Source organism: Veillonella atypica, from assembly GCF_041431435.1.
GTDB classification, from domain to species: Bacteria; Bacillota; Negativicutes; order Veillonellales; family Veillonellaceae; genus Veillonella; species Veillonella atypica.
The window spans coordinates 1-50,584 of the sequence record NZ_JAPVXV010000008.1; the positions used below are offsets into that span (position 1 = coordinate 1).

A 50,584-nucleotide genomic window follows, 5' to 3' on the forward strand; every position below is an offset into this window, starting at 1 on the left:
TATTCTAATTTATGATATAGAAACTAGCTATAGTTTTAATTCCCTACACTGCCCCACAAGTTAAGGATGACAACACCAACTACAATAAGACCTATCCCCAAAATGGTGTACATATTATAGCCCTCACTAAAGATAAAAACAGAAATGAGTGCTGTCACCACAAGGCCTACGCCAGACCAGGTAGCATAGGTAACACTGAGTGGAATATATTTCAGTACATGCGTCAATGTATAGAAAGATCCTACATAGCCACATACGCAGGCAATAGTCTGTAACGGCCGCGTAAAGCCATCAGAGGCTTTCAACATGGTCGTAGCAAATAGCTCAAGCCCTATAGATAAGGCAAGTAAAAAATAAGATAACATAACTCCTCCCGCAAAAAAGAGATGGACTAGCCCTCTCTTATATAATAACCTATATAATATTTCTGCATTATAATGTATATGATAAGATTTTGAAATGATTTAGCTCACTTGATGAGCTTTCAAAACCTTGTTCCCTACGATTATAGACGTTCAATAACAGCTTGCGCCATTTCTGTGGTACCTACACGTTTCAAACCTTCGCGGTAGATATCGCCTGTGCGGTAACCATCAACGAGCACTTGTTCAACAGCTTTTTCAATTGCATCAGCCACTTGAGGTAAATCAAGGGAATGACGGCACATCATAGCTGCAGACAAGATTGTACCCAATGGGTTCGCCAAGTTTTGACCCATAATATCTGGTGCAGAACCGTGGATTGGCTCGTACAACGCTGTGCCAGTACCCATGGATGCAGATGGTAAAAGCCCGATAGAACCAGAGATGACAGCGCCTTCATCAGACAGGATATCGCCGAACAAGTTTGTTGTAACGATAACGTCAAACTGTGCAGGATTTACAACGAGTTGCATCGCTGTATTATCTACGTAGAAGTAATCTGTTGCGATATCTGGATTAGCTGCCGCTTTTTCTTGAGCGATTTTACGCCACAAACGAGAAGAAGCCAATACATTTGCTTTATCTACAGATACAACCTTTTTATTACGTTTGCGAGCTGTTTCCATAGCAATGTCCATGATGCGCTCTACTTCGTAACGGCTGTAAGTTTCTTTATCCCAAGCAAACTCGTTAGCACCTTCACCTTGTGCCTCTTCGCGTTCACCGAAGTAAATCCCACCAGTCAACTCACGAACGATAACGAAATCTACATCTTGTACGAGTTCCTTTTTAAGAGGAGAATACTCTTGCAAAGATGGATAGATTTTTACAGGACGCAAGTTACAGAACAAACCAAGCTCCTTACGAAGACCGAGGATTGCTTTTTCAGGACGGATAGAAGGATCCACATTATCCCATTTAGGACCGCCTACAGCACCAAGCAATACAGCATCAGCAGCTTTACAAGCCTCAATAGTATCCTCAGTCAAAGGCACACCATATGCATCAATAGACGCACCGCCTGCTTTTTTATCAATCCAATTAACCTTTACATTAGCTTTCTCAAAAGCCACATCACACACAGCCTTCGCTGCAGCAATAATCTCAGTACCGATACCATCACCAGGAATCAATACGATATTTTTTTCGCTCATCTATATATTCCTCTCCGACGATGAAGCCCCGTTGCAAGCCTCCATTGCCTTAACGGGCCGAGGCCATAGGCCTCGCCCTAGCAAAAGTCGTTTGCGACGGGGCTTCATCGTCTACATCTATCCATATGTACATCATTGCGAAAAAAATCGCAATGATAAGCTACGTAGAGCCGAGGTGCATGCTCTGACGCGACTTTAGTAGGTCAAGGCCCTCGGCCGATGACCGTTAAGCTAGCTGGAGCGTCAGAGCATCACCGAGGCTCGGCCACGTACTTATTTGCGATGTTTCGCAAAGTTCACAAGACCTCCTGCTGCCGCAATGTCTTGAATGAATTGTGGCAATTCAGTGCCTTGGTATTGTTCGTTTTTAGTCAAGTTGTACACGATACCTTTAGACAAGTCTACGCCGATTGCATCGCCAGCGTCGATACGGTCTACTTGTTCGCCGATTTCAACTACTGGTAAACCAATGTTGATAGCATTACGGAAGAAGATACGGGCAAAGGAGTGTGCAATGATAACAGGTACGCCTTTTGCTTTGATAACGCCTGGTGCGTGTTCACGGGAGGAACCACAGCCAAAGTTTTTACCAGCTACCATGATTTCGCCAGCTTTCACATTTGGCGCGAATGTAGTATCAATGTCCTCCATCGCATGTTCCGCCAATTCGTTCCAGTCAGCAATCGCCAAGTAACGAGCTGGAATGATTACGTCTGTATCTACATCGTCGCCGTAGCGCCAGATTTTTTTGCTTTCAAAATCCATATTAAACCTCCTCAGGGCCTGCAATGCGGCCTAATACAGCACTTGCTGCCGCCACGTAAGGGCTTGCCAAATATACTTCAGAATCAACGTGACCCATACGACCACGGAAGTTACGGTTTGTAGTGGAAACAGTGCGTTCCCCTTCAGCCATGATACCCATGTAACCACCTAGGCAAGGGCCACATGTTGGCGTGGACACTGCGCAGTCAGCTTGAATAAAGATGTCCAATAAACCATCTTTCATAGCTTGATCGTATACATCTTGGGAACCAGGAATTACGATACAACGAACGAATGGGGCTACTTTGCAACCTTTGAAGATTTCCGCTGCTGCCACCAAGTCTTCGTAACGGCCATTTGTACAGGAACCGATGATAACTTGGTCGATTTTAATATCTTTGTCGATTTCGTTGATGTAATGTGTGTTGGATGGCAAATGAGGGAATGCTACCACTGGTTGCAATTTGGACAAGTCAATGGTAATTGTTTGAGCATATACTGCATCAGCATCTGGAGCGATTGATTCAACAGGACGATTTACGCGGCCTTTGATGTATTCTTCAGTGACTGCATCGTAAGGGAATACGCCACATTTACCGCCCGCTTCGATAGCCATGTTACAGATTGTAAGACGATCTGCCATAGTCATGTGTTGTACGCCGTCACCAGCGAATTCAAGAGCCATGTAACGAGCGCCGTCTACGCCGATTTGTCCGATTAAATCAAGGATTACGTCTTTACCAGTTACCCATTTGTTAGGTTTACCGATAAGCTCAACCTTGATTGTTTCAGGCACTTTGAACCAAGTTTTACCTTCTGCCATAGCAACGCCCGCATCAGTAGAGCCTACGCCTGTGGAGAATGCATTTACCGCACCATATGTACAAGTGTGGGAGTCAGCACCAATCATCATTTCCCCAGGACCGATAAGGCCTTTTTCTGGCAAAATAACGTGCTCAATCCCCATTCTACCGACTTCAAAGTAGTTTGTAATGCCATGTTCGCGTACGAAATCGCGCATAACTTTCGCTTGTGTAGCAGATTGAATATCTTTATTTGGTGTGAAATGATCTGGCACCAAGTAGATTTTATGACGGTCAAATACAGGTTTGCCGATTTTTAAGAACTCTTTACGCGCCGGTGGGAATGTGATGTCGTTCATCAAAACAGCGTCCAAATGACATTCGATGATTTGGCCTGGCCTTACAACATCAAGACCCGCGTGGCGAGCCATATTCTTTTCAGTAATGGTCATACCCATATTATTCTTCCTCCTGTTGTTCTAGCTCCATAGCTAGGAATACTGAGTTAACTGCATTAATATATGCGTTCACACTTGATTTAACGATATCGGTGCTAATACCACGACCATGGTACAAGCGACCGTTGTATTCTACCTTAAGGGTTGCTTCCCCAAGGGCATCTTTACCGGCTGTGATGGCACGGATTTGGTAGTCTTTTAAGCTAATTGGCAAGCCAACAACACGTTCAACTGCTTTAAGGGATGCGTCTACTGGACCATCACCTACGGCAGCATCAGCTTTCTCCCCTTCTGGGGTCATGAGGCGAACGTCAGCATATGCGTAGCCTTTTTCACCTAATTTGTAGTATTGAGCCACAAGCTCGAATGCTTTTTTATGATGTAAGTTATCTACTACAAGAGCGATAATGTCATCATCGTATACTTGTTTTTTACGGTCTGCCAATTCTTTGAATTTAGCGAAGAGGTCGTTGATTTTCTCTTCTGTGAAAGATTGGAAACCAAGTTTTGCCAAATGATCAGCAAAGGCATGACGGCCAGAGTGTTTACCCAATACGAGGTCTGTTTTTTCAGCCCCTACGGACTCAGGAGTCATGATTTCATATGTTTCAGGATTGCTCATCATACCATGTTGGTGAATACCAGATTCATGAGCAAAGGCGTTGGAACCAACGATTGGTTTATTTGGAGGAACTACAACACCTGTTAAACGGCTCACAAGTTTAGATACTTTCGTAAATTGTTTTGTATCGATGTTCACTTGAAGGTCGCCGAAGTAATCATGGCGTGTTTTAAGAGCCATTACAACTTCTTCAATCGCTACGTTACCAGCCCGTTCGCCTAGGCCATTAATTGTGCCTTCTACTTGGCGTGCACCTGCTTTAATAGCAGCTAACGTATTTGCATTAGCAAGACCTAAGTCATCATGACAGTGAACGGAGATAATTGCATTTTCAATACCTGGTGTATGTTCTTTGATGTAACGAATTTTATCACCGAACTCATTAGGGTTCATATAACCTACTGTGTCTGGTACATTAATAATTGTTGCACCACCAGCAATGGCAACACCAAATACTTGGCATGCGAAATCTAAATCAGAGCGTGCCGCATCTTCACCAGAGAACTCGATTTCATCAACCTTACCTTTTGCATATGCCAATACGGATTTAACCTTATCCAATACCTCTTGGCGAGTCATTTTTAATTTATATTCCATATGAAGTTCGGAAATAGCAATGAATACATGCAAACGGCTACGTTCCGCATCTTTCAATGCATCAATCGCTTTTTGTACGTCCTTTTCATTAGCACGTGCCAACGCACAAATTGTTGCGCCTTTCACTTCGCGTGCAATCGTTTGTACTGCTTCAAAATCTCCAGGGGATGCTGCTGGGAAACCAGCCTCGATTACATCGATGCCGAGGCGTACTAGGCCTTTCGCAATTTCAATTTTTTCAGGAGTTTGTAAAGACACACCTGGTGTTTGTTCCCCATCACGAAGGGTTGTATCGAAGAAATATACGCGATTTTGATCCATAATCTTCACCTTTTCTGTACTAATAAAAACATAACACTTTATTATATCTATTCATTGTGAAAGTTTAATCAAACAAAACGTAGAATTAAAGTGCGTGCTCGCAAGCGACTTTAGTAGGTCGAGGCCCTAGGCCGAAGACCGTTACTCTAGCTACTAAGAACTGTTAAATGTCGGTCGCAGCCGACTTTGGCCCTGCGAAGGCCGTAGGCCGAAGTCAGACCCGGCCGGTGGAGGCTCCGACCAACATTTGACAGTATAAAAAAAGCCCCTCAGAACAACTGTCGTTGCTCAAAGGGGCGTTATATTCATAACACGGTACCACCCTAATTGGGACTCGTTGCGGGTATAACGGAACCACCGTCGATGACTACTGCTGCATTCGCCACCAAAGCTCACGGGAGAGTGTCAGCGTACAACCTCTATTGCCTCGCACCAACCGGCAACTCTCTGAAAGCAGGATCTGTAAACCTTTATACCCATTCATAGCTTGTATTTAGATATAAGGGTATTGTACTGTATTCTATAGACTTATGTCAATTAAAATAAAATGAATATTATGCATCTAGCGTTCTTGTTAGTAACTAGCACAACAAAAATAGCAGGGTGGCCGCCCTGCTATTTTTTCGTTCATATGAGACTATGTCACATATTGACATCCCTTGTCATATAGAATAACACTTCACTATAGTATAGTCAATGTGCCCTCTACGCAATCAATCTTAAAAGCTTATCCATTCTAAATTCTCAAAATTCTTTAGAATTCTTTTATCCATTTTTACCACTTGATTAGTTAACTCTATTCGGCCATTAACAAACAAAATATCTGTATACCATTCTTTTAAACTAGCATACGCTTCATTCTCTAAATCAATAATCACGGTTTCTATGGGGTCCCAGGTTTTGCATCTTACAGACTCGACCATAACCATACTATTACCTATAAAAGTAACGTCCCTACCATAAATCCAAAATGGCAATGCTTTCCCCTTTATAGAAATAGAATATATAGCATCTCCATGAGGCGGTTCTGTTTTATATTGCGCTTTTATATTGTACTTTTCCATTATCTCATTGCTAGCATTTTCTATATATGGCAACGTTGAAATCTTGTAATCATCTGCGTTCATATAAGCTCCGTTATTTTTAATATAAATCACAACAAAGAGGACTGTATATCGCTATTTGTGTAAAGAGTATTTTGCTATACTTATTACGAAGAGAGTCCGTTGACGTGAGTTAGGTTCATCTCCGCGAGGAGGTGATACTATGACAAATCATGAAGTTACCTATGTAATTATCATAGTTCTGTTATCAGTAGTCACTATCATTGCACTAGTTAAGTAGTACAACGATAAACGCCTAACGTATAGAGGAGTGCAGTCCTCTAACACGTTAGGCGTCATCATAATTTTGTTCAGTTTTAGATGAGCCTAACGCCCTAATCACGTTAATGGGCTCTCTTTATATGTATATTATAAGCTAATCAGGCTTAAAAAGATAGTACAGTAATAAACTTAATTAGTACCTACACTGTTAATCATTTCTCTAGCCCGCTCAACAGAAACTGGTTCATTAAATAAAAACACATGGTTCTGCCCCTTATGTTCCCAAGATGCTAAGTAAACGGCGTCATCTACCATTCGATAGGTTACCGTCATACCATTCACAATATCCGTCTTCTGAGGTACATAATCCTTATAATCGCCTGCGATATTACCTGATACTGTCGATACACGATACTTAATATACTTTGGCATATCATCTACACGGTCAAAGTATTTTCCTTTTACAAGTTCATGATAGGCATACACAACTTGTAATACATCGTGATCCACAATGGATACATGTACGGAACGTAATCCCTCTAAACCACTTGGCAACTGTGGCTTAAAGTTCAAATGTTGCTTAGCCTCAAATACAGTATCAAACACCTCTAGTGATTGACCTTTACGAATACCTTTATAGTCGCTATCAGTTATAGTACAACTACCAAGTCCATCGGGACATGGGAACTCATTTCGATCACCATAAGGCTGATCATAAATAGAATTACCATTAAGACGGAACCGCATCAACTCATCTGCGGACACAACATTGATGGAACCTATAAAAGCTAGCGTAGCTAACGCACATACAACCTTTTTCATGATACATTCCCCTGCAAACAAACTATATATAGTAAGTTAATTATATCACCTAAAAAGCTAATATTCTTATATTCAGAAATATTTTTCGTTCAGGAAAAGATATGTATTATGCTTGCAATTCGCACTTATAAGATTGCAATTATATAGCATTTGCATTACAATATAAGTAACAGGAGGTGATACTATGGCTAAAACGGCCTCTATCAGTTTGCGTATCGAGCCAGCTGTAAAAGCACAATTAGAAGCACTATATGCTAGCTTTGGCATATCCGTAACTGATGCGATTAATATTTTTCTCCATACATCACTAATGGAAGGCGGATTTCCATTTCAACCTAAACAACCTCGTTATAATGCAGAAACAGAAGCTGCTATTCAAGAAACGAAAGATATATTGGCAGGAAAGGTAAAAGCAAAATCATATGCTAATATAAAAGAAATGATTGAGGATTTAGGATTGGAGTAATCAGTTATGTTGAGATTAGTGCTTAGCAGTAGATAGTATTATCTTTAACTCGCACGGGTAGCCACTCAGATTTATTCTAACTAAGCTTAAGAGGAATGTGAAAGCATTCCTCTTTTCTATTTCCCAAAAAATTTATACCAGTTATCATCATAAATCTATCACATTTGATAGTATCTATCGTAAATCATTCTACTATTCAAAATTATTGTAGGTGTTATAATGAACTTATAAAAATGAACAGGTGCTCATATGATAGTAAGTGCATCTTTTCAAACTAATATTTACTAGTTATATAAAGGAGATTATCATGACACATACACAATTAACACAACTCGTACAAGCATTATTAGATGCACCACAAAGCAATCCTAAAGTAAAAGAATTCGCTCAATCTTGGATTAATGCAGAAGGTACACCTAAACAAGAAGAACTTACAAAACAACTCGTATCCGTAGCAGAACAAAACATTGCACTTATCGATGAAACAATCGGCTTTGCAGACTCTGAACTTGCCACACAAATCCTTGGCGCAGAAGGCGCAGCTAACCTATTACAACACGCTAAAGAAATCAAAGCAGAAGGCGCAGAATTCTGTGACTGCCCTGCCTGTGTAGCCGCAAAAAATATTATCGATTTGAAAGCGGAAATTGAATAGGAATATATAGAAAATGGCTCCCTTATAAGGAGCCATTTCTTATATTTAAAAGACTTTATATCTGAATATCATCATATTTAATTTTGCCATTCTCTATTATTTTCGTAATAACAGAACCTCTATTTTTATCAATAAGTATACTAAATCCAAAACAATATCGAAATTGACCATCCTGTTTTGTCATTTCATAGAGTTTTTTTACATCCTTCTCTGTATTATCATTCCACCAAGGCTTAATCTCTATTATAACAAAATTATCATCATTGGAACCACGCTTATGCACTATAATATCAGGTCTTATTAAATTATTTGCCTCATCCGATTTAGGGTCAGCTAGATTTCGATTATATTCACAATCCACATCATATTTATCGATTAATAATGCCAAGTAGTGTCCTAGTTTATGAGAAATAGATAACTCACTCACATGCTTGTTCATTCTATTACTTATTAAATATTGATCTTTATAATATAGCATATCTAATGCTAATTTTAATGCATCATTAAAACACTCTAAGGTCATCATAAAATATCTCCTTTTAATATATATTAATCATTTATCCTAGTAAAATATTTAATTCATAACTATCTATTTCTCATTTTGATTTCTCACTCTATAAAGTTCACGCTCTCTTTTTATAGAAAGATATAAACTTATATAAAACCAATACACACAGTATCCAAATACAAAGCCTTTACTAAGTACAAATGTAAACTGAATCCATTCTTTATGCTCCATATTAGGAAGTAAACTACTAAAAGAAATAAGATGCTTTAGAGGATTAATTATTTCAAATGATGAAATATGCCACTCTGGAGAAATTAGATTACCTATATGATTAAACATAGCAAGAATATAATATATAACACCAATAAAAGCGATATAAATTATTGATAGCCGTAATAAATCATAACTTTGATAACTTATAAATTGACACCCTGATTTTATAGTACTGAAAAATTCATAAAATTCTTCAAATAACTTCCTAAAGTATCCCTTTTTTTCAAACTTTTCTATTATAACTTCTAAGATAAAAGCTATAAATAAGATAAAAAATAATATTGCTGGTATACTAAACAAAAAAGGGATAAACCAATAAAGAATAAACTCTACTTTTTTTAGTAACACTTTTACTATTTGAGGTAATATAGGATCAAAATCTAATATATTCACTTCATAATAAGAATATAAATAATCAGCAAAAAAACATAGCATAAAAAATGAAACTAAAAGCTTTATAAATAAGTCCAATCGTTTTCTAACTAAGTTTATTAAAGCCATAACATTCTCACTCATATATAGCTCCTTTCTTTCATAAAATATCATACCACAATATACTATTTTTAATTTCACTCATAATTTAAAAAGTATAATTTATTACCTAAGTATAAAAGCCCCTGTTTCAAACAGGGGCTTTCATTTATAAACTCGCTTTCACAAGTTATTTATGTGTGTATAGTTTTATGTATTGTGATTCGATTATTTAACTAAAAAATTTACTTAATAATCTGTATTTTTTACGAATGTATTTACGAAGTTATTTACTAATTTAGTTGATGTTTACTTTTTATTGTTCTGCATATGGAATTGCTAGTGGGTGGTTATCGTATGTACCTCTGTGTTGGTCATAGATGGTTTCTGCACCTGGTAATGGTGGCAAACCTAAGGAGTCAGTACGTGTGAAGGCTTCAAATAGGCCTGGTGTTAGGTGCATGTGTGGAACATGTTCCAGAGTTACTTCGCGAACGATGGTATCGCCTTTACCGTTCATGATTTTATGACCAAATTCAGGGTCTACCAAAGTACCACGGCCTACTGCAATGATGTCAGTGTAGTTTTCTACCGCATCACGAGCTGCTTCTTCGCTGAAGATATTACCTACAATAATAAGTTTTGTTTCATCATCAAGAGCTGCTTTGAATAAAGAGCCAAAGGATTGATCTGCACCTTCTGGTTTAGAATCATAGCCACCCCATAAGGATAAATGGATGTAGTCTAACTCTTCTTTTACAATAGCTTCCACTAATTGAAGGGATTCTTTATAGGTATAACCAATATCTGTACCGTGGATTTCTTCTGGGCTCAAACGATAGCCAATGATAAAGTTTTGTGCGCCCGCTTCTGCTACAACGCGTTTTACTTCACGCACAACGGCTAATGGGAAGCGCATGCGATTTTCTAAAGAGCCGCCCCATTTATCTGTGCGGTGGTTTGTCAATACAGAGAAGAATTGTTGCAATAAATAATGGTTAGCACCATGAATCTCTACACCATCGAAGCCCGCTTCAATAGCTCTTTTTGTAGCACGACCAAAGTCTGCAATGATCTCTTCAATTTCACTTTCAGTAAGAGCACGAACAGGGAACTTACGTTGTAAATCGCTAGGTGCTACCACATCTTGATGATTGATAAAGCGACCAATCGCCATGCGCCCACCGTGATGGATTTGCATAACCGCTTTATTACCGTCTTTCTTTAAAGCTTGTGCAATTTTCTTTGCTCCCTCTAAGTGAACATCAGAGTAAATGCCCATTTGGGATGGATAGCCCGGCATGTACGCTGGGCCACCACTTTCACTAACATAATGGAACTCAGTAATCAATAGGCCTGCGGCCTTAGAACGATGATTGTAATAACGGATCGTATCATTACTTGCATAGCCACCCTCTAATGCAGATTGACTTTGCATCGGAGCCAAGGCAATGCGGTTAGGAATTGTTAAGCCACGACGGAATGTAATTGTATCTGTTAAGTTATGTTGTACCATTATAGCCTCTTTCTCCTAATACTATAGGAATTTTATACGATATACATCTAGCTGATGACTGAATTATATTTTCACATTTACATATTGCGAATTACCGATGTATTGAGTTAATAAAAAAGCACTCCTATATAATCACACTCACTAGATAATACGCATCGTATCAATATAATTGCGTTACTAATACAAGTATCTGACTAGTAAATTCTAGTAAATTATGTTACACATACTTATGTGTTATATATTTATGCTCTTTTATAATTCAGTTTCTACCAACTTTGCTAATTCTGCAATGGTTTCCTCGTTGCGACGGTAATAGGTCCATTTACCAATTCGTGTAGCAATCACCAAATCTGCCTTTTGCAACACAGACAAATATTGAGATGCTGTCGATTGGGTAACGCCTAATTTGAGCTGGATTTGACCTACACAGACGCCGACTTCTACCATGTCTACCGGTTCTAGATGTGTAAAGTAACGCTTTGGATCTTTTAACCAAAATAGAATCTGTAAACGTGATTCATTAGCAAGTGCTTTAAAGATCTCTAATTGATTCATCTTTAGTCACCTCTAACATCATTATATCGTAATTTCGCGATATATCAATTTATTATACATTCTACAAATCGATTTGTAAAAATCTTTACGCTCAATTCATACTAAAACGGCCCCTCATGAGAGGAGCCGCTTCTTATATAACCCTTACAGTGTCCATGCGAGTACTGCACTGTAGCTCGCATGCCATTCCATCAAGAATAGTTTGTATCAGGCTGTATTATTTCATATGTGATTTTGGTGCAACTGTATTAGCAATGATCGCTTTTGCCATATCGCGATTGACAGGACGTTCAAAGTACATCGCGTGGTTTTGACCATCTTTTGTCCAACCAGCGAAGTATACCATTTTTTCGCCACCTTTGAAAGTAACCTTTGTACCGTTTACCTTTTCTGTAGCTGTAACGCGATAATCCTTATAATTACCACTGATATCACCTTTTGTAGTACCTACGCGATACACAATACGTTTGCCTGCCGCTTGGTTCCGCGTTGTATCTTCACCAACTTGGTAAACATACACAACTTGCAAAACATCTTTATTGATTGTGCTTACAGACTCAATATTATAGCCTACAGGTAATACTTTAGGTAGCTGAGGCATAATATTCATGTATTTAGCGGCTTCATCAATAGTAGCGAATTCATGAATTGGGCTTGGCATACCAACCATTGGCGCTGCCTGTTCTGCAACTATAGGTTTAGCTGGATCTGGTTTTACATCTAAAGTACCTTGTGCACCAGCAACGCCATAAGAACCTACGCACGCACACGCAACTGCCATTAATACAAATTTTTTAACCATGAGTATAATCTCCCTTCGGTCAATAAAAAAAATTATTAAAAACACATTTATTTTTCATGTGATTTTTCTTCAACAATATGACGGATCATCGCTTTTGCCACATCTCGTGTAACTGGGCGATAAAAATCTAAGGAGTGATTTTGTCCATCTTTCATCCACGATGCAAGATAAACCATTTTGTCACTGCCTTTAAAAGTAACCTTCATACCGTCTACACGTTCAGTTTCTATCACCTTATGAATTTTATGGTCACCACTGATATCACCAGTTAACTTAGATGAACGATATATAATATATGCGCCTCCATCTTGATTATAACATGGATCCGCACCAGATTTGTAGACATACACAACTTGTAATATATCTTTCTCTAAAGTGATGATAGATTGAATATTAAAGCCTACAGGTAACAACTTTGGCATCTGTGGTGTAATATTCATATACTCCGCCGCTTCTTTAACTGTAGTGAACACATGTACAGGACTCGGCATAATAAAATTTGGTTCCGTAGGTTCAACTGAGATTCCACCAGTCATAGGCACAGAACGATTCCCAACAGATAGATCGTGAGCACTAGTAATGCTATAGGAACCAATAGCTGCACATGCTAAAGAAGCCACTAGTAATGTCTTTATCTTTGTTGTCATAACGACAATCTCCAAAAACAAATTTTGTAAAATTATATTTATTAAAATATACTTAATAAATATATCCTAAATGATGTAGGATTTAAAGTAATAAATGCTACCTATATCATTTTAACAAGTTTAGTATAATAGTCTGTTATTTCTTATGAACCATAAAGCCTGCCGCTTGTTGGTTCGCCATGATGGTCACATCAGAGATTTGCATGCGCTTAGGTTGATTTGTTACATACAATACAACATCGGCCACATCCTCTGGTTGAACGGCTTCAATACCAGCGTAGACAGATTTAGCTCGTTCCGCATCACCGTGGAAACGTACTTCACTAAATGGAGTTTCTACGATGCCTGGTTGAATGTTGGTAACCTTAATATCTGTAGCTATGGTATCCATACGAATGCCATCGGCCAACATTTTGACAGCTGCCTTAGTAGCACAATAAACAGCACCACCTGGATATGCGTAAATCCCAGCTGTAGAACCCATATTTACAATATGACCTTCATTTTTATCAATCATAAAAGGTAATACTGCCTTTGTTACATAAAGAAGTCCTAATACATTCGTATTAATCATTGTGACTGCATCTTCTATGGTACTATCTTGGAATGGATCGAGTCCCTGTGCCAGACCTGCATTATTTACAAGTACATCAATGCCACCAAAAGCTTCGATAGCTGGTTTTACCTTAGCATCTACCTCTTCACGTTTGCTCACATCAAGCACAAGCGTATCCACATGAATGCCATATTGCTGCTCAAAATCTTCCTTAATCGCCGCCAAGCGATCTGCACGACGACCAGCAATCAATACATTATCTCCATCTTGAGCGAAAGCACGGGCACACTCAAGGCCAATACCAGAAGTAGCACCTGTAACGAAAATTTTGCGGTTCATATGTATTCCTCCTTCTATTTAACAGTGATGACAGGGGCGGATTTACTTACATCTTGGATTTCATAGCCCCAGCGTTTTAGCATGGTTTGTTGTTCTTGTTTTAGAAAATCGAAGAATTGACTGCGATGTTGCTCGGGGCTTTCATAATATTCAATTAAAGCAGTCCGATATTCTACTTCGCGAGATTTTGTTATCGTAATTGGGCATAATCCATTCTGAATAAGGTTTCCATTCATCATGAGCAGAGCGGTTCGTTTATTGCTATCGCCAAAGAACTGGTTACGAGCCATCTCGGCATATAATAGAAGCGATTGTTCCAACGGATTATCCTCTAGCTCTTGGCACCTAGCTATTAATTCGTCCCAACAGGAATTTAAATCCAAAGGATTAGGCGGTGTATAACTTGTACCACCTATAGCTACTGGTGCATTGCGAAATCCACCAAATCCTAGGCGGTTCTCACTTTCAGAAACCAACTTATTATATTCGATAGTCACTAACTTATTAATCTGAAATCGTTTTAACCGCAAATTCTCTATCAAGGCTTGCCAGCCACGATTAATATTATCTATTTGTCGAGTTTCACTCACACTGAGCCCCGCCACAGAAGTACCACACACAATCGTCTCAACCTGCGGATACGTCGCCGTGTTTCCCTCCATCTGTGCCATATCAAACACAAACTGAGCACGCAACTTCTCAGCAATAAACAATGCCAAATCAAAACCTACATAACCATTACTATCAGCAGTCACAACATCACCTCCCTACGTCCATTCAACTATGATATGTATAACACCATTTTACCATATTTCTACTTATATTATTTCAACGATTATGTTGGGACTAAAAATAAACTAATGTAGATAACAAAGAACCATAGGGTTCTGAAAACGACTTTGGCCCTGTTCCTACCAACGAATGTGTAGGCGCCAATTTAATGGACACATAAAAAGATTGGGCCTATGGCTATATCGACTGTAGAAGAAAGAAAGGACCCCTTTCGAAAAACGACTTTGGCCCTGCGGAGGCCGCAGGCCGGAGTCAGACCCGGCCGGTGGAGTTTTTCGGAAGGGGTCCTTTCTACTACGGCAATTAAGCTAAGGGCCCAATCTTTTTATGTTCTATTTTAAATGCGCCAACATATCGTTGAGAACTTCCATACAATCCCCAACAATCCCATAGTTCGCGTGTTGGAATATTTCCGCCTTCGGATCATTGTTAATGGCCACGATTGTATCGGCACCAGAGATGCCGCTTACGTGTTGGATAGCGCCAGAGATACCAAATGCCAAGTATAGTTTAGGGCTTACGGTTTTACCTGTTTGGCCTACTTGGTATGGCAATTCAATCCAGCCTTTTTCAACGAGTGGACGGGTAGCGCCTACAACGCCACCGATAGCATCAGCGAGTTCGTAGAGTTTATCAAAGTTTTCCTTTGAACCCATACCACGACCGCCAGCTACGATGATATCCGCTTCTTGGATATTATAACCAGACTTGCTGAATGGAATAAAATCTAGTCGTTTGGTGTGAATGTCTTCGGACTTGAGGTCAAATTGTTCAAGTTGGATACGGCCCCAACTGTCTGCAATACGCTCAGGTTTTTTGAATACATTAGGACGAACAGAGCCCATTTGTGGACGATGGTTTGGCGAAATAATTTCAGCCAAGATATTACCACCTAAAGCAGGACGGGTCCATTCTACAAGGCCTTCTTCTGTATCTACGGTTAGGATAGTGCAATCTGCTACAACGCCATTTTGCATGCGACCAGACATGCGTGGTGCTAAGTCACGACCATTGTTGGTAGCACCAATTAAAAGGATATTCGGTTTATGGTCTTCAAAGAAATCCGTCAATACCTTTGTATAGCCATCTGTTGTATAGTATTTCAAGAGGGGACTTTCAAAAACGTGAACAATATCGGCGCCATGAGCCACAAGCTCCTCCGCCTCAGCTTGTACGTTTTCACCGAGGAGCATTACTTGCACGAGCTGACCCAGTTCCTTGGCGATGCGGCGGGCTTGACCGATAAGTTCATACGTAACTGGATGCACTACGTCATCGATGGTATCAGCTACGACAAAAACGTCTCTGTATTCATCAAAATTTATCATTATCGGTCACCTCCTTCAGAAACAGCATCAGCTTTAGCGGCCTCTGCTGCAAATGTATTTGGATCTACCGCCTTAGGTTCGCTAGACACCATGCTTTCAACAGACGCAGCTCGCTGTACGGGGTCATTTACGTCAATGCCCTCATCGTCATGCACCTCTACAACCAGTGTGTCATTTGGCACCAAAAGGTGTGCGAACTTTTCAGGCTTGATGTGATACGCCAATTCAAGCACCTTTTTGGCGCCTTCATCAACGGATGAAAGCATTTCTACCTTGCCACGAAGCGGTGGTTGGTATACCTTGCGTACCCGTGTTGGGGAACCGGTAAGGCCAATGCGGCTTTCATCAATATGAGGCATATCACGCAAGGTAATATGATTAATAGTATATCGTTTCGCGTAAATGGAGCTCCAAAGGCCAGGTTGACGTGGCTCGTTAAGTTCGGCTGTCGTCGTCACAAGCAATGGCAACGGAGCTTCAATCACTTCATAACCGTTCTCGTGCTCCCGCTTTACAATCGCCTTTTGAGAGGCTTGGTCTACGGAAAATTCACAAGCATAGGTAGCTTGCGCCATACCGAGTTCCTCTGCGATTTGAGGGCCTACCTGAGCTGTATCGCCATCGATAGCTTGTTTTCCGCAGAAAATGAGTTGGAACTGACGGTTCATGGTTCGTTGAATATGACGAATAGCAGATGCAATCGTATAACTTGTAGCCAATGTATCGGCACCACCAAAGGCACGATCTGTTACGAGCACCGCATCATCAGCGCCTAACGCCAAGCATTGACGCAATGCCTCTTCGGCTTGTGGAGGCCCCATAGTCACAACCGTAACGCGACTGCCTTCAATTTGGTCTTTCACAGTTAAAGCCGCCTCAAGCGCGTGCATGTCGTAAGGGTTTACAATACTAGGCAGACCTGTGCGGATGAGATTATTTGTTTCCGGATCTAGTTTAATTTCCGACGTATCCGGTACTTGTTTTATACAGACTAATAATTCCATGCACTCACCCCTGTCTAAACTCTACGCCCTTGGCGTTACGAGGATATTTCCAAGTCTTAACAACACTGTGTCCACATAATACGCGACATGTGCCACATTCGAGACAGCCCGCAAAATCAAAAGCAAGCGTGCCGTCCTCTTGCAATGTGTATAAACCTGCAGGACAACCATTCACGAGCTTCATCGCTTCTTCGCGGCTTACGCTTTCACCATCAATAATGATGTGAGGACACGTTTCATCTACATAATATTTATTCGCGCCCAAACGCTCTTCTAATTTCATAGGGAACGCACCCCTTTCCATGCATCACGAATCAATCTGAATAGGCCTACATCCTTGACGCGGCGTAACAATTTTTTCATCAATGGCACCGCACCGTCACCATTTACGGTGAATACATCACGCATAAGATTGTTTACAAATGCAGGATACTCATTAAAAATACGCGGATTAGAGGCCAAGAATTTCGGCATATTTTTATACAATTTCATATCGCGACGCAACCAAGACGCCTTGATTTGTTTTTCGTACAATTTAGTAACGCGATCCATATTTTCGTCGCGTAGCGCCACATTGACCGCCTCAGCTGCGCACATGCCGGACTCGATAGCCAAATCCATACCACGAATCGTGTACCCCAGATTCATGCACATCCGCGCCGCATCACCAACGATGATGTAACCCTTGCCGCCCAATTTTAGCATCGCTTTATAACCGCCTTCAGGCACAAGATGCGCGCTGTGTTCCTTTAATTGACCATTTTTCAAAAGCGGTGCAATTCTAGGATGACTGGTGAAAGCCTCCAACATTTCGTCAACTGATTTATCTGCCAAGCCGATATCCTCAAGGCCTACTACCATGCCTACGGAAAGGCTGTCCTTATTCGTATATATAAAGCCGCCGCCTAGTAGACCATCTGTCATATCGCCCAACGTAAGCCATGCCATGCCTTCATCACCAGATAACATAAGGCGATTCTCGAGGTCCTCTTTTTTGAATTTATATACCTCTTTCACACCCACAGCCATCGTCTTAGGATCTGTAGGGTCAGCCAAACCAGCCTCTTCTAAAAGCACTGTGTTAGCACCTTCAGCGATGATAACAAGTTTTGCATACACCTCATCATCGTGACAACGTACACCTACAACGCGACGTTTTTTACCTTCCCCTTCGGTGATGAGTTCCGTTACCTGTACATTAGAAACGAGCAAAGCCCCTTTCTTCTCAGCCTCTTCGGCCAGCCATTTATCGAATTTAGCACGCAACACAACATAGGATTCTTCATTTTCTTTCACATCTTGGTAACTATATTCGATGGTCGTCATCTCATTGCCAGCGCCGATGGAAATGCGTTCCTTCGTCACCTTTCTTTCAAGAGGCGCACGATCCCTAAAATCCGGTACCAATCTCTCTAGGGAGTGCGTATAAATACGGCCGCCCATCATATTCTTAGCACCTGGTGCCATCCCGCGCTCAATGACCAACACCTTCACACGCTGCTCCGCCAAACGTAACGCCGCTGCAGCACCCGCCGGCCCTGCCCCTACGACGATAACGTCAAATCTCTCATTTCGATCTATTGCCATATACTCAGCTCCTTTTTATGAAAGCCTAACTTACATAAGTCTATATATTATATATTCACGATACAGATTGAAAATACCTTTTTAACATACCACATGTACATGAAAATTGTATAAGAAAATAAAAAATGGGCTGGTCGAGACCAGCCCATCAAGTATGCTCCGAAAAGACATACCGCAATTAACATTATTATAATACAACTTATAAAAACAATCAACTAGATATAACCAATTTCAACTGACTAAGACGCCCACTTAAATTAGCTGGAACAATTGCATATTCTACTCTAGTATTAACATTTTGTCTTACATCTACTACTAATTTTTCATACTGTTTAATAAAAGATAAGATTTCTTTTTTAGGTACACATAATGTTTTCAAAAACCAAGAAATCAAAATAATGTAATCACCTATCGTATCAAAGTTAACAAAAGGTAAATTAAAATAATGTACCATATAACTAGACATACTTCGTGTGGCATTAAAAGACTTAAAGCGAGCATCAAAAACTATTCCATTATGTGCTACAGCATTTCTTAAATCCTTAAGTAAATAGATATAGTTCGATAGCAATTTACGATTTGTATCAAATTGGACTCCTATACCTAAACTATGAGATATTCTATCTCTAGCAGCAATAGTAAAACTAGCTAATAATTTACCAAACTGACCTAACATCATAACTTCAAACAAAGCCCATATAGGAACCTCTGAAGCATGATTGTCATAAAAATGCGTAATTTTAGTATTTCTGGATTTATATTGATCTAATAATATGCTTTGGATCATTTTTTGTAGCAATAACTTATTTTGTTGAATTTTTTGCTTTTGCTCTCTACCAAGTGTTGTAGGAGAATTATGAAACCCTTCAACAGCTAATCTAAACATATCATTAATATGCTCAGATTGTATAAAATTTAAAACCTCTTCAAGTACAATATTTTTAACGGCAGTTTCTATAAACATTAATTTACTATATAACAATGACTTAAGCTCACTATCATATCGAATAATAGCTTCAACTTCACGATAATCTTGAATCGCCAGTCGGTTAGTAGGTTGTTTAAAAAATCTATAACCTTTATATCCATGAAAATACCCACTATTTCTTAATAGTCGTTTATCGGTCGTTCCTCTAATATCAATACCTTGATTTCGTAAATGTCGCATTAAACCATTTAAAGACTTATAGCTCACAATATACGCCCTCTTCTCCATTTTATACAAACACGAACTAACTATACAATTTAATTATAATCCTCTTAATATAAATTTACTATTTATATATAATGAGATTTATAAATAAAGCACTATGAGTATTCTTCTAAACTCTACCTTTACGGCCTGCGCTCCACGCAGGCCTTTCCCTTCCTCATAAATTGATTATGCAAAAGGTGGAGCGCAGTGATAAAAAGTCGACTTTGGCCCTGCGTAGCCCGTAGGGCGAAGTCAGACCCGGCCGGTGGAGACTTTTTATCACTGCACTCCACCGACCTGTAGAATTAATTTATAAATTTTCCTAGCTTTCACATAAAAATTAGCGTATGATAAATGTAAGTAATATTCTCTATACGGAGCAAGACGCGTATATAATACGACCGCATAATGCAAGACCACGGTCAAAGTAAGGCACTCAACATTTTGGTATTTACCTCAAGGAGGCCATATGGATCCGCAAAGAATTCTGAAAGCATTATCCAATCCACATCGGTTAGATATTATATTGTGGCTAAAGCACCCAGAGCAAGAATTCGGTGTTCAAGTACACTCTAAAACTCTCATCGATTTTCCAAACAGCGTTAGCGTTAAGAGTATTCAAAAACGCTGTGGTGTATCGCAATCGTCTGTATCTACATTTATGACTATATTAGAGCGTGCAGGCCTTGTGGAATCGCGAAAAATTGACCAATACACCTATTATAGGCGCAATGAAACAGTTATCCGCGAGTTTGGTGAATGGTACAACAAAGAAGTATCCATCCAAACCGATAATATCGACAAATTGTTGGAAACAGTAACCTTAGACGACACATCCTATCCATCAACAGAGGATAGTTCTATGCTAAATCAACAACAAAGCATAGGCATATCTACTAAGGGACTAGACTATGAAAAAGATAATACCTAAACACAACTCCCTATCATTGCTTTATAGGGAACAATAAAGGAGCTATACTGCTAGAGGGTATCCTCAGCAATATAGCTCCTTTTAAATTTATTTTTCTGTTCCATCGATTCTCTCCCTTACGCGACGAAAAACATCGGTGCCAGAGAATCTAACTTTACTTTCTTTTGCTGCAGAATCAGCTTCATCTAATGCATACTCAATAGAGTCTGTTAATTCAGCATATAGTTCCATATCCATTTTTATTTATCGTTGCGCTTCGTATGCTCTAAATAGTTTAGATAGCAATACAGGCGCTAGTTTTAAAAGATCTGGGTTTTCGCAGAAGGATACGCGAAGTTGTGTCTTACCAGGATTGTGTTCCCTATCGGCACCACTGTAGAATCCGTTAAGTGGAGCCATGAGCAATGTATAGTCATTGCCATCATCCAAGGTCACACGGCCGTGTTCAGCACACCAAGCAGCAAATTCAACGCCGTCAAAGCCAGGTTTTGCTACATTGCGCACGTCGATAACGAAATAGATGGATGCTTCTGGATTAGAGATAATGAAATCTGGTTCTACCTCTTTGAATCCCTTGTGAAGTTCATAAATCATTTCGCGATAGTAATCACGTTGTTGCTCATACCAGTTATGAAGATCAGCGTGGCTTTCATGAGCCAAGGCACCAAAAATATATTGACCAAGCGTATTAGCACTGAGATTCGCCGTATATTCAGCAACAGATTTTTCATAGCACAACGCATTGTCTGTAATGATGGCGCCAATGCGAAGGCCACAAGCATTCCAAACCTTAGAGGCCGTTTCAAGACTAATACGACGGCCTTCGATACCTGGTACATCCTTATTCGTCAATGTCCAAATACTAGATGTTTCCTTGCCTTTTTCATAGGCCAATTCACGATAGGCTTCGTCGGAAATAATCCATAAATTATATTTTACGCACAAAGATGCATATTCAATCAAAGTTTCTTTACTGAATAGTTGACCAGTTGGATTGTCGTAAGGAATAATCAACAATGCCCCTGGTTTTGTTTCTATAATGCGTTTTTCCACGGTTTCAATGGATGGCAATTCAAATTCGCCATTCTCGTTCAGGCGTCGTTCTACGGTGACCGTTTTACGACCAATGCGATGACCTACCGCATCGTAGTTCGTGTAGGACGGATTAAACATCAATAGAGGACGTTCCTCTTCACCTGCACCGCCACAAACGCCAAGCATGATGATTTCCATCGCCATGGATGCGCCATCTGTGACAAGTACATTAAGGCCTGTTGTATCGAAACCTTGGCTACGCAAAATATGCAAGAATGCTTCACGACATTCATCGGTCCCCGTTGTTGGTACATATGGCACGATGCCTGTACTGAAAGGACTATTTGGTCCGCCTAGAGTAAATAGTCGGCGCTGCATGGCGGGATGCATAGGACGCATAACATTACCAATAGAACCGTTAACCAAAATAGGTGGGTTCTTTCGTTCTAAAAATTTAATTTGCCCCATGCGGATCCCCGACGGCTTGCGGGCCATCATGTACGGGGATAAAACCGGTAGTTCCATACAGAATCCAACTCCTCTAAATAAACGCCTTTCACAAAAATAAGGCTGTAATACGCATACATTGATATATATAGATACATTCTATTATAGTGCTTTTACAAGAGAAAATCTATAGTTTTATCATCGTAGCTTACAGCCTTATCAATTTTTATTCTTAACCAGCAAATTAGATAGTAACTTCAACACCTAAGCGGAAGTTGCGACCTTGACCTGGCCACCAATCACCAGCATGGCCCCAACGAACGCTAGATTGTTCTGCATAGTATGTATCAAATAGGTTATTGATGCGACCAAATACAGTCACATTTTCACGCACGCGATAGTTAGCACTGATATCAGTAATCCAATATGTTGTACGAGGGAAGATGTTAGCCTTATAACCTGGACGGTCGATGACACCGCGAATATCTAAATGAGCATCCCATTTAGCATCGTTGTAATCGAGACCTGCATTGACTGCATGTTTAGGTACATAACCATCGCGATTTGCTTTGCGAGTTGGTGTAGCATCAATATGAGTATATGTATAACCGAGGCGGGCAGATAAATGTTTCGTTAATTGTTTGCGTACATCTGCATTGATACCATGCGCCTTTTCTGTATCAAAATTGCGGTATTCACCTGAGAACGCTGCAGGGTTTGTCATTACCCAACCAATTTTATCTTTTGTACTGCGACTAAAGAAGTTGAGATTGCTGTTCCAAGTTTTACCGAATTTATGATGAACACCTACGCTCCATTCATGACCTGTTTCAGGTTTCAAATTGCGGTTGCCATTTGTGCCATCAAAGAGTTGATATGGTGTAGGAGCCAAGAAATATTCTTTGTACGCTGCATATACATTCGTTTTAGCATTCACATCGTAGCCAACGCTAATGGATGGCGATGTATGCGTGCCAAATGCGGAGTGATGGTCAACGCGAACACCTGGAATTACAGTCCATTTTGGAGCAACCTTCCACTCATCTTGTACGAAGTAAGATGTGTTCGTAAGTTTTACACCACCCATATTAAGCACCTTATCTTGACGCCAATCAATACCGCCAACTACGGTATGGTCTTTGGCTTTATATGTTACTTGATCGCCAAACGCACGAGTCTTAATATCTGTTAAATAACCATCATATTTAGTTTTATAATGATTATCTAATACGTACAATTGATGGCTCCAACGTTTATTGATGTTATTATTCCAAACAGCACGGAAGGAATCACTTGCTTCTGTACCGTAACGAATGTGATTGAGAGCACCCATATGGTCAGAATACATCACATCGCCACGATAGGTATCATAGAATACCTTCACATCATTTTTATCATTAATCTTATTGCCTACCATGAAGGAACCAGTATGGCTGTTGCCATGTTGCGGAATGCGTTTGCCATGACCATCTTTATAGGAACCGATGATATCTTTTTGGTACCCTACACGCCAGTACCAATCCTTTTTGCTACCTTCGTTCAAGAAAGCGTATTGTTCTAAATCATTGCTGCCGCCCATCATGCGAAGCTTAGTTTGAACACCTTCTTCAGGTTTCGCCGTGATTACGTTGACCACACCACCGATGGCACCAGAACCGTATAATGTAGAACCTGCGCCACGTTGAACTTCTACGCGGTCAATGCTAGACATATCTTTCAAAATTGTCATCGGTGGATTCACGCCAGCCGCGCCCATATTGATACCGTCCACTAAATATAGTACTTGGTCGGAACCATTGATACGAAACGCATTAGAATTCGTGTAACCTACGCCACCACCATACGTATTAACGTCAACACCAGGAACGACACGTAAAGCTTCGTTCATGTTTGTGGCGTGACGTTCACGGATATCATCGCCTGTGACTACACCTACGCTAGCTGGTACTTGTGAAAGCTGTTGTTCACTACGCGTTGCAGTAACGACAATGGTATGTGAATCTTGTGCATCAGCAGCTAATACGCTAGGTGCACTAATTGTGCTACCAAATACAAGAGCTAATCCCACATATAGAGATAAACGTTGTTTCTTTGATACTTTCATAAAAACCTCCACATACATCAAACTATAAATTACATACTATAAATATTTTGTGCCATAGAGACCATTGCACGGGTCATAAATTGAGAATAACTCATGACCTGCGAGGAATCTACAAGGTACACACGACGATTGGCGATGGCCTTAACGCCCTGCAAAGCAGGATCAGAGTAAAGCTGTTCCGCCGTTGCTGGCGTAGTGCCATCTGATGTATAGGCCACAGAAGGAATAAAAATAATATCAGGGTTAGATTTTATTAAATCCTCTCTCGTCCCATTATCAAAAGGGCCTAACCCTATTTGAGCGGCTGCATTATTTACCTTCAAATAGTTACACATATCATCAAAGGTTGAACCCTTGCCGCCTGTTAAACCAAATTGGGAATAAAACGCCACCAAAGGACGTTCTCCACTATGCTTATTGGTCAATTCTTCTACAGTTTTCAAATCTGCATCCATGCTGGCAATCATAGCTTCATCAGATGCATGTAATAGACCGGCAATCTCATGAATAGTAGCTTTTGCTTCTTTTACCGTAGTAGGCGTTTTATATACATAAACAGGAATCTGCATATTGCGCATTTCCCCAATCGCATCTGGAGACATCCAATTGGGTACTAATACTAAATCTGGCTGTACAGAGAGCATGGACTCAGCAGATGCTTTCACATGTTTCTCTACCTTAGCCGACGCGTCGGGCACATTATTAGGTACCGTACCAACAGCGGCTACGCGGCTTGGATCAACCAAAGATAGGACTATATCCTCTGTGCTAGCAGCGATAGGAACGATGCGCTTAGGTTCAGTCGGCACCGTAACAACAGTGCCTGTACCATCCGTCACCTGATGTGTGGCGCCCGTAGTTCTCAGCTGTTTAGGACCACAGCCGAACACCAGAAGTACCATCATGACTATGGTACATATAATAGATATTCTTTGTTTCATACTAACGACCTTCTATAACACCTTCTATGGAAATATATAAGGACTGCAAATCCTCTAGCATCTTTGGAGATGCATCCCAGTAGCCACGTTGAGCGGCTTCTAACAAAATTTCCGCAATGCGCTGCAAGGCCCACGGATTTACATCACGCATCCATTCTTGCACCGTTGTATCTAAAGCATACTTATTAGCATAACCTTCATAGACCCAGTCGGGCACTATATCGCTCGTCGCATCCCAGCCAAAGCTATGGGATACCACATTGGACATATCCGATGCACCTTTGTAACCATGATTCATCATGGCTTGAATGAATTTCGGGTTTTGTGTTTCCCCTTGCACAACGCGGCGCAGCTCATCCGACAATGACCGCATCACAACGCGACTCCGATCTGTGCTATCCCCCACATAGGCGCGAGGCGCACTGCCCTTTGCAGTTCGCACCGCCGCAATGAGACCACCATGATAGCTATAATAATCGTCTGCACTCAAAATATGCGTTTCTCGATTATCTTCATTCTTAATGGTCACATCCATCGTAGTGAGGCGACGTTGGAATAAGCGCATATCTTGTGGAATATCCTGATGCATGTGAAAGCTACTCCACTTACTGTATACTTGCGCAATATCTTCTACGGATTGCCAATTTTTACCTTCAATCAAGGCGCCCACACCGGTGCCATAGGCCTGTGGCGGGTCACCGAAGATACGGAGTCGCGCCTTTTTAGTAGCCAACAAAGGATCCTCACCTTGCTCCACGAGCCAATCTACATCATCGTGAATATGCTTTTTCACATAGTTATCTTCTAGTGGTTCATCTAAGTCTGCCACCAGTTCAACAGCCTTGTCGAGCCAACTAATGGCAGTAGGCATCATATCTCGAATGAGGCCACTGATGCGACCCATTACGTCGATACGAGGTCGTTGTAATTCTTCTAAAGGAATCACCTCTAGGCCTGAAATGCGACCATTGGACTGCCATTTAGGGCGAACGCCCAATAAATAAAGAAATTCCCCTAAACACTGGCCGTGACTTCTAGAGTTGCTACTAGCCCAGAGAATGATGCCTACCGTTTCAGGGTACCGTTGTTCGTTTAAGATATAGTCAGCAATGACTTGGTCTGCCAAGTCTATCCCTAGCTGATAAGCAATCTTTGTGGGTAGTGCCCGTTCATCGAGGCCATAGAAGTTCCGCCCCGTAGGCAATACATCAACTTGACCGCTGGAAGGAGCCCCACCAGGGCCGGGTTCAACATATTTTCCCTGCAAGCCCTGCGAAATGGATGTAATCTCATTCTTTGTTTGCCCTAATTTAGGTATATACTCGCGCACAATGACTGCGGCCAAAGGCGCTAGCCGTTCTGGTACTGTATAATCTGGTGTATTCACCACATACCTTACAAACGCACGCAGTTCGTTCCAAATTTGATCAATGATGTGACTATAACGAATCCCCTCGTCATTTACGTCCCCTGCATGTTGCTCTATATAGGACCAATCATAACCTAATTCTTCGGCTAAGATTTCAAGACCCGATGCAATATCCCCTTGTGGCGTCCGTACAATGGCGGTAATAAATTCCTCTAGCTCTACACCTTCAGGTCCTTGCCCTAAAATGTGCAAGCCATTTCTCATCTGCATATGCTTTAGGTCGCTTAACTTTTCATGGACAGCTGTAATAAGATTGTCCATCTCCATTGCAGCGCCTTGTTCTTCATCGATGAGATGACACGCCATGGCTTTCTCTCGAATCACGTTCTCTATATCCGATACACTCTCAGGATGCTCTTGCTCAAAATGACTATGTTCATCGAGTAAGGCTTCTAGTTCTTCAAACTCATCATATAGACCAGCCGTCGTCATCGGTGGCGACAGGTGCCCTACTAAGCAAGCGGAGCTACGCCGCTTAGCTTGGATACCTTCACCAATAATAGTCGTCCAGTACGGGTAAATATTAGGTAACGAGGATATACCAATTTCAGGATAGCAACTAGCACTGAGGCCTGCTCCCTTACCTGGAAGCCATTCTAAGGAGCCATGAGTTCCTACATGGATGACTGCATCTGCTTCGAAGACGTTCCGAACCCAGTGGTAGAACGCCAAGTACTGATGCGATGGTGGCAAACAGGGATCGTGATAAATAGCAGATACATTCTCCCCAAAACCACGAGGTGGTTGCACTGTAATCCATAGATTGCCATTGGAGAAACCAGGGATAATAACCTCATCATCGTAGACGAATACATCCCCTGGGGCCTCTCCCCAGGATTTGACCATTGCCAACCGTGTATCTTCTGGCAATGTAGCAAAGTATGCTTTGTAATCAGAACTACTCATACGACCTTCGGCAGAGGCTAGTAACTCATCGGTTAGCATGGAGCGGTCATTTGTCATATGCGATGTAACTAGTTCCATTAGAGCTGCACTGGTTTCCGGTACACTATCGATTGAATATCCTTCCGCTTTCATTTGCCGCAATAGTCGAAATACCGATTCAGGTGTATCTAGACCTGCGGCGGATCCAATATTAGAGTTTTTAGGCGGATAGTTATGCAAAATAATGGCTACCTTTCGCTCCGATACTGGAATATGGCGCAACTTGGACCATTTAATGGCTCGCTGCACAATAGCGGCAATACGTTCTTTCACAGGCAAATACACATAGTGACCACGCTCATCAAAGGTTTGACACGCCACGACGCCACCCTGAATGACGCCATCTAGTTCCGGTTGTGATATGGATAAATTCACATCTAAAGGCGTCACACCTTGTGGATCTGCAGCCCAGGTTTTCTCATCCATGTATATGGTATAGCCCTGAATGATAGGCACATCCTGTAACTTTAATTCCTCCAAAGTTTGCGCCCCTAAGGACTGATAGGAGAATTTACAAGTATTTATGAGCACATCAAAAGGGAATACATCCTTACCAAAGAGATGATTCATGGACAGCTTCATATTAGGAATGCCTACACGAGGATTCGATCCATACTGTCCATAAAAGATAATCGGATTGTACTGATGTTTATAAATCTCTTCGAATAAGGCCTGTTGATACTCAATATCCCCCATAATCCATTCGTCGCGATAGAAATACACTGCGATGGACGGCCAATCTGGATTTCCTTCGGCCTCCATGAACTCATCATAGGTTTCGTAGATATTTCCATCGCGGCCCATGATGGCTTGCCACGGAATGTGGTCAGGTTCCTCCCATTCGGAGATTGGTTTTGTACTGAAAGCACCGTTAATAAGGCGCACATAGTTCATGACGCCACTGGTGCGGCGATAGCTTTCAAGAAATCTCCGTTGATTTTCGTCTATATTGCGATAGAGAATATCTGTTTTCTTAGGCTCTACCACATCGATCCAATACTTAGGATGATGCGCATACAGCCAACGCTCTAGACGTTCTAAAAATGGCGAATCTAAGCCAACCCCCATATTCGTTACGAGAACAACATCTGCAGCGCGTAGGCGGATTTCAAAATCCTCATCCCAAAGGGGCGGTTTTTTCATATTACAGATGTCCACCTCGCCTTGTATCAATTCAGGATAAGTGGCAACAGCCTGTTCTATATATTGGATTTGTTTTCCTAAATTAGAAATATACATGAGACGACTCATGATCTACCTCCGCGATACTCGTAATATACCATCCGCCGTAATAGTATCCATGGCGTAATAACTGCCATTCATTAATTTACATAATTCCTTAGCAAGGCCTAGCTTGATAAAGCCCGTTTCCGTATCAATAACGATACAGTCTACAGGCAAGGTCCCAAGAATACGAGCCCATTGTTTGGCCTCTGCTACGGGATTCTCTAAGTCCCCCGACGTAGCACGTCCATCGGTGATACATATAATCTGAATGCGTTCTGCCCGATGGGCACGCAACAATCTATCGCACATGGTGTAGGCCATGCGTAAACCGTGAGCTAATGGCGTTTTACCACCTGTAGGCATAGAGGCTAATAGTCGCTCTGCCCGCTCTACGCTACGGGTGAACGGCAATAACACCTCTGCCGATTCCTTGCGAAAAGCAATGAGTCCTACTGAATCACGATGGATATAGGAATCCCTCAAGAGGCTCAAAATAGCGGATTTCGTGGCCTCCATGCGATGCCGTGCCGCCATAGAACCGCTAGCATCCACCACAAAGAGCTGGTATGCGCCAACACGTTTTTCTCGAGCTTTACGGCGATAGTCCTGTGGTTTTATCACTATAGATAATCCCTTAGCTTCTTGTTGTTCTAATGGCAGAGACTGCGTAGATTGTGTTTCTTGTTCCACCTTAACAGCAGCTCGCAACCGTTGGTAGGGTGCTGCCGCTCGCAATGTATCGACTAAGGCCAAGTCCTCAAGAGCATGTTCATCTTGATAGGCTCGAATCATGCGGCCTCGAGTGTCCTTTGTTTTAGTCATGAGGCGACGACCAGAACCCTTACGATACTGGCGGTCTACTGTCTTATAAGACTGTAATTTCCAATGAAACATCTGGTTAGCTATACGGGCAACAGTATCAGGCAAGGATACAGAAGATAGGCCGTTAAATACATCAGCATCAGTGCTTCTTGAATCAGAACTATCAGGTTCCTTAGGGTTAGCGTCATTAGTATCGCTAGTTTCTTCTTGATTAGCGTTGCCGAATACATCTTGATTAGACGCTCCATCTTCGGTGCTACTTATATCATTATTGGAATTATCTGATTCATTGGGATTGGATTCATCACCATTAGAATCTTCTCCACCCGAATTACTCGAGTTATCTACATCAGAGTCCTCTGCTATTTCAGTATTTTTCTGCAACTGATTTTGGTCGTTTGTACTGCTTCCATTATCCCCTTGTGATGATTGAGATTCTGATGCTTCATCTCGCTTCATACGATGGGGCAAAACATATAAAGCGGCTCGGTCTGCATGGATGGGCTTGCAGTACGAACTGCCATCAAGAACTGCAAGAGATTTCATAACTTGCAACAATACGTATTCTGCACCATGCCCTATGGTGCGTGCTTGTAGTGCATAGGATATGGCTAGTGAAAGCATAGCATCCGAAACAGCAATATTCTGAACTCGTTTAGTAGCTATGAGAGATAACATATCTTCAGCTGAAATAACATCTATTGAGCTAGTTTCCTCCTCACATAGGGCACTATCCAAGTCTGATTGATTATCCCCTGCTATAGATGCTCCACCACATAGGATTTCTTCTCGATTTTGTTGCAAAATAGCAACTCGAGACTCTAGTGTAGGTGCAGCCATAGATACATGCACATCGACGAGTTCCCACTCCGCATCATCTAGTGTTCTATCTTCATGATTGATAGTCATGATGAGCAGTATTTGACGTCGCTTCGCCTCTACTAATAAGGCATGACGAACCTCAGGTGCCAGAACGTGCCCATCATCGACAACCCAGCATCGAGTGCTAGTGTCATCTAAAAGACCTGCGGACATAATCATCTGGCCCTGCTCTAGGGATGCTTCAAAATCGATAGTCTCTTGTAGTTGCGAATTATCTACATACACAGGTATCAAACGATAGGGAATATGCCACGCCTCGAGGCACTGGCGAAGGATATAACTTTTACCCACACCAGTACCACCAGAAATAACGAGAGTATGAATCTGATTGTTTACAAGGCCTATTTTGAGGGCCTCTTGTATAGATGTTTCCATAGCTAGCCCTCAAGCACAGCCGTTACCACTGTATCAATGCGGTCTTCATCGTGACCTTGTTCCTCAAATGGCAAACGACGTAAACGATGCTTCAATGCTAATCGTGCTGCTATCTTAAGGTCGTCCACTATGATTTGATGGCGACCGTGAAAGGCTGCGTGCGCACGAGCGGTGTGCATCATCGTAATATCTGGACGATGACCATCAACGCCAACACCAATACTAATGCTTGCAATTTTCAACAATACCTCATCAGTTGGAATAATACTTGGCAATAATTCACGAGCTTGTAATAAGCGTTCGTGTAATGCTCGTTCCGATTCCTCATAAGACGCTACAAAGCCGTCAGGATTGTCGCCAAAGGCAAGACGGCGCTTGATAACCTCCATCCGTTGTGCTGGATCATGCTCACCATAGACCATGACGGATAAACCGAAACGATCTAGCAGCTGAGGTCTAAGGTCACCCTCTTCGGGATTCATTGTTCCTACGAGGATAAAGCGAGATGGATGAGAGTGGCTCACCCCTTCACGCTCTACCGTATTGACACCCATAGCTGCTACGTCAAGTAAAATATCTACAATATGGTCATCTAATAGATTAACCTCATCTACATAGAGAATGTTTTGATGTGCTGCGTGCAAAATGCCTGGCTCAAAAGCTTTCACACCGTCCTGTAGTGCTTTTTCTAAATTGATAGACCCTACAACACGGTCCTCTGTAGCATTAATAGGAAGTTCCACAACGGTCATGGCCGTAGCCCCTGTCTCCATAGGGGGTAATAGGTTCGCCAAAGCACGGACAGCCGTAGATTTGGCAGTGCCCTTTTCCCCCTCGATTAACACACCACCAATGGATGGATTAATAGCATTGAGTAACAGGGCTAATTTCATTTCATCTTGGCCCACAATAGCAGTAAATGGATATAACATAAGCCTAACCTCATTTAGGATAGAAACATCTTATCTCAACTCATGATAAAAAATTTTATTTCAACGCAGGATCGATAGACATGTCTGTACTACCACCTGTTTGTTTAAAATCATCAATATTTGTAGTTCCCTTAGGGAATACAAAGATACGTTGTTGTTTAAAGTATGGATCATCGTAGACCGCTGCCGATAGATGGAATGCGTTTCGTAGATTCTCTGCAGTCAACACTTCACGAGGCGTTCCTACATCGACTATATGACCATCGCTAACCAAGACGAGCTTAGTACAATATTTGGCAGCCAATTCTAAATCATGAACGACGATTAGAATCGTTTTGCCTTCGTCACATAATCTACGACCTTCGTGAAAGATATCATCAGCGTACACCAAATCAAGAGCAGCCGTCGGTTCATCTAGTAATAGCACCTCTGTTTGTTGTGCCAGTGCCTTGGCTAAAAATACCCGCTGTCGCTCACCACCGCTAAGGTTTTGTACGGAGCGATGTCTCAGGTGATATACGCCCACCTCTTTCATAGCCTTTTCTACGATAGCTTTATCTCCGGGGCCCTCTTGTTGCCACCATTTCAAATAAGGGTAACGCGCTGTCATCACGATATCGATGGCTTCATAATCAAAGGACACATTAACGGATTGCTGCATATATGCCACATGATGAGCGATATCCTTATCGCTCATGGAGGCGATGCTTTTACCATCCCATAAAACCTGACCACCAGATGCAGGATAGAGTCCACGCAAGGTTTTTAACAACGTCGTTTTGCCAGAACCATTAGGTCCAATAATGCCGACAAATTCACCGCTATCAATAGAGAAGGACGCATCCTTTAGAATAGCTGTTTCCCCTAATGTGACAGATAAGGATTGAACATCTAGTTTCATTAGGCCCCTCCTTTGCTGCGCAAACGATGTAGTAAATATAAGAAATATGGTGCCCCTAAGAGAGCTGTCATGATACCAACCCGAATTTCTATAGGTTGTGCTATAACTCGGCCCAATGTATCACAGAATACGAGAAATAATGCCCCTCCAACAGCTGCCATAGGCAGTAATATGCGATGATCCGGTCCTACTAAGAGGCGGACAATGTGAGGAACCACAAGGCCTACAAAGCCAATAGAACCACTGACACATACAGCAGTAGCTGTAACAACGGATGCAAGGAATAAGAATAGCATACGGTACACCATAACAGGTAAGCCCAATGCACGTGCCTCTGTGTCACCGAGAACGAGTACATTAAGATGACGACCGAGCATCATCAAAATAACGCTGCCTGTCACGATAGGCCCTACAGCTAGTGCCACATGATCCCAACGACGGAAATCAAGGCCACCGACCATCCAGAATAAGAATTCACGCAACCGGTATTCGTTAATCATCGTCAAAATGCCCGATGTAAAAGCACCAAGTAACATGCTCACAGCTACACCAGCGAGCAATAAGGTCGTCGTATCGAGCTTATTATTGCGCAAGGTTAAAATAATAGTAATCCCAACAGATACAAAGGCCCCTACAAAGGCAAAGGCGGGCATGTAAAACATGCCGAGAGATGTTACGCCAAGAGCAATGGCGATCACTGCGCCAAGGGATGCCCCTGCGGATACACCCATAATGCCAGGATCCGCTAATGGGTTGGAGAAAACGCCTTGCATAACGGCACCAGCCAAGGCTAATGCACCACCTACAAGGAGACCAATGATGAGACGTGGCATACGGATAAACCACAATACCGCCTCCTGTTCAGCTGTAATCGGAGCTGTAAAATGAACCGGTATCCCCATACCATTTAAAATACTTTGTATGCCACCACCGATAGGAATCATAATCGTTCCTACATGTAGCGCCAATAGGCTTACAATACATAGCAATCCCCCAATTATGGCAATTGCCATGATTTTTTGTTTCTGTTTAGTCATGAGGATTCCTTTCTAACTGAGGATACACAGTATGCATAATAGCAAGCATAGCTTCACCAATATGCTGATTCATAGTATATAAGTACGCAGCCGGTAAAGGCTTAACGCGATGTTCTTTTATAGCAGGCAGGTTTTGAAAGGCTGGATTATCAAGATACCGACTAGCTAAATTCTTATCCATACCTTTATAGGATGGAATAAAAATATAATCTGGATCCATAGCCAATACACGCTCATCTCCAAAAGGAGTCCGTGGCGGTAAACCAAGAAGATCAGGTGCATTGTAGATGCTCATATACTTGCACATATCATCAAACAGACTGCCTGTTCCGGTGTACCCATCCATGGATGATACGAAGAGTACGCTTTTGCGTTGATTCAACGGAATAGATGTACCAAGCCGTTTCATCGTTTCTAGTTCACGACGGATTTTCTGCTCGTAAAATTGCCCCTTTTCATCTTCCCCTACAATATGAGCTATGTCCGTCACATTCTTAATGACAGATTCTACCGTAGTACCGGTTGGCACTACAACAGTAGGTATACCCATGTGGCGTAAACCTGCAATGACGTCTGCGCTCGTATAATCAGGTGCGATGACAAGATCTGGCTCCAAGACAATGATTTTTTCTAATGGATAAGAACTCATAGCAGGTTTAACCAGCTTAGCACGCTTCGCCTCTAAAGAATACTCTTCATAGGTAGATAATGTATTAATACCTACCAAGCAATCTGGTTCTACAAGGCCTAATAAAATCGTATCCGACGCAGAGGATAATGCTAAAATACGTTTCGGATGATCAGGTACTGGTACGCGTGCCCCATCATAACTTTCAACATAACGGGTATATGGCAAGGTCCGCGTTTCATCTTGCGGACCACATCCGGTTACACCTACAAAAAGGAGTACCATCAAACATATAAGATACACAATGCTCTTGTTCATGATGATACTCCTTGTATAGTTCTAATACAGACTTATAGTAATCTAGAATTTTTGAGTGTAGCTAAGCTGATAGTTGAATGGCTCATCCCAGTATTCATAATTCCCATTAGTGATAACGTTATGACGGTCTAACAAGTTACGAGCATCTAGACGAAGTGTTGCATCCTTATTGAAATGATAGCCCACATAAGCGTTCCAAAGGGCAATATTAGGGTTTAAGCCACCATCTCGATTGCGCAACCGTTTTGTAACAAAGCTAAAGGATGTGCCTGCTTCCCACGTTGGGCTTTCATAGCGAATGCCTGTAGTGAATTGCAATTTAGGGGCCGCTTGTTTCCAATAATTTTCATTCATTTCCTTTTGTCTTGGATTAGAGTAAGATCCGCTCACGTTCCATTTGAGGCGGTCGGATAAACGTCTACCATATTCGGCTTCGATGCCCACGTTGCGGAATTTCCCGCCATTTACGCGCACCAAAGGTCGCCCATTCGCATCCGGTTGCCATTGGAAGAAGTTTTTGAAATCCATATAGAATACGTCAACCTTCCAATCATCCTTTTTGTTGATGCGCTTGTATCCGATTTCATAGTTCCACCCTTCTTCTGGTTTGAGGTTTTTACTGCTTACCGCTGTATACTGGCGTCTAACGCTGCGGAATGTATCGCTCAAACTAGGCATTGTGAAAGCCTTCCCTACGTTCACATACATAGAGGATTGTTTATTGATGGAGTGCAATAATTGGAATTGAGGAGTCAATACATGCTGATCTTTAATTGGATCATCGATTACGGTATAACGCAATCCTAAAATGGACGTCCATTTAGGATTGATTTCATAAGAATAGCTACCATACACGGCATAACTATTGCGTTTCGGATGGATATACACAGGTACAGCCGTTGCATGGTAGGTTTCTTGCTTACCTGTAACACCGGCTATCAAATAATCCTTACCGCCTCTGAAATCCCATTCATGCTGTACATCAAATCCATATTGACGTGCTTGATAGCTCGTTTCTGTTGCCTTAATTTGTGACGTATTATGCACACGACTCGTACCACGCATCGTACGGTCATTATAGAACAAGGTTCCTGTAGTACCCTTGTCCTTATAAATTAAGGAAGCATTATTGCGATCATCCTTATAATGATACGTCGTAGAATGTCTTGCTTGATTAACCGGATTTGTTTCCGTACTGATTAGACCAAAGGACGATTTACTTTCAGCACGATTAAAATTCAATGTTACCTTATCTGAAAGCTTACCACTCATAAATAGACCTAAGGAATTGCCCTTATTGCGAGTACTATAGTAGTTATATCCTTTAGTACCTGCATAGTCGTCGTAGCGAATCGGTGTGGATGGGTCCTGTGTACCCCAATATTTTCTATCAATACCAACGATGAATTTATCTGTACCATAAGACACATCAAAACGTTTAGACCCACGATTACCTACAGCAACTGTAGCAGAGCCACCCTCTGTAGATGGAGTCTTGGTAATAACGTTAATAACACCACCTAATGCCTCTGCACCATACAATGTAGAAGCAGCTCCTTTCACTACTTCGATACGTTTTATGGCACTCGTAGGAATAGAGCCGAGTCCACCTTTGCCATTGAGGTTCATAGGCACGCCATTTACAAGAACAAGGGCACCACGGTCAAGGCCTCGAATATTCGTACGGCTATCCATGCCACCAAAATCGGCACCGCCAGCACCATAAGAATTTATTGTTACCCCTGGTACGGTCGCCACCGCATCAAAAGCAGTGGTAGCACCAGTATTTTTTAAATCCTCAGGTGTAATTACATTCATCGCTACAGGTGTGTCCAAATCTAGGAGGGCTGTGCGATTAGCGGTAACATTGATGGTAATATCTTCTTCATTGTTATTCGTTGTTACATTCGCTGCATAACCATTAACGGCTATACTAAGCAATGTCATCAATGTAGCTATATACACACGTTTATTAACTTTTTTCATCATCCTATACCTCTATCTAACCACTAACTATATAACTGCAAGTCCTTTTAATTGTTACATACATATAGGAGGTATGCAATAACCCATACCCCCTATATGTATATTATTCCATATTATATATAATGTTCAATCGTCCATCCGGTAAGGTCTGAACCATGGCAGATACACCGTAAATATGGCGTATAGTGTCTGACGACAAAACGTCTTGAGGTGTGCCACTACATACAATATGACCATCTTTTAATGCAATAATGCGGTCACAATAAATAGCTGCCAAATTTAAATCATGAATGGCAGACACAACTGTCGCATCTAATCGTTTGACAATAGTCATCAATTCAAGCTGATACTTAATATCTAAGTGGTTCGTAGGTTCATCTAACACTAAACATTCTGTACGTTGAGCAAGCGCACGAGCCAAGATAACACGTTGCTGCTCACCACCCGACAATGTATTAAAATTGCGACTTTCAAAATCACTAAGACCTACTTGGGCCAACGCATGACGTGCGATTTCATAGTCGTCAATTTGATCTCGGTCGAGCAAGCCCTTATAAGGGGAACGGCCCATGAGGACCATCTCAAGAACAGAGAAATCAAAGTTCACCGTACTATGCTGCGCTACTACGGCCATTTTTAAGGCCGTATCACGATGACTCAAATCACTCAGTTCTGTGCCGTCAAAGAAAATCTTGCCACCATTAGGTTGTAACACGCGGTATAAGCATTTTAAAAATGTACTTTTACCACTGCCATTAGGGCCTATAATCCCCACAAACTCCTTGTCTCGTATATCTAGTGAAATGTCGTGAAGAATAGCTTTTGAGCCAAAGGCGACTTGGATATCATTTGTTTGAATATTCATTATTCCCCTCCAAATCCATAATTCTTACGCACTAACATATACACAAAGGTTGGTGCACCGATGAGAGAAATGAGAATACCGATTGGTAACTCTGCATGAGGAATGATGCAGCGACAAAGGCCATCAGCGATAACGAGGAAAATACTACCACATAGTGCACTAAATGGAATTAATGTCCAGTGATTAGTACCAATTGTCATGCGCACAAGATGAGGAATCAAAAGACCTACAAAGCCTATCATCCCTGCCGCGTACACCACAAAGCCGATGATAAGAGAGCTAATAATCAAATAGACTTGGCGATAGGTATGTAAATCACGACCTAATGTTATGGCTACTTCATCACCGAGAAGCATCATGTTGAGGATTCGGCTTTGAGACCAGAAGAAAATAATGCTTACAAGAACAACAACGGCAATAAAAGGCAACATATCCCATTTAGCACCTGCAAAACTCCCCATCAACCAATACGTAATCGTTTGGATGCCTTCCTTGTCGTCTGCCAAATAGACCACAAAGCTAGAGAAGGAACTACACACGGCACTTAATGCTAAGCCCCCTAAAATCAATTTCACTGAATTTGGTCGGCCCCCTAGATTAGAGATAAACAATACGCCAAAGGAAATCGCCATGGCCCCGATAAAGGCCATAACGCCCACGAAGTTTTCCCCAAACATCACGCCTATGCCAAATAAAATGGCTACCGTAGCACCGAGGGATGCACCTGAGGAAATCCCCAAAATATAAGGGTCCGCTAGGGGGTTCTTGACGATAGCTTGCATGATAACCCCAGATACGGCTAGGCCTGCTCCGATAATGGCAGCCATCAACAAGCGAGGCATTCTAAGTAGCCATATAATGGTCTGTTCTGGGCCATTCATAGGATCATCAATAGCTAATGGACTTGAAAATTGATTCATTACAATATTAAAAATTTGAGAAAGTGAAAACTGTACTGTACCAACAGAAAGTCCCCATAGAATGGCTACTGCTAGCACCCCTATGAGGACAAATCCGCCAGCAGTATATCCAATACGTTTTAGCATACTGCTCCTTTATTAATGAATTAAATCTGGTACCCCTTCTGGATAGAGGTTAGGGTATAACCCATGTGATACGATGTCGATACCATCGGATAAGCGAATACCTGGACTATATACAGCCAGCAATGGCAAGAAATAAACTCGTTTGTTGCGCAACGCATTAACCCCTTGCAAGGCAGGTTGCTGTAATACATAGTTCATAATCGTATCCGCCTGACTATATTCACCATCCGATACGATTAAGAAAATAACATCTGGGTTTTGTTCTACTACATCCTCCATACTAATGGACGGTGTATCCGTATCAATAACATCTGCATGAAGTGTATCCCCAATATTACCAGCTAAAGTTTTATGACCATATAAACGGAAATTTTTACCTTCCAACTCAACAAACAAAGCCTTTGGCGGTTTTTCATGCGCTGTTTGTGCAACCGTATAGTTTACCGATTGTTGCATGTCACTGATGAGTCGTTCTGCCTCTACATTACGATGAAAAATACGCCCCAAATCGCGTATATACTTATATTCCATATCCATAGTTAGCGCAGACTGTGCACCTAGTGAGGATTCTGCAATATATACATTAGCATTTCGCGGTTTCCAAAATGCAGGAGGACGCAATCCTTTATTCGTAAAGGTTGAGCGCCAGCCTACGAGCAAATCTGGTTTCATCATCAATACAGATTCCAAGTTAAAATATTGCATATCCTTGTACGGAATTTTATCATACGCTTCGCGATATTCTGGACGCACATACTTGCGATTTGGTATTCCCATACCCGCAACAATTCTATCGCCTTCGCCAAGAGCAATGATGGTTTCAATCGAATTCTGCCACATCGCCACAACACGCTCAGGTACCGCTGTGTACGTACTTTCAAAAGGCTCTCCACGACGAACATAGGACTCAATTGTCACTGGCGGCTGCAATTCGATATGAGGAGGCGTAGACTGCCCCCGTTCAACAGTTACCTGCTGAGGGCCACAGCCTACGCACAATAATAGACATAGTATTAATACGCTAAATCTAATCATTAGAATTTATATTTCGCCCCAATCATAAAGGAACGCGCTGGCATAGCCGCACTACCACGACCATTATAAGCACTATAACTAGTTTCATAAGCGCGGTTAAGTACGTTATTAACAACGATGTACGCCGTTAAATCCTTCGTTACATTATAATTTAGATTCCAGTCAACGATGAGGAATTGTCTATGAGTAAATGCATAATCACTATTGCCGGTGTACCAGTTAAATAACAATCCGGAGTAGAGCTTTTTATTATCATAGGATACATTCAAAGAGTAATGATTTTGCGGACGTAAGCTATTGATAGCCACGTTGATATCATCACTATTGTTATAACCCCAGTTTGGATCAAGCACCCAACCACCTTTAGATAGCCATTTGTCCTTCATGTGAGAATAGGACGCACTCATCGTAACATATTTGTTTAATTTGTGGTCTACAGTAATATTGAAAGATTGTTTATTTTCTTTCGCATTAACTGCTGTTTCTTCAAAGTCACCAGATGTAGCATTCCAAATTGGCAGCGTGGCAATAGCATTTTTCATATGTGTGTAATCGTAGTGAACAGCTACTGTGGTATTATTATTTTTACCAAAATTATGTTGTACGCCGAATGTGAAAGCATCACCTTTTTCATCTTGCAATGGAGTATTAAATACACCATCCACAGATGTATAATCACCTTGTTTTAATGGTCTCATGATATGAGTCCAACCTGCATACATGCTTGTGTTTTTATTAAATTTAATTTGACCATGTAAGCTAGGTGTTAAGGAGCTAATACTACCTTTACCTTGGGAATCACCACTGCCAGAACCTTGATAGCTACCATAATTTACATAGCGCAATGCTGGGGTTAATTCTACATTGTTGCCAATGTAAATCTTATCTTGCAAATATGCATACAATGTATTACGACGAACATCAGAAGATTTTAGAACCCCATTACGCAAAGACTTAGTGTTCAATTGAGAACGGCTATAATCAATATTAGCAATGATATCGTGTTTATCTAATTGACGTGTCCATTGAACCTCTACGCCATTCTTAATCTCTTTGTACCAACTTGTTGGGCTACCAGCCATACCACCTGTATCAGCAATCCATTGACGGAGTGCATCTTTATTATCTGGGAATGGAGCTAAATTAGCATCTACCCAAGCATTAAATTGCTCAACTGTTGTACCTGTTGGGAAGGCGGCTTCATAAGCGGCACGTGCAGCATCTGCTGTACCTCGCGTCCAAGCGTATTTATCGCGGCCTTCATAACGATGATCTAAGCGATACAATCTTACAAAGCTTTCCAATTGACCTTGGCGATCAAAGGTATATTTCAAATCTGTATCTAAGTTTTTAAACTTACTATAGGAGCCATAATTACCATCTAGAGCATATAGATTATGATATCCAGGATTTTTAGAGTCTCCATATAGCTTAGGGGCACTTGCTATTAATTGATGATTTGCATCAACTTGACCTACAGCAGCATTAAAGATAATGCGACGCCAATCTTCTTGGTTCCAATATTTACGGCTTGGTGTAGAAATAGGATATCCATCATAACCTTTTTTATAGTTTACAGAGAACTGCAAATTTTGCTTCTTATTAAAATCATGGTCAATTCGAGCATTAAAGCCTTCTTCTTTCCACTTAGAACCAGTAAGCGTAGCTACTTCACCAGTATCACCGTCTTTATATTTTGTGTCTTGAGACATAGTGCGCGTAGCTGTCACAAAATAACCAGTAGAAGCATTTTTACCAGCTGTCCCTTGAACTGTTAAGTTGTAGCTGTGTTTATTCCAGCTGCCTGTTGCTAAATCAACAGAGCCATTGAAATCGCCTTTACCACGGCGTGTAATGATATTAATAACACCGCCTGTCGCATCAGATCCATATTGAGAAGCACCAGGGCCTTTGACAACCTCAATTTTATCAATGGCATCCATATTCGTTACTTCATCAATATTAACGCCTGTAGACTTAGACCCTCTTTCAGAGCTATCACCCAAACGGCCAGATGTAATATTATCGATACGACGACCATCGACAAGTACTACTACTCGAGAATCACCATTGATGGACACACCATTGTTATAGAATTGGTATCCATACTCGCCACCACGGTAGCCAGGGTTTTGGAATGTAACGCCTGGTACGCGTTTAATCGCTTCTGTTACATCACGGTAATGACGCTTTTCAATTTCCTCACGGGTAATAACCTTTACGTCACCGCCTGTACGATAATAGGATTGCTCTGTAATGGTATTACCATACTCATCCTTTGCAGAGTCTGCAGTAACATTAATATTATGCACCTCATAACCTTTAAAATTTTCATCGTACGCATACGCTTGATATGTGCCTAGCGCTAATGTGACAGCAATTGCTGTGGATAAAAGATGACGTTTTTTCATAAAGCCTCCAAATACACACAAATAAATACATATATTAATAAACAGTAGCCTACACTAATAGCTACAATTTATTGACCCATTATACATTCACACATTTTGAGAGCTAACACATGTTAGCCATATATTACTTAATTCAGATTGTAGCTAACATTCACCTCAATCGTTACAGAATGTCCAGTGGTGTTCTCAATACCACCAGAACTAGAAACAAGGCTATATGCCGCATCATCTAGAATACTTGAACCACTACTGCCCGTCTTTGAAGCAGATACAAAATTACCATCACTATCAAAGGTAACATCAAAAGAAACAGTCCCTGTAATACCACGTCGTACCGCTTGTTGTGGCATAACTTTATTACTTTCTACACGTGCAATATAACCAGCACTGCTATAGGACCCTGAACCTTCCGTATCACTAGTCCCAGGATTGCCGCCCTGTGTACCAGGGCCGTCATTTGCTATTCCACCATTGCCAACGGGGCCACCACCCGGGTCTGTTGTATCACCATCGCCGGGAACACCTACAGGATTATCTGTATTCCCATGTAGATTTACACTAGCCGTTTCATTGCCACCTAGATAAGGGTTAAGATTTTGCAAGCCTGGTGTCGGTTTTCCCGATAAATCCGGTAATACACTACCCGACTTACCGCCCGCAGCATTTTCTTTATCATCAGCGATAATTTTCTCTTGCTGTTTCTTCTCCTGCTCAGGAGGTTCCGGTTGCACCATGTCAAGATTGATGACCAAATCTTTCTTTGGCGTTTCTGGTGGTTTTAAATGGCCGAACCAATCGCCTACAACACCCCAGTATGCTAAATTGACCACCAATGCAGCGATAAAAGGAATGCCATATCGTTTACTCACCATATGATCACTTCCGTTCTGTCGCTACGCTGACAAATCGAGCACCACTCATCTTTAGATTATCCAAAATGCTAATAACATCCTTATACGCAATATTTTCAGATGCACGGACGATAAAAGCCTGTTGTGGTTCCTTCGCAACGATGCCTTGAATTTCATTGCCCAAATCATCAGGTCTAATTTCACGTTCGTTCAAATACATCTTATGAGTAGCTGTGAGCGAAATCGTAATCGGCTCAATCGTTTTTGCCGTTGATGCAGAGGCGTTTGGCAAATTGAGCGGAATTTGTTCCTCTGTATTCATATATAACGTACTCATCATGAAAAATACGAGCAAGAAAAATACAATATCGATCATAGGTATAATCATGATGGTAGGTTCTTTTTGTATCCCTACTGAACTACGTTTCATCGTTGACTCCTAATATATAAATCCAAGATAGAACCTAAACGTTGTTCCAATTTTGCAATATCATAATTTACTTTACTTGTGCACCAGCTGTGGATAGCTAATGCTACGATGGCTACTGAAAGCCCAGTTGCCGTTGCAATCAACGCTTCGGATACACCACCAGTAATAACGGTAGGAGCACCGATATCGCCACCAACAGCAGCGAATGAGCGAATCATACCGACTACAGTACCCAATAGACCTAGTAATGGAGCCATAGTAACCATCATGCTGAGCCAGTTAAGACCGCGTTTTAAACGTTCATCCATATACCCTACTACATCATGAAGGCGGTTTTCCAAGCCTTCAAAGTTATATACGGAATCTACAATCGGTGTTACAAATTGACTAAGTGCATCATCATTATTCTTAATCGCTTGTTCTAATGCAATCCAATCATTCGCATTACGACCTGCTTCAATGCTAGACGACAATTGTTGAATTTCACTGTCAATGCGACGATACATACGAATTCGCTCAAATAAAATCGTACATGCTGCCAACATAAATAAAACTAGCGGATACATGACTACGCCACCCGCATTAAAAAGATGAATTGCATACTCCATAATAACCTCCTCAAACTTATAATTATAAATTTGTACTCTACTGCGTATAAAACACAAATGCAATCTGTATTAATCGTTATATTACGATTAACACTAAGTTATTTTATTATTTCATAAACAAATACGTAGCACAATAAACCTATACCCTGTATAGGTATGCTATTTTACTCTATGTATTTTTATAATTACTAATTTCTCTATTGAATACATACATTTGTCTATTATATAAAAACACTAATAATTCTCATGCTAAAAATTATTTATCTGCTCTCAATACATATAAAAAAAGCAGTCTATAGAAATGTTTTCTATAGACTGCCTATACAGATATTATCTAAATTCTTAGCATACTAAGAGGCTGAACATAACACCTCTATCAAGTACATATTTATTAATTCTATACAATTTTATGAATATTATTCATACCTGCATAACCATTCGTTTAAACTATCCTATGACACCGTTATATCATCATAATAAAACTTATGTATGTGCATCCTCTCGCTACGAAATAATGATACATAAACAATATCTTGCCTATCAATACACTATCTTGCATACACCACTTGAGCTATTGTATAAATACCTCGTCCAATATGGTAACTCTTGGCCAATAGAGCATCCGTAGACACGATGGCTACCTTTTTGTTTTTAATAGCTTTCAAATTCGCCAATACAGGGTCATTATAGTAATTGGCATAGATTGCATCGCGATTATAATCCGGTGCATGTATGTCCATCGGTACAATGATAATATCAGGGTCGGCCTTGATAAGGTCTGCCTTTGTACCAAAGTTAGATTGTTTCACTCCGCTCTTAGCAGCTGCATTATCTACGCCCACATAGGTGAGCATATCGGCGATCAAGGTTTTCGGTTTACCATATAATCCGTTTTCATTATACACAGCAACGGTCTGCTTTGGATCGTCGCGGTGCGCAAAACGAAGCGATTCTGTATCGCGGATGTAGTTCATCATCGTCGCTATGAGGCTGTCCGCCTTGCTTTCACGGCCTAGTAATTTACCTACATTGCGCGTCTGGTCCTCTACGTCCTTCACAGTCGCAGGCTCTCTTAATAATGCTACCTTAACGCCCTTTTCTCGCAATGGACTAACGAGTTCTATGGATTCAGCGCCATCTTCAATGATAACAATATCCGGCTTTAACGCCACAATAGCATTCACATCAGGCGCCACCCGTTGCTTAACGGTATTAGTCACTTGATACGGTGCTGCGGTAGTAGCCACTACGGAATCACCGGCCAGTTCGCTCACCAAATCCGCCACATTAGGCCCTACGGCGACGATACGCTCTGCCTTATGATCTAATGTAACCGTTGTGCTGGTTCCATCCACCATCATATAGTGCCCGTGAGAGCTTAATATGCCGAATAGGCCCCCACTTGTAAAGTTTTGCCAAGAACGGTACATACCAAAAGCTGCTACCACCAGCCCCACAATACAAATAGCCAAAACAATCATCAAACGACGTAATTGCATAAGCTCTCCTCCTATGCTTTCAAAAACATCTCATCATGCAATACACTGTAAACTAGCAGCAACAATATAAGACCTATATCGCTAATTAGCTGGCATACTTTGGTATTTTACATAATTCTTATACGACCAATCGCCATACAACCATTTCGACATCTGTTCCATTTCATAATACATCCACGACGAATAGCTCATGATGTGCATGTCATTAATAGGATACACATAGCCCTTTTTCACAGCTGTTATATTCTGCAAGTCCGGATCATGCATAATGGCATCTATATCCTGCTTATACTCAGGTTGTTTGACCGAATATATGGTAGGCACAAAAATAACATCAGGATTGATGCGAATCAAATCCGCTTTTGTGCCCATGTTTTCTTGCATGTTGAAAGTAGGATAGCTCGCCCGATAGTCCCAAACATCAGATAGAACATTAGGATCCTTACCACGCTCTATGATTTTCAAGTTTCCTGCACCATCGATGCCATGAATCATTTCAATCATATCCCGAAGTACACCAGAGCGATACAAACCATGCGTCGGATTATATAACACAATCACCGGTTTCACATCATTTTTATGAGACTCCACCTGTTTTTTGACATGCATAACAGAACTATTAATCGAAGATTCTGCACTTGTACTGTTAAATAGCTTAGCCACTTGCTTCGTATTAAGGGTTACATCCTTTAAACTATCTTTCAGCGTATAAATAAATACAGGAATACCGGCGGCACGCAACGATGCCACTAATCCCGGCGGCGTCGTTTCCGGTGCGATAACCACATCCGGTTCATAGGCTTTTATAGACTCCACCGTAGTCTGTGCACGGCCCTTTATCTCTGTACTAGAGACATAAGGAGACCCATCGGTGGCCACAACATAGGGCTCACCAGCAGCACCAACCAAGTCCACCGTTCCGGTTCCCAAGGTAACGACGCGGCGCACATAATCCGGCACGACCATCTCTGTATGTTGACTATCTTGAATCTTTCGGTGATTCGCAGCCGTTAACATCCGACCTATCACGCCATGCCTCGGTATAACATCGCCTAACAACTCTGGCGCCATCCCAATAACTAAACCTATGGCAATACAAATGCCCATGACTATATATGGTAGTACAATCCATTTTATCTTCATAAGCGGTCTCTCTCCATATATCACTTACGAGTCATACGATTTCTTTAGTAAACTACAACCAAAAGTATGTCACCATCGTATTATATTCTTATTTAAATGAGATCTTGTTTAATTATTTCTTACTAGCTTTTTTCTTATTAGGTTTTGCTGCTTGTTTGCCTTTCGCAGGGCCTGCGGCTTTCACAAAGGAATTATTCAAATTGGTAGCTACCATAAGGGCCACATCAGCATTAGGAGTTGTGACAATAGAACGACCTGCCACGGTCACAGTAGGTCCATCATAAGATGCACCACCTAGCTGAATTTGACCATTATGATACAAGCGCGCCAATTTACCAGCCATGAAATAAGCTCGTTCTTCGCCCGTATAACGACCGCTATTGGCAGGGCTATAGATATTCACGCCATTCACGAATACCGCGCCATTATCGACCGTAACGTGATTGCCAGAATACGTATACATGCGATCAATATTGTCCTTTACACGGCTGCTCGTCTTAGGGTGATTGTTAGGACTGAACACTTGGTTCAAGCCTTCGCGATACAAATCACCGTATTTATTACGAAGCACCGCCATAGATGCAGCAGCAGCCCCCACATTATATGGAGACTCGCTCAAGATCTTAAAGCCCAATTCGTCAGCTGCCTTTTCTTGGCCCATCGTGAATACTTGGTTCTCCATGTAATTACCAGCAATATTGGACAAAATAGCCGCATTACCGCCACCGCCAGCAGCAAGGCTCACCGCTGTAGATAAACCTACTTGCTTCTTGAGACCATTGACAATGTCCTTATGCTCGCCATGAGAAATTTCATGAGCCATAACATAAGCGAGTTCATCATCATCTAATAAATCCAAAGCGCCCTTGTTAACAGACATCACGCGACCAACCGTAGCGAACGCATTGAAATCATCACTAGGATTTGCGTACACCACATACGAACGCTTGACGCTAGGCGAAGCCTCTAAGGTCTTCATGATACGTTGCACCCGTGCTTGCGCCGCACTATCCTCTAAATAGCCAGTTTGTTTCTTTGCACGAGCTAAGCTTTGTTCTTGGCCTTCCTTAGAATTATCCATTTTATTGAAAGCCGTGGATACATATGCATACGCCACTGCACCACCAATTAACGTTTCTGCAGCCCCTGCAGAAGCAGCCTCTACCGTTGCGGGTACTACGGCAACTGTTGTTAATGAAAGCCCCATCACGGCGGCTAGTACCAAAGATTTAATTTTCTTATTCATATTTGATCCTCTCATTGTCTCTCAAAATAAACTCGTTCTATTCTCTAGTTATCTCTCAAAATAAACGTGTGCTATTCTCTCATTATCTCACAACATAAATGCGCCATAGGAACACAAAGATTTCTAATAATTCGATTCATCGGCGAGTTCAATGGCCACCTTATCATCTTAAACAATAGATTCCTAATTATTTGATTCACCAACAAGCTCAATGGCTACCTTACCATCTTTAGATACAGCACCACCATGAGTGTACCCAACAACATCAAACCCAGCTGCTGCGCATTGGCGAGCTATGCTTTCATAATTGTCATTCTTACCACGCGTACACGTTGAAAGATGAATAGTAGTAACGCCATTTTTCTTGAAAGAAGCCAATTTCTTCTCCAAATCGCCACCGCTATGGGTAAAACCAACTAGCTCAGTATCCTCATCTGCATAGCGCTCAAAAGAATCCACTTTATTCATATATGCCTTAAGACAACCACCGCAAGAACAACGTTGCATCGTGTCTTCGTTCACAAGAACTGCAATCTTCTTAGACATAAACCCTCCTTAGGTAACATACATAATATTATGCATATTATATCACACCAAATTGATAAAAATTATGAATACGGTGAATATAGAATATATATCGCTAGAGTTTGTGCCCTTATGCTCATTAAATTATTGCGCTACAAAATGTAAAAGAAAAGAGTTATAGTTGAACTAATATATGCTATCGGTTTAAACCAATATATGCTATCATAAAGAAAGAAGGGTGATTAATGGAAAAGCCGAAGTTTGAGTTTTATACAAGACCTAATGGTTTTACAAAGAAAACTCAGAAAACACCAAGTCGAGAAATACAGCGAGCTAAAGTTATTAAAAAGGAATATGAGGAGGAGCAATATGCCAACAATAAAATTTGATGAATTTTTAGCAGAGCAACGGAAAAATCCTTCTTTTGAAAATGGCTTTTTAAAAGAAGATGCTAAATTAGAAAATGCAATTGCACTATTAAGAGCACGTGAGAATGCAGGGCTAAGCCAACGTGAATTAGCAGAACGTTCTGGTGTCCCACAGTCTACCATTGCTAGAATAGAACGTGGTTATAATACAAGTATTGATACACTTAGCAAAATCGCTTTCGCATTAAATAAGAGAGTGAAAATAAGTTTTATATAATAATAGCCCCTATCATAATTAGTATGATAGGGGCTATCGTATTTATATTGCATTATATTGTAATACTATATCAAATCTTGTGGAGTAAGATTTATATACGTATTACATAATATCTTCTTCACGACCGAATTTACCATTTTTGTATTCGCCATATGCGAGAATAAGCTCTGTTTTATTTGTCATAACAAATGACCCTTGTTTTACCACAGGTTCATTGAGTGGTTCTCCAGCGAGAACGAAGATTTCAAGACCTTCATCACCAGACTCTACCTCAAAGCGCTCTCCATCATTGTTGAAAAGTACAAAGTCTCCAGATTCTATGCTTTTACCATTGGCACTACCTGTACCATTAATCACAAGGAAGCCTGTATTCCAAGTCATATTCTCAGAAATAGAGATCCATGAATTAGGTTGAAGTTTTAATTTGTAAATATTCATCGGTGTATGGGATTTAGCAGGACCTGTTATATGTCTGAAAGCACCGGTGTAAACGATAGCATCGATTGTTTCATCAAGAGATTCATACCGCCCCATTGTGGTAGCAGGTATATATTGATATGCAGGTGTATCGTTTTTATGACGTTCAGGTAGATTTATCCATAATTGTAAAGCATGGAACAAACGTCCCCGCTTTGCATATTCTTTTTCATGAAATTCTTTGTGCAAAACACCACTAGCTGCAGTCATCCATTGCACATCACCAGAGTGAATAACACCACTATTACCAGCTGCATCTTTATGCCCAATGGAGCCGGAAAAAGAAAATGTTACCGTTTCAAAGCCTTTATGGGGATGTGGAGTGACACCTGTATCAAAAGGACTAGCCTCAAAATAATATGGCTCGTTATAGTCGAGTAACAAAAATGGAGACATACGATCAAGCATAGGTGACTCATCGCCATCAGGGAAGTACTGACGTGCTCTAAATCCATTGCCTACCCAATGAATATCAGGAGCTTTAATAATTCTTTCAATTGTTCTTACAGGATTCATTCTATCACCTCTTAATCGAACAGGATTTATAATAGTTGCTCATATATCTTAATGCTATTATATCTAATTTTTTCAATATATCAAGGGTGGGCTATTAGAATAGTAAAGACGGACTAGGAGGATAGGAAGCCATACAACAAAAAAAGACACACCCTAAGGTGTGCCTTTTAGCTTAATCAGCGACTTCCTATCCTCCCAGGCCGTCTCCAGCCAAGTACTTTCGGCGTTTACGAGCTTAACTACTGTGTTCGAGATGGGAACAGGTGGACCCTCGTAGCTATCGCCACTGAATCTGTCAGAGTTTGTACTCTGAAAACCACATAGAAGGTATATATATATATTTGTTGCACATTTCCGCTTATTG

At 41.2% G+C, this 50,584-nt stretch carries 48 protein-coding genes, 1 rRNA gene and 1 other annotated feature; of the genes, 5 read left to right on the forward strand and 44 right to left on the reverse strand.

Features of this window, described 5'->3' with window-relative positions; translation table 11 throughout:
• Nucleotides 1-35 precede the first annotated feature (35 nt).
• The 7 genes from O3598_RS08920 to O3598_RS08950 all read right to left on the reverse strand — a co-directional run bounded on the left by O3598_RS08920 (nucleotide 36) and on the right by O3598_RS08950 (nucleotide 7,289).
• On the reverse strand, nucleotides 36-365 hold the full coding sequence (locus O3598_RS08920) for a DMT family transporter (RefSeq protein ID WP_060924999.1): 330 nt from the start codon (nucleotides 363-365) through the stop codon (nucleotides 36-38).
• 140 nt (nucleotides 366-505) lie between these two features.
• Complete coding sequence (gene leuB / locus O3598_RS08925; protein ID WP_118354226.1) at nucleotides 506-1,576, reverse strand: 3-isopropylmalate dehydrogenase; 1,071 nt, start codon at nucleotides 1,574-1,576, stop codon at nucleotides 506-508.
• Nucleotides 1,577-1,849: 273 nt separating this feature from the next.
• The gene (locus O3598_RS08930) at nucleotides 1,850-2,341 is read right to left on the reverse strand and encodes a 3-isopropylmalate dehydratase small subunit (protein ID WP_005381479.1); all 492 of its coding nucleotides are present in this window, start codon (nucleotides 2,339-2,341) and stop codon (nucleotides 1,850-1,852) included.
• Between the two features lies 1 nt (nucleotide 2,342).
• The gene (gene leuC / locus O3598_RS08935; RefSeq protein ID WP_371452436.1) at nucleotides 2,343-3,602 is read right to left on the reverse strand and encodes a 3-isopropylmalate dehydratase large subunit; all 1,260 of its coding nucleotides are present in this window, start codon (nucleotides 3,600-3,602) and stop codon (nucleotides 2,343-2,345) included.
• Between the two features lies 1 nt (nucleotide 3,603).
• Nucleotides 3,604-5,142, reverse strand: coding sequence for a 2-isopropylmalate synthase (locus O3598_RS08940; RefSeq protein WP_005381515.1), 1,539 nt, complete (start codon nucleotides 5,140-5,142; stop codon nucleotides 3,604-3,606).
• 289 nt (nucleotides 5,143-5,431) lie between these two features.
• Nucleotides 5,432-5,635 (reverse strand) — a binding site (T-box leader).
• 226 nt (nucleotides 5,636-5,861) lie between these two features.
• A complete protein-coding gene (locus O3598_RS08945) occupies nucleotides 5,862-6,269 on the reverse strand; it encodes a hypothetical protein (protein WP_371442371.1) in 408 nt (135 codons plus the stop codon).
• A gap of 387 nt (nucleotides 6,270-6,656) precedes the next feature.
• Nucleotides 6,657-7,289, reverse strand: a complete 633-nt coding sequence (locus tag O3598_RS08950; protein ID WP_371442372.1) for a hypothetical protein — start codon at nucleotides 7,287-7,289, stop codon at nucleotides 6,657-6,659.
• 184 nt (nucleotides 7,290-7,473) lie between these two features.
• Here O3598_RS08950 and O3598_RS08955 point away from each other — a divergent pair, with 184 nt between their 5' ends.
• A complete protein-coding gene (locus O3598_RS08955; protein ID WP_371442373.1) occupies nucleotides 7,474-7,755 on the forward strand; it encodes a type II toxin-antitoxin system RelB/DinJ family antitoxin in 282 nt (93 codons plus the stop codon).
• Nucleotides 7,756-8,062: 307 nt separating this feature from the next.
• On the forward strand, nucleotides 8,063-8,410 hold the full coding sequence (locus O3598_RS08960) for a hypothetical protein (protein ID WP_371442374.1): 348 nt from the start codon (nucleotides 8,063-8,065) through the stop codon (nucleotides 8,408-8,410).
• Nucleotides 8,411-8,465: 55 nt separating this feature from the next.
• Here the strand turns inward: O3598_RS08960 and O3598_RS08965 are convergent, their stop codons facing one another.
• The 13 genes from O3598_RS08965 to O3598_RS09025 all read right to left on the reverse strand — a co-directional run bounded on the left by O3598_RS08965 (nucleotide 8,466) and on the right by O3598_RS09025 (nucleotide 19,983).
• Nucleotides 8,466-8,936, reverse strand: a complete 471-nt coding sequence (locus tag O3598_RS08965; protein ID WP_371442375.1) for a hypothetical protein — start codon at nucleotides 8,934-8,936, stop codon at nucleotides 8,466-8,468.
• 63 nt (nucleotides 8,937-8,999) lie between these two features.
• Nucleotides 9,000-9,707, reverse strand: coding sequence for a hypothetical protein (locus tag O3598_RS08970; protein WP_371452438.1), 708 nt, complete (start codon nucleotides 9,705-9,707; stop codon nucleotides 9,000-9,002).
• A 271-nt stretch (nucleotides 9,708-9,978) separates the two neighbouring features.
• A complete protein-coding gene (locus tag O3598_RS08975) occupies nucleotides 9,979-11,178 on the reverse strand; it encodes an NADH-dependent flavin oxidoreductase (RefSeq protein ID WP_371452440.1) in 1,200 nt (399 codons plus the stop codon).
• Nucleotides 11,179-11,430: 252 nt separating this feature from the next.
• Complete coding sequence (locus O3598_RS08980; RefSeq protein ID WP_270523678.1) at nucleotides 11,431-11,733, reverse strand: ArsR/SmtB family transcription factor; 303 nt, start codon at nucleotides 11,731-11,733, stop codon at nucleotides 11,431-11,433.
• 217 nt (nucleotides 11,734-11,950) lie between these two features.
• On the reverse strand, nucleotides 11,951-12,535 hold the full coding sequence (locus tag O3598_RS08985) for a hypothetical protein (RefSeq protein WP_371452442.1): 585 nt from the start codon (nucleotides 12,533-12,535) through the stop codon (nucleotides 11,951-11,953).
• A 47-nt stretch (nucleotides 12,536-12,582) separates the two neighbouring features.
• Nucleotides 12,583-13,182 carry a hypothetical protein gene (locus tag O3598_RS08990; RefSeq protein ID WP_295210763.1) on the reverse strand — a complete coding sequence of 200 codons (600 nt, stop codon included), beginning with the start codon at nucleotides 13,180-13,182 and terminating at the stop codon, nucleotides 12,583-12,585.
• A gap of 136 nt (nucleotides 13,183-13,318) precedes the next feature.
• Nucleotides 13,319-14,077 carry an SDR family NAD(P)-dependent oxidoreductase gene (locus tag O3598_RS08995; protein WP_295210761.1) on the reverse strand — a complete coding sequence of 253 codons (759 nt, stop codon included), beginning with the start codon at nucleotides 14,075-14,077 and terminating at the stop codon, nucleotides 13,319-13,321.
• A 14-nt stretch (nucleotides 14,078-14,091) separates the two neighbouring features.
• Nucleotides 14,092-14,832 carry a Fic family protein gene (locus O3598_RS09000; protein WP_316065423.1) on the reverse strand — a complete coding sequence of 247 codons (741 nt, stop codon included), beginning with the start codon at nucleotides 14,830-14,832 and terminating at the stop codon, nucleotides 14,092-14,094.
• A 369-nt stretch (nucleotides 14,833-15,201) separates the two neighbouring features.
• Entirely contained in the window at nucleotides 15,202-16,197 is a 996-nt protein-coding gene (locus O3598_RS09005) for an electron transfer flavoprotein subunit alpha/FixB family protein (RefSeq protein WP_371452445.1), read from the reverse strand.
• Nucleotides 16,197-17,201, reverse strand: coding sequence for an electron transfer flavoprotein subunit beta/FixA family protein (locus O3598_RS09010; protein ID WP_371452447.1), 1,005 nt, complete (start codon nucleotides 17,199-17,201; stop codon nucleotides 16,197-16,199). Before O3598_RS09010 ends, O3598_RS09005 begins: the two co-directional genes overlap by 1 nt.
• 4 nt (nucleotides 17,202-17,205) lie before the next feature.
• Nucleotides 17,206-17,484, reverse strand: coding sequence for a ferredoxin family protein (locus O3598_RS09015; protein WP_005384274.1), 279 nt, complete (start codon nucleotides 17,482-17,484; stop codon nucleotides 17,206-17,208).
• Entirely contained in the window at nucleotides 17,481-18,788 is a 1,308-nt protein-coding gene (locus O3598_RS09020) for an FAD-dependent oxidoreductase (RefSeq protein ID WP_371452449.1), read from the reverse strand. The genes O3598_RS09015 and O3598_RS09020 overlap by 4 nt, the downstream gene beginning before the upstream one ends.
• Before the next feature lie 211 nt (nucleotides 18,789-18,999).
• A complete protein-coding gene (locus tag O3598_RS09025) occupies nucleotides 19,000-19,983 on the reverse strand; it encodes an Abi family protein (RefSeq protein ID WP_105112053.1) in 984 nt (327 codons plus the stop codon).
• A 469-nt stretch (nucleotides 19,984-20,452) separates the two neighbouring features.
• Between O3598_RS09025 and O3598_RS09030 the strand changes: the two genes are divergently transcribed.
• Nucleotides 20,453-20,914 (forward strand): ArsR/SmtB family transcription factor, encoded by a 462-nt coding sequence (locus tag O3598_RS09030; RefSeq protein ID WP_016476184.1) that lies wholly within the window; start codon nucleotides 20,453-20,455, stop codon nucleotides 20,912-20,914.
• Between the two features lie 87 nt (nucleotides 20,915-21,001).
• On the opposite strand, the gene O3598_RS09035 is transcribed toward O3598_RS09030, so the two are convergent.
• From O3598_RS09035 to O3598_RS09140, 22 genes are all read right to left on the reverse strand, one after another.
• A complete protein-coding gene (locus O3598_RS09035) occupies nucleotides 21,002-21,151 on the reverse strand; it encodes a hypothetical protein (protein WP_371452452.1) in 150 nt (49 codons plus the stop codon).
• 6 nt (nucleotides 21,152-21,157) lie between these two features.
• Nucleotides 21,158-22,474, reverse strand: a complete 1,317-nt coding sequence (locus tag O3598_RS09040) for a pyridoxal phosphate-dependent aminotransferase (protein WP_005380091.1) — start codon at nucleotides 22,472-22,474, stop codon at nucleotides 21,158-21,160.
• 166 nt (nucleotides 22,475-22,640) lie between these two features.
• Nucleotides 22,641-24,500 carry a TonB-dependent receptor plug domain-containing protein gene (locus O3598_RS09045; protein WP_371452454.1) on the reverse strand — a complete coding sequence of 620 codons (1,860 nt, stop codon included), beginning with the start codon at nucleotides 24,498-24,500 and terminating at the stop codon, nucleotides 22,641-22,643.
• Between the two features lie 29 nt (nucleotides 24,501-24,529).
• Nucleotides 24,530-25,441: an ABC transporter substrate-binding protein gene (locus O3598_RS09050; protein ID WP_371452456.1), complete on the reverse strand. Its 912-nt coding sequence runs from the start codon at nucleotides 25,439-25,441 to the stop codon at nucleotides 24,530-24,532.
• Between the two features lies 1 nt (nucleotide 25,442).
• On the reverse strand, nucleotides 25,443-29,066 hold the full coding sequence (cobN, locus tag O3598_RS09055; protein WP_371452458.1) for a cobaltochelatase subunit CobN: 3,624 nt from the start codon (nucleotides 29,064-29,066) through the stop codon (nucleotides 25,443-25,445).
• 3 nt (nucleotides 29,067-29,069) lie between these two features.
• On the reverse strand, nucleotides 29,070-31,121 hold the full coding sequence (locus tag O3598_RS09060) for a VWA domain-containing protein (RefSeq protein ID WP_371452459.1): 2,052 nt from the start codon (nucleotides 31,119-31,121) through the stop codon (nucleotides 29,070-29,072).
• 2 nt (nucleotides 31,122-31,123) lie between these two features.
• Entirely contained in the window at nucleotides 31,124-32,053 is a 930-nt protein-coding gene (locus O3598_RS09065) for a magnesium chelatase ATPase subunit I (RefSeq protein WP_371452461.1), read from the reverse strand.
• A gap of 55 nt (nucleotides 32,054-32,108) precedes the next feature.
• Nucleotides 32,109-32,954 carry an ABC transporter ATP-binding protein gene (locus O3598_RS09070; RefSeq protein WP_371452463.1) on the reverse strand — a complete coding sequence of 282 codons (846 nt, stop codon included), beginning with the start codon at nucleotides 32,952-32,954 and terminating at the stop codon, nucleotides 32,109-32,111.
• A complete protein-coding gene (locus tag O3598_RS09075) occupies nucleotides 32,954-33,991 on the reverse strand; it encodes a FecCD family ABC transporter permease (RefSeq protein ID WP_005380104.1) in 1,038 nt (345 codons plus the stop codon). Before O3598_RS09075 ends, O3598_RS09070 begins: the two co-directional genes overlap by 1 nt.
• Entirely contained in the window at nucleotides 33,984-34,937 is a 954-nt protein-coding gene (locus O3598_RS09080; RefSeq protein WP_371452465.1) for an ABC transporter substrate-binding protein, read from the reverse strand. The genes O3598_RS09075 and O3598_RS09080 overlap by 8 nt, the downstream gene beginning before the upstream one ends.
• A gap of 42 nt (nucleotides 34,938-34,979) precedes the next feature.
• On the reverse strand, nucleotides 34,980-36,926 hold the full coding sequence (locus tag O3598_RS09085) for a TonB-dependent receptor plug domain-containing protein (protein ID WP_371452466.1): 1,947 nt from the start codon (nucleotides 36,924-36,926) through the stop codon (nucleotides 34,980-34,982).
• A gap of 100 nt (nucleotides 36,927-37,026) precedes the next feature.
• Nucleotides 37,027-37,788 carry an ABC transporter ATP-binding protein gene (locus O3598_RS09090; RefSeq protein WP_005380044.1) on the reverse strand — a complete coding sequence of 254 codons (762 nt, stop codon included), beginning with the start codon at nucleotides 37,786-37,788 and terminating at the stop codon, nucleotides 37,027-37,029.
• The gene (locus O3598_RS09095) at nucleotides 37,788-38,834 is read right to left on the reverse strand and encodes a FecCD family ABC transporter permease (RefSeq protein WP_005380070.1); all 1,047 of its coding nucleotides are present in this window, start codon (nucleotides 38,832-38,834) and stop codon (nucleotides 37,788-37,790) included. The genes O3598_RS09090 and O3598_RS09095 overlap by 1 nt, the downstream gene beginning before the upstream one ends.
• A gap of 12 nt (nucleotides 38,835-38,846) precedes the next feature.
• Complete coding sequence (locus O3598_RS09100; protein ID WP_038125258.1) at nucleotides 38,847-39,869, reverse strand: ABC transporter substrate-binding protein; 1,023 nt, start codon at nucleotides 39,867-39,869, stop codon at nucleotides 38,847-38,849.
• Nucleotides 39,869-42,280, reverse strand: coding sequence for a TonB-dependent receptor plug domain-containing protein (locus tag O3598_RS09105; RefSeq protein WP_038125257.1), 2,412 nt, complete (start codon nucleotides 42,278-42,280; stop codon nucleotides 39,869-39,871). Before O3598_RS09105 ends, O3598_RS09100 begins: the two co-directional genes overlap by 1 nt.
• A gap of 128 nt (nucleotides 42,281-42,408) precedes the next feature.
• The gene (locus tag O3598_RS09110) at nucleotides 42,409-43,152 is read right to left on the reverse strand and encodes a TonB family protein (protein ID WP_371452469.1); all 744 of its coding nucleotides are present in this window, start codon (nucleotides 43,150-43,152) and stop codon (nucleotides 42,409-42,411) included.
• A 4-nt stretch (nucleotides 43,153-43,156) separates the two neighbouring features.
• Nucleotides 43,157-43,561, reverse strand: a complete 405-nt coding sequence (locus tag O3598_RS09115) for an ExbD/TolR family protein (protein WP_371452470.1) — start codon at nucleotides 43,559-43,561, stop codon at nucleotides 43,157-43,159.
• Nucleotides 43,558-44,169, reverse strand: a complete 612-nt coding sequence (locus O3598_RS09120; RefSeq protein WP_005376405.1) for a MotA/TolQ/ExbB proton channel family protein — start codon at nucleotides 44,167-44,169, stop codon at nucleotides 43,558-43,560. The genes O3598_RS09115 and O3598_RS09120 overlap by 4 nt, the downstream gene beginning before the upstream one ends.
• Before the next feature lie 548 nt (nucleotides 44,170-44,717).
• Nucleotides 44,718-45,668 (reverse strand): ABC transporter substrate-binding protein, encoded by a 951-nt coding sequence (locus tag O3598_RS09125; RefSeq protein WP_371452472.1) that lies wholly within the window; start codon nucleotides 45,666-45,668, stop codon nucleotides 44,718-44,720.
• 81 nt (nucleotides 45,669-45,749) lie between these two features.
• Nucleotides 45,750-46,811: an ABC transporter substrate-binding protein gene (locus tag O3598_RS09130; RefSeq protein ID WP_371452474.1), complete on the reverse strand. Its 1,062-nt coding sequence runs from the start codon at nucleotides 46,809-46,811 to the stop codon at nucleotides 45,750-45,752.
• A gap of 112 nt (nucleotides 46,812-46,923) precedes the next feature.
• Nucleotides 46,924-48,057 carry a M48 family metallopeptidase gene (locus O3598_RS09135; protein WP_227068934.1) on the reverse strand — a complete coding sequence of 378 codons (1,134 nt, stop codon included), beginning with the start codon at nucleotides 48,055-48,057 and terminating at the stop codon, nucleotides 46,924-46,926.
• Between the two features lie 183 nt (nucleotides 48,058-48,240).
• A complete protein-coding gene (locus tag O3598_RS09140; protein ID WP_005376431.1) occupies nucleotides 48,241-48,603 on the reverse strand; it encodes a CGGC domain-containing protein in 363 nt (120 codons plus the stop codon).
• Nucleotides 48,604-48,827: 224 nt separating this feature from the next.
• Between O3598_RS09140 and O3598_RS09145 the strand changes: the two genes are divergently transcribed.
• Nucleotides 48,828-48,971: a type II toxin-antitoxin system RelE/ParE family toxin gene (locus tag O3598_RS09145; protein WP_005380085.1), complete on the forward strand. Its 144-nt coding sequence runs from the start codon at nucleotides 48,828-48,830 to the stop codon at nucleotides 48,969-48,971.
• Nucleotides 48,952-49,227, forward strand: coding sequence for a helix-turn-helix domain-containing protein (locus O3598_RS09150; protein ID WP_038125254.1), 276 nt, complete (start codon nucleotides 48,952-48,954; stop codon nucleotides 49,225-49,227). The genes O3598_RS09145 and O3598_RS09150 overlap by 20 nt, the downstream gene beginning before the upstream one ends.
• Before the next feature lie 102 nt (nucleotides 49,228-49,329).
• Here the strand turns inward: O3598_RS09150 and O3598_RS09155 are convergent, their stop codons facing one another.
• A complete protein-coding gene (locus tag O3598_RS09155; protein WP_371452476.1) occupies nucleotides 49,330-50,220 on the reverse strand; it encodes a pirin family protein in 891 nt (296 codons plus the stop codon).
• A gap of 174 nt (nucleotides 50,221-50,394) precedes the next feature.
• Nucleotides 50,395-50,511: ribosomal RNA gene (gene rrf, locus O3598_RS09160) — 5S ribosomal RNA — on the reverse strand.
• Nucleotides 50,512-50,584: the final 73 nt, after the last annotated feature.

Bases quoted from the DNA above. Each gene is read 5' to 3' on its own strand.
- O3598_RS09030 (WP_016476184.1), top strand. From the start codon at position 20,453: ATGGATCCGCAAAGAATTCTGAAAGCATTATCCAATCCACATCGGTTA.
- O3598_RS08985 (WP_371452442.1), bottom strand. From the start codon at position 12,535: ATGGTTAAAAAATTTGTATTAATGGCAGTTGCGTGTGCGTGCGTAGGT.
- O3598_RS09115 (WP_371452470.1), bottom strand. From the start codon at position 43,561: ATGAAACGTAGTTCAGTAGGGATACAAAAAGAACCTACCATCATGATT.
- O3598_RS09095 (WP_005380070.1), bottom strand. From the start codon at position 38,834: ATGCTAAAACGTATTGGATATACTGCTGGCGGATTTGTCCTCATAGGG.
- O3598_RS09135 (WP_227068934.1), bottom strand. From the start codon at position 48,057: ATGAATAAGAAAATTAAATCTTTGGTACTAGCCGCCGTGATGGGGCTT.
- O3598_RS09140 (WP_005376431.1), bottom strand. From the start codon at position 48,603: ATGTCTAAGAAGATTGCAGTTCTTGTGAACGAAGACACGATGCAACGT.
- O3598_RS09125 (WP_371452472.1), bottom strand. From the start codon at position 45,668: ATGCAATTACGTCGTTTGATGATTGTTTTGGCTATTTGTATTGTGGGG.
- cobN (WP_371452458.1), bottom strand. From the start codon at position 29,066: ATGAGTCGTCTCATGTATATTTCTAATTTAGGAAAACAAATCCAATAT.
- O3598_RS09060 (WP_371452459.1), bottom strand. From the start codon at position 31,121: ATGGAAACATCTATACAAGAGGCCCTCAAAATAGGCCTTGTAAACAAT.
- O3598_RS09100 (WP_038125258.1), bottom strand. From the start codon at position 39,869: ATGATTAGATTTAGCGTATTAATACTATGTCTATTATTGTGCGTAGGC.
- O3598_RS08960 (WP_371442374.1), top strand. From the start codon at position 8,063: ATGACACATACACAATTAACACAACTCGTACAAGCATTATTAGATGCA.
- O3598_RS08970 (WP_371452438.1), bottom strand. From the start codon at position 9,707: ATGAGTGAGAATGTTATGGCTTTAATAAACTTAGTTAGAAAACGATTG.
- O3598_RS08965 (WP_371442375.1), bottom strand. From the start codon at position 8,936: ATGATGACCTTAGAGTGTTTTAATGATGCATTAAAATTAGCATTAGAT.
- O3598_RS08920 (WP_060924999.1), bottom strand. From the start codon at position 365: ATGTTATCTTATTTTTTACTTGCCTTATCTATAGGGCTTGAGCTATTT.
- O3598_RS09150 (WP_038125254.1), top strand. From the start codon at position 48,952: ATGCCAACAATAAAATTTGATGAATTTTTAGCAGAGCAACGGAAAAAT.
- O3598_RS08950 (WP_371442372.1), bottom strand. From the start codon at position 7,289: ATGAAAAAGGTTGTATGTGCGTTAGCTACGCTAGCTTTTATAGGTTCC.
- leuC (WP_371452436.1), bottom strand. From the start codon at position 3,602: ATGGGTATGACCATTACTGAAAAGAATATGGCTCGCCACGCGGGTCTT.
- O3598_RS09065 (WP_371452461.1), bottom strand. From the start codon at position 32,053: ATGTTATATCCATTTACTGCTATTGTGGGCCAAGATGAAATGAAATTA.
- O3598_RS09020 (WP_371452449.1), bottom strand. From the start codon at position 18,788: ATGGCAATAGATCGAAATGAGAGATTTGACGTTATCGTCGTAGGGGCA.
- O3598_RS08955 (WP_371442373.1), top strand. From the start codon at position 7,474: ATGGCTAAAACGGCCTCTATCAGTTTGCGTATCGAGCCAGCTGTAAAA.
- O3598_RS09040 (WP_005380091.1), bottom strand. From the start codon at position 22,474: ATGGAACTACCGGTTTTATCCCCGTACATGATGGCCCGCAAGCCGTCG.
- O3598_RS09010 (WP_371452447.1), bottom strand. From the start codon at position 17,201: ATGGAATTATTAGTCTGTATAAAACAAGTACCGGATACGTCGGAAATT.
- O3598_RS09155 (WP_371452476.1), bottom strand. From the start codon at position 50,220: ATGAATCCTGTAAGAACAATTGAAAGAATTATTAAAGCTCCTGATATT.
- O3598_RS09085 (WP_371452466.1), bottom strand. From the start codon at position 36,926: ATGATGAAAAAAGTTAATAAACGTGTGTATATAGCTACATTGATGACA.
- O3598_RS09005 (WP_371452445.1), bottom strand. From the start codon at position 16,197: ATGATAAATTTTGATGAATACAGAGACGTTTTTGTCGTAGCTGATACC.
- O3598_RS09110 (WP_371452469.1), bottom strand. From the start codon at position 43,152: ATGGTGAGTAAACGATATGGCATTCCTTTTATCGCTGCATTGGTGGTC.
- O3598_RS09120 (WP_005376405.1), bottom strand. From the start codon at position 44,169: ATGGAGTATGCAATTCATCTTTTTAATGCGGGTGGCGTAGTCATGTAT.
- O3598_RS09035 (WP_371452452.1), bottom strand. From the start codon at position 21,151: ATGGATATGGAACTATATGCTGAATTAACAGACTCTATTGAGTATGCA.
- O3598_RS09050 (WP_371452456.1), bottom strand. From the start codon at position 25,441: ATGAAACAAAGAATATCTATTATATGTACCATAGTCATGATGGTACTT.
- O3598_RS09105 (WP_038125257.1), bottom strand. From the start codon at position 42,280: ATGAAAAAACGTCATCTTTTATCCACAGCAATTGCTGTCACATTAGCG.
- O3598_RS09090 (WP_005380044.1), bottom strand. From the start codon at position 37,788: ATGAATATTCAAACAAATGATATCCAAGTCGCCTTTGGCTCAAAAGCT.
- O3598_RS08945 (WP_371442371.1), bottom strand. From the start codon at position 6,269: ATGAACGCAGATGATTACAAGATTTCAACGTTGCCATATATAGAAAAT.
- O3598_RS08930 (WP_005381479.1), bottom strand. From the start codon at position 2,341: ATGGATTTTGAAAGCAAAAAAATCTGGCGCTACGGCGACGATGTAGAT.
- O3598_RS08990 (WP_295210763.1), bottom strand. From the start codon at position 13,182: ATGACAACAAAGATAAAGACATTACTAGTGGCTTCTTTAGCATGTGCA.
- O3598_RS09075 (WP_005380104.1), bottom strand. From the start codon at position 33,991: ATGACTAAACAGAAACAAAAAATCATGGCAATTGCCATAATTGGGGGA.
- O3598_RS08975 (WP_371452440.1), bottom strand. From the start codon at position 11,178: ATGGTACAACATAACTTAACAGATACAATTACATTCCGTCGTGGCTTA.
- O3598_RS09145 (WP_005380085.1), top strand. From the start codon at position 48,828: ATGGAAAAGCCGAAGTTTGAGTTTTATACAAGACCTAATGGTTTTACA.
- O3598_RS09070 (WP_371452463.1), bottom strand. From the start codon at position 32,954: ATGAAACTAGATGTTCAATCCTTATCTGTCACATTAGGGGAAACAGCT.
- O3598_RS09045 (WP_371452454.1), bottom strand. From the start codon at position 24,500: ATGAAAGTATCAAAGAAACAACGTTTATCTCTATATGTGGGATTAGCT.
- O3598_RS08980 (WP_270523678.1), bottom strand. From the start codon at position 11,733: ATGAATCAATTAGAGATCTTTAAAGCACTTGCTAATGAATCACGTTTA.
- leuB (WP_118354226.1), bottom strand. From the start codon at position 1,576: ATGAGCGAAAAAAATATCGTATTGATTCCTGGTGATGGTATCGGTACT.
- O3598_RS09015 (WP_005384274.1), bottom strand. From the start codon at position 17,484: ATGAAATTAGAAGAGCGTTTGGGCGCGAATAAATATTATGTAGATGAA.
- O3598_RS09130 (WP_371452474.1), bottom strand. From the start codon at position 46,811: ATGAAGATAAAATGGATTGTACTACCATATATAGTCATGGGCATTTGT.
- O3598_RS08940 (WP_005381515.1), bottom strand. From the start codon at position 5,142: ATGGATCAAAATCGCGTATATTTCTTCGATACAACCCTTCGTGATGGG.
- O3598_RS08995 (WP_295210761.1), bottom strand. From the start codon at position 14,077: ATGAACCGCAAAATTTTCGTTACAGGTGCTACTTCTGGTATTGGCCTT.
- O3598_RS09080 (WP_371452465.1), bottom strand. From the start codon at position 34,937: ATGAACAAGAGCATTGTGTATCTTATATGTTTGATGGTACTCCTTTTT.